Origin of the sequence: Porphyromonas macacae DSM 20710 = JCM 13914 (genome assembly GCF_000379945.1) — a bacterium.
GTDB lineage: Bacteria > Bacteroidota > Bacteroidia > Bacteroidales > Porphyromonadaceae > Porphyromonas > Porphyromonas macacae.
In genome coordinates, this window is the sequence record NZ_KB904124.1 from 486,976 (window position 1) to 544,646 (window position 57,671).

The window sequence follows — 57,671 nt, forward strand, 5'->3', positions numbered from 1 at the left end:
TTAAGGCCTATAAGGCTTTAGTAATTTCTACTATTGTAGATTGAAGAAGCTTGTATTAATTGATAAGGAGCCTATAAGGCTTCAGTAATTTCTACTATTGTAGATAAAAACGGCTTGTTTAGCTAAATGAAAAGCCTATAAGGCTTTAGTAATTTCTGCTATTATTGGGAAGATGCAGTAGAAAAGTATAATGATGGTTTTTATTCAAAAGCTATCATTATATTTGTTTAAATCTATCGGTTTGAGTATTGTATATAACCATGGGAAACGATAGAATATATCGCGAAATTTTTCTTTTGAGAAAATAGAAAGATTGTTAGTGTGATTTTCAATAATATTTTAAATCTAAAAAAGTATAGACATGGAACTGCCCTTTTCAGAATCCTACCGCATTAAAATGGTAGAGCCGATCCGAAAAAGTACACGTCAGGAACGTGAGCAATGGATCAAAGAAGCCAAGTATAATCTTTTTATGTTGAAGAGTGATCATGTGTTTATCGATTTGCTTACCGACTCCGGCACGGGAGCCATGAGCGACAAACAGTGGTCTGAGTTGATATTGGGAGATGAAAGCTATGCCGGTGCACGCTCTTATTATAAGATGAAAGCTGCCATCAAAGACATATTGGGGTTTGATTATTTTCTGCCTACCCATCAGGGACGTGCAGCAGAAAATGTGCTCTTTTCTACGATTGTGAAAGAGGGTGATGTACTGCCTGGCAATTCTCACTTCGATACGACGAAGGGACATATAGAATATCGCAGGGCGTTTGCTCCGGACTGTACCATCGACGCAGCTGCTGATACCCAATTGCAGTTACCGTTTAAGGGAGAGATGGATTTGGATAAACTGGAAAAAGTGTTGCGTGAAACTCCTCATGAAAAGATTCCTTGTGTAGTGTTGACCATCACGAATAATACTGCCGGCGGTCAGCCTGTTTCCATGAAGAATATCCGGGATGTTTCTGCCCTGTGTCGCAAGTATGATGTGAAGTTGTTGCTTGACTCTGCGCGTTTTGCGGAAAATGCTTACTTTATCAAAACTCGTGAGGAAGGTTATGCCGATAAAACCATTAAGGAAATTGTTAAAGAAATCTATTCTTATGCGGATATCATGACCATGTCCAGTAAGAAAGATGCCATTGTTAATATGGGTGGTTTTGTGGCTTTCAAAGATGAGGAACTTTGGAAAAAATGCCAGATGTTTTGCGTCATGAATGAAGGCTTTATTACTTATGGAGGTATGAGCGGGCGAGATATGAATGCATTGGCACAAGGATTGGATGAAGGAACCGAGTTCGATACGCTGGAAACCCGGATTAAACAGGTTGAGTATTTGGGTAAAAAGTTGGATGAGTACGGTATCCCTTATCAGCGTCCTGCCGGCGGTCATGCTATTTTTGTGGATGCAAAGCAGATTCTTACCCGTGTGCCCAAAGAGGAGTTTATCGCTCAAACTTTAGGTGTAGAGCTTTACCTCGAAGCGGGTATTCGCGGAGTGGAGATTGGTTCTATTTTGGCAGATCGTGATCCGGTAACCCGTGAGAATCGCTATCCGAGACTCGAATTGTTGCGTTTGGCTATCCCCCGTCGTACTTATACGAACAATCATATGGATGTGATAGCGGCAGCATTGAAGAATGTGTACGACCGTAGAGAGAGTATAACCCGCGGTTATAAGATTACTTATGAAGCACCTGTGATGCGCCACTTTACGGTGGAGTTGGAGAAATTAGGATAAGATTTTTCCTTGTTTTCGATCGATTAAAGGAAGCTGCCTCGACGATAAAAGTCGCAGGGCAGCTTTCTGTATATTTTGATTTTCTATGTTGTCCATATATAATATATGCCGGTAGATGGTGAAGGAGGTCTTTGATGGTATTTGTTAAGGATGACTTTGACTATCTTTGTGCCGCATAATTTGAATGTATAGATTGGAAAGATGAAGAAATATGTAGGTCACATTTCGCTTTTTTGTGCTTCGTTTATCTGGGGAGTAAATGCCCCGTTGACTAAAAATACGGTAGCGGCTTTCGATGCCGTGGGGAGTATGAATAACGCAGTGGACCCGCTTACCCACTCGTTGATGCGGTGGGGTGGTGCGATGGTCTTTTTCTGGATTTTGTCTTTTTTTACTCCGCGTGAGAAGGTTCGGAAAAAAGACTGGCCTAAAATCTTTTGGGCTGCGATGTTTGCTGTGGTCTGCAACCAGTCGGGTGCAGTGTTCGGATTGCTCAATGCTTCGCCTGTCAATATCAGTCTTATATCCAGCATGGCTCCTATTCTGACCATGATACTGGCTGCTTTTGTGTTGCATGAACCTCTTACGGGTAAGAAGATTTTTGGGGTTTCGTTAGGTGCATTGGGGGCTGTTATCCTCGTTTTTGCCGGTAGAGCCGGTAGTGCTGCATCGGGTTCGATGTTCGGTGATTTTATGGGATTTATTGCTATGCTCTCGTTTGTGCTTTATCTAACGCTGTTTAGCGATATCATTGAAAGATATTCTCCCGTCACATTGATGAAATGGCTTTTTACTTTTAGTTTTATAGTAGGTTTGCCGGTATGTTTACCTTTTGCCGTTGAGATAAATTACGGTTCGCTGACTGTGTCGTTCTGGTGGCAAATGCTTTTTGTGGTTTTCGGAGCCACTTTCCTTGCTTATTTCTTGATGCCCGTTGGTCAGAAAGTACTGCGACCAACGGTGGTGAGTATGTATAATTATGTGCAGCCCATTGTAGCTACTCTGCTTGCGCTGATGATGGGTATGGAGCAGTTTAACGTGTTAAAACTTTTTGCCACATTACTCATCTTTGTGGGTGTTTATTTTGTAATTAAATCTAAGAGTCGGGCCGAGGTGCTTCAGGAGCATGGGTTGGAATAAAGCAGATGACTTTGGTTTTGATTATAAAAAAATAATCTATAAATTTGCAGTCCGATTGGCAGATAATGCCTCATAATGAATAGAATAAGTTATAATCAATAAATAAGGAGACAAAATTATGATCGTAGTTCCATTGAAAGAGGGCGAAAACATCGAAAGAGCTCTGAAGAGATTTAAGCGTAAGTTTGAACGTACGGGTGCCGTTCGCGAACTTCGTGCACGTCAAGCTTTCACAAAGCCTTCAGTAGCAAAGCGCAAGCAGATGGAAAAAGCCATCTACGTGAATCATCTGCGCCAGCAGGAAGAAATGTAGAAGACGTTGCCGTATTCCTTTTTAGGGAATAATTCGTGCAAATGCCCTTTTGGCTATAGCCCTTTTGAGGCGGAAAATGTACTATTTACGTTACATTGTTGAGAATTCTGCCGGAGCGTACAGATTATATCCCATATTGAATGTCCCGAATATCAATCTTTTGGTGTTCGGGACATTTGTTTACAACCTTTTTTATTAACTTGAAATTGTTAAGTGGCTTTCCCAAGGTACGCCGATGTGCCAAGGGGCAGATGAGTTGAAATTTATCTGTTTTTAATGAAGAAATAGGGATGATGGAGAAAACGTTGCTAAATCGTTTTATTCAATATATGCGGTATGAGCAGAATCGTTCTGAGGCGACTTTGGTGGCTTATGCTACGGATTTGGAGGCTTATGTTGCATTTGCCAGAAAACAGGTGGGCGAGGACTTTGAGCCCGGAGAGAGAGATGTGGATTTGGTGCGCGGGTGGATGTTGAATATGCTTGATCAAGGGCAAAAAGCCACGAGCGTAAACCGGCGTCTTAGTGCTGTTAAGGCATTTTATCGCTATTTGCATAGATGCGGTTGTGTTGCGATGAACCCGGTAGCCGAACTTCGGGGGCCGAAGAAAGAGAAGCCATTGCCTGCGTATGTGTCTCAGAGAGATATGTTGCGTCTTTTGGATGAGCCGTTGGAAGATGAAGAAGACTTTGTGCAGGTTCGTGATCGCCTTATGGTGGAGATGCTGTATGAGACCGGTATGCGACGGGCAGAATTGTCGGGTTTGCAAGACCTTGATGTGGATGTAGCCGGACGCTGTTTGAAGGTGTTGGGGAAAGGAGATAAAGAACGGATCATTCCATTTGGAGAAAGGTTATCCGGAATGATAAAAAAATGGCGTATTATTCGAGACAAAAAAGTTGGTAATCCGAAATTTTTCTTTGTATCTTTGAAAGGCAGGCCTATGAAAGCTGAAGAGGTTTATCCTGTGGTTTATCGGTTTTTGCAGGGCGTACCTAATCTGTCGCGACGCGGTCCGCATACGTTGAGGCATTCTTTTGCTACCGACTTGCTTAATGAAGGAGCGGATTTGATGGCAATAAAGGAATTGTTGGGCCATGAGCGTATATCGACTACGGTGCAATATACCCATACCACTTTCAGACAACTGCAAATGATGTATAACGCTCATCCCAGAGCACAAAAGTCAACGACCATGGAAGTAAGAATTCAAGCAATTCATTTCGATGCTACTCAGCAACTCGAAGGATTTATTACGAAGAAAGTTTCAAAATTGGATCAATTCGCTGATGATATACAGGCTGCCGATGTAATCCTTAAGGTGTTAAAGCCGGAGACAGCCAATAATAAAGAAGCGTCTGTGCGTTTGCATGTAAAGGGATATGATTTTTTTGCCGAAAAAGTATCCGATAGTTTTGAGGCTGCCGTGGATGCTACAGTGGAAGCTTTACGCAGGCAGATACGCAAGCGTAAAGATGCAAGAGACAAAGAAATTAGAAGAAGTGGGGAATAAAAGCGGTAAAATAAATAATAAAAACGGAAAAATCCTTTGTGTCATATCTCATATTTCTGAGCTTTTAGTATAGTGTAGTAGTCACGAGTATTTTACTCGTGACTCAATGTGTTTTATTGAGCCTTGTCAATTTTCGATTTTTGGGGTATCGAACACGTTTTTAAGGCTCGTCTTTCTCTGAGCGAATAAACCTGCATTGTGCCTATCTGCCGCGGTTGGGATGTAGTTTTTAGTTAATAAAGATTCGCTTGCCTTATCAAATTTTGGCTTAGGATTTTGACAGAGGATTATTCTTATTTTTTTCATTAACCTTTAAAATTTTATCTGATGGTAAAGAAGCTTTTTATGATTTTGTTATTACCGGCGCTTTTATTGACCGGTTGTACAAATCTGGATGATGTTAACCGAAGACTGGACGAACATGAAGGGCGCTTGAATGCCTTGGAGAAGTTGACCAAGACGGCGAACGATGACATTAAACAACTCAAAGGTTTAGTGGATGCTCTGAATCAAAAGAAATCCATTACGTCTTATTCCGAACTGCCCGATGGAAGCGGATATGAGTTGGTGATGAGCGATGGTTCCAAGATTACCCTGAAAAACGGTAGAGATGGGGAAAAACCCATTGTTGGTGTAAAGAAAGATGCTGATGGCATACTCTACTGGACGATTAACGGGGAATTTATGCTGGATGCTAACGGCAAAAAGATTAAAGCCGAAGGTCAGGATGGAGTTACTCCTAAAATGCGTGTCGATGCTGAAGGATATTGGGAAACCAGCCTGGACGGCGGAAAAACCTGGCAGCGAGTTTTGGATAAAGATGGAAACCCTGTGCGTGCCAAAGGCACTGATGCCACAGTGGATCTGAATATTACAGAAACGGAAGATGCTATTATTATCACATATAAAGGACAGACGTTTACTATTTATAAAGGTGAGGTAAAAGTTACGGCAGTAGAGGTTAATCCTGTTCAAAAAACTTTGGCTAAAGGACAGACTTTTGTGATTAAAGCCACAGTAAAACCCAGTGTTGCTCCTCAAGATGTTACCTGGTCTTCTTCTGATGATAAAATTGCAACTGTCGATAAAACCGGAAAAGTTACTGCTGTGACTGTAGGTGTAGTCGATATTACGGCAAAAGCCGGAGACAAGACAGCCGTATGTAAGGTTACAGTGGTAGAGAAACTTGCGAAGCCCAACCTCTCTATCGAATATGTGGCAGAGCAAAATCTTCAGGGTGCGGTTGATAAATTGACTTTTGCTGCATCTCCTTTTGATTATGGTTGGTATTATGTATGGTCAGATGCCACTACCATGAAAATGCCCGCGGGTTATCACTTGCCTTCTCAGCAAGAGTGGCGCGGTGTTGTTCCATCTGCAGGCGCAGTCTTTTTTGGAAAAGAAAAGAAAGAAGCGTTGAACCTGATTGAAAGTATTAAAGTAGGGGCGGATTTCAACACTTATGCAGCGGATTATTTGAACCCGGGGGCAAAGAATGCCGGAGAAGGAATAACTTATGCTATTCGCTTTAAGAAAACAGATAAAACCGAAGAGGGTGCTCCTGCAGCTCAAACGAATGAAATGTTATCTGCATGGCGTTATGAATATGCAGTTATTCCTGATGGTAAACCTAATGCAGGAAATAGGGTCTTCAAGATTACCGTGCGTTATTTGGGTGAAGCCGGAAGCGCAACGACGCTGGAGCAAATAGCCAAAGAAGATTGGTGGAAAAATAATGCGACAGAGGATATTGTTCGCTATTTCCCCTGTGCCGGGTTTGGTGAGAAAACGGCAGAAACAGGATCTACTTTGGTAGGAACCTTTGGTATTCAGTGGTCTTCCACGTCTATTAATGAAACGAATGCACGCAGTATGCGTGCCAATAAGGACAGTGCAGTTTCTACCGGCAACAGTCCGAAGAGACTGGCATTTGTTGTAAGGCCTTTTGCGGATCAGTTGTGAAGAATTAGCGAGATCGCTGCTCTTGTGATCTTTGTAATTTGATAAAATCACATCGGTGCTGTTGCCCTTAATTATACAACAGTGCCGGTGTGATTTTTACTCTTTATGAGAATTTATGCATATTTACGATTGTTTTTAATGTAACAAAACAGCGTTTGAGTGAGAAATCTTGTGTTATAAATTGGTGATAATGTTTGGTGATAATTAAAAAGTCGCTATATTTGCACCCGATTACTCACTTTGTGAATTTTGGGAGGATTTGATCAGTCCGAAGCGCATGTGGTTAGTAAAGGGGCAGTTACCAGAGTGGCCAAATGGGGCTGACTGTAACTCAGCTGGCTTACGCCTTCGGTGGTTCGAATCCATCACTGCCCACTTTTCTTTAGATCAAATTGCCAATGTAGCTCAGCGGTAGAGCACTTCCTTGGTAAGGAAGAGGTCCCGGGTTCAAGTCCCGGCATCGGCTCTGATCGAAGTCTGAGAATAATTAAGCAAAGAACTTACTTAAAGAATAAAAGGTTATGGCAAAAGAACATTTTAACAGAACTAAGCCGCACGTAAACATCGGTACCATCGGTCACGTTGACCACGGTAAAACCACTCTTACTGCGGCTATTACAACCGTTTTAGCAAAAAAAGGTCTTTCTGAACTTCGTTCATTCGATTCAATTGACAATGCTCCCGAAGAAAAAGAGCGTGGTATTACGATTAACACCTCTCACGTTGAGTATGAAACGGCTAATCGTCACTATGCACACGTTGACTGTCCGGGCCACGCCGACTATGTAAAGAACATGGTTACCGGTGCTGCTCAGATGGACGGTGCTATCATCGTGGTGGCTGCTACCGACGGTCCTATGCCTCAGACTCGTGAGCACATCTTGTTGGCTCGTCAGGTTAACGTTCCCCGTTTGGTTGTGTTTATGAACAAATGTGATATCGTTGATGACGAGGAGATGTTGGAGCTTGTCGAGATGGATATGCGCGAACTTCTCGAGTTCTATAACTTTGATGGCGATAATACTCCGATCATCCGTGGTTCTGCTCTCGGTGCTCTTAACGGAGATGCTAAATGGGAAGACAAGATTATGGAGTTGATGGATGCTGTGGATACATGGATCCCTCTGCCTGAACGCGATGTGGATAAACCTTTCTTGATGCCTGTGGAAGATGTGTTCTCAATTACAGGTCGTGGTACTGTTGCTACAGGCCGTATTGAAACCGGTATCGTGAAAGTTGGTGATGAAGTTCAAATTATCGGTCTTGGCGCTGAAGGTATGAAGAGCGTTGTGACGGGTGTTGAGATGTTCCGTAAGCTTCTCGATGAGGGTCAGGCTGGTGATAACGTTGGTCTGTTGCTTCGCGGTATCGACAAGGATCAAATCAAACGCGGTATGGTTTTGGCTCACCCGGGTCAGGTTAAACCTCACAAACACTTCAAAGCCGAGGTTTATATCTTGAAGAAAGAAGAAGGCGGTCGTCATACTCCATTCCATAATAAATATCGTCCTCAATTCTATATCCGTACATTGGACGTAACCGGTGAAATTACTCTTCCTGAAGGAACGGAGATGGTAATGCCCGGTGACAATGTGACCATTGATGTGGAGTTGATTTATCCGGTAGCATGTAATGTTGGTCTCCGTTTCGCTATTCGTGAAGGTGGTCGTACGGTAGGTGCCGGTCAGATTACGGCTTTGGAAGATTAATTGTTTTGACTTATAATATAGCTGAGCTTGGTTATCATCGATCATGCTCAGCTATAATACGGGTTTAGCTCAGTTGGTAGAGCACTGGTCTCCAAAACCAGGTGTCGGGAGTTCGAGTCTCTCAACCCGTGCCAAATACTTTCAAAAAATGAGTTTTTTTAATAAAATAGGGATCAAATTAAAAGATTCTTATAACGAGTTGGTAAACAAAGTTACTTGGCCTACTCGTTCGGAGTTGTCTAACAGCGCAATAGTAGTGATGATCGCTTCCATTATCATTGCTCTGTTTGTGTTTGTTGTTGACTTTGCTTTTAGCGAAGTTATGAATCTCGTCTACCGGGTTGTAATTTAAAACCGAAAGGTATGCAAGACGCAGAAAAGAAATTTTATGTTCTCCGTGCCATCAGTGGTAAGGAGAATAAAGTGCGTGAATATCTCGAGATGGAAAAAAAGAACTCGGATCTTGGACGTTATGTGGGTAGAATCATTATTCCTACTGAAAAGGTCGTTACTCAACGTAATGGCAAGAAAGTGATCAAAGAACGCAACTATATGCCAGGTTATATTCTGGTGGAGGCGGCTTTGGTTGGGGATGTTGCTTTTATACTGCGTAATACTCCTGATGTTTTAGGTTTTTTGGGAAAAGGTGAGCCCGAGCCGCTTCGACCGAGTGAGGTTGACCGGATTTTGGGTAAAGCTGACCAAATGGCTGATGCTGAAGGAGAATATGAGGTTTCTTATATGGTGGGTGAAACAGTGAAAGTTACCGACGGTGCTTTCAGTGGGTTTGAGGCTGCCGTAGAAGAGGTGAACTCCGAGAAAAAGAGACTGAAAGTAATGGTGAAGATTTTCGGAAGAAAAACTCCGCTGGAATTGAGCTTTGCTCAGGTGACTAAAGAATGATGCGTTTGTTACGGAGCGTAGCGGTTTTTAAGTTGCTAATTTTGTGTTTATAATTTAATTTTTGAACAATGGCTAAAGAAGTTGCTGGACAAATAAAATTGCAAATTAAAGGAGGTGCAGCAAACCCATCTCCCCCCGTTGGCCCTGCATTGGGAGCCAAAGGTGTGAATATTATGGAGTTTTGCAAGCAATTCAATGCCAGAACTCAAGACAAAGCCGGAAAAGTATTGCCCGTTGTGGTGACTTATTATTCCGACAAGTCTTTTGACTTCATAGTGAAAACTCCTCCCGTGGCAGTTCAACTGATTGAGGCGACTAAGGCGAAGAAAGGTTCGAATGAACCGAACAGACGTAAGGTTGCTGAAATAACATGGGATCAAGTTCGTACTATTGCCGAAGATAAACTGCAAGACCTCAACTGTTTTACAGTAGAAGCTGCTATGAAGATGGTAGCAGGTACTGCCCGCAGTATGGGGATAACGGTTAAAGGGGATTTTCCCGGAAATTAAACTTCAATTAGAAAATGGGTAAACTGACAAAAAATCAAAAGTTAGCATCTGAAAAGATTGAAGCCGGGAAGGAATATACTCTTAGTGAAGCGGCTAAATTGGTTAAGGAAATTACTACAACCAAATTCGACGCTTCTGTGGACTTGGATGTTCGCTTGGGTATTGATCCCCGTAAATCGAATCAGATGGTTCGTGGTGTGGTAACATTACCTCACGGAACCGGTAAGCAGGTTCGGGTTCTGGCTCTATGTACTCCGGATAAGGAGGAAGAAGCAAAACAAGCCGGTGCTGATTACGTAGGTTTGGATGAATATATTGAAAAAATCAAGGGTGGCTGGACCGAAGTTGATGTCATTATCACGATGCCGGCTATCATGGGCAAAATTGGTGCGCTCGGACGTGTTTTGGGACCCAGAGGCTTGATGCCGAACCCCAAAAGCGGAACGGTAACCAATGATGTCGCTTCTGCTGTAAAGGAGGTTAAGGCCGGTAAGATTGATTTTAAGGTTGATAAAACCGGTATTATTCACTCTTCTATCGGTAAGGTCTCATTTGCGGCTGATCAGATTCGTGACAATGCTCGTGAGTTTATTTCTCACTTGATTAAGCTGAAGCCTTCGGCTGCTAAAGGCACCTATATTAAAAGTATTTATCTTTCAAGCACCATGAGTTTGGGCATTAAGGTAGATCCTAAGTCTGTAGAAGAATAATCAAACGAAAGGAACTAAGTAATGAGAAAGGAAGATAAAAGTACTGTATTGGAAGTTTTACAGGGATATATTCAACAGTATCCTCACTTCTATTTGACGGATATAGAGGGCCTTAATGCTGAAAAAACGACGGCATTGAGACGTCAATGTAATAAAAGCGGAGTTAAATTGGTTGTAGTTAAGAATACGCTTATGCGTGCTGCTCTTTCTGCTTCTGATGTTGATTTTGCCGAACTCTATGGTTCTCTTAAAGGAAATACGGCTGTTATGTTTTCTGAATCGGCCAATGCACCTGCAAAGCTGATTAAAGAATTCACAAAAGATACTAAAGGTGAGGGTAAACCCTATCTTAAGGCTGCTTATGCACAAGAAGGTATCTATGTTGGTCGTGAGCATTTAGATTACTTGATTGCTATCAAGTCTAAAGAAGAACTTATTGGAGATGTTATTGCTTTGCTGCAATCACCTGCAAAGAATGTAGTCTCTTCTCTTCAGTCTGCAGGTCAGACTATCCACGGTGTGTTGAAAACCTTGGAAGAAAGATAATTCAACTTTTTTTGTAAAATAATTTTTAATACATAAATAAAATGGCAGATATAAAAGCTATTGCTGAAGAATTGGTAAACCTAACCGTTAAAGAGGTTAGTGAACTGGCAACTATCCTTAAAGAAGAATATGGCATTGAACCCGCAGCTGCTGCTGTTGCTGTTGCCGCCGGTCCTGTTGCTGCCGGAGGTGCTGCTGAAGAAGAAAAAACATCTTTTGATGTTGTTTTGAAGAGCGCCGGTGCTGCTAAACTGCAAGTAGTTAAAGCTGTTAAAGAACACTGCGGTCTTGGTTTGAAAGAAGCTAAGGATTTGGTAGATGCTGCTCCTTCTAATGTTAAGGAAGGTGTTGATAAGGCTACTGCTGAAGCTCTGAAGAAAGCTCTTGAAGAAGCAGGAGCAGAAGTAGAGCTTAAGTAAATTGTGCTTACACCTGATTTTCAGGTATTTATGGTTAAGAATCCCCGTGAAGGGGAGTCTTAACCATTTCGTGTCTATAATTCCCCAAGCAAACTATACTCCTGAATTTACATGGCTCAACTGCAAAAAAAACAGAGAATAAATTTCGCTTCAGTAAAGAATCCGTTGCAATTTCCGGACTTTCTTGAAGTACAACTAAAGTCTTTCAGTGACTTTTTTCAATTAGACACTCCTCCGGAAAGAAGAAAAAAGGAGGGATTATATAAAGTGTTTGCTGAAAATTTTCCCATTACAGATACCCGAAATAATTTTGTTCTTGAGTTTCTGGACTATTATGTAGATCCGCCCAAATACACTATTGAGGAATGTTTAAGTCGTGGTCTTACTTATAGTGTGCCTCTCAAAGCAAAGTTGAAACTGTATTGCACAGATCCCGATCATGAGGATTTTGATACGGTTATACAGGATGTTTACTTGGGGCCGATCCCTTATATGACCGAATCCGGTACTTTTGTAATCAATGGTGCCGAGCGTGTAGTTGTATCTCAGTTACATCGTTCTCCGGGGGTATTCTTTGGGCAGACTTTACATACTAACCGAACAATGTTGTATTCGGCGCGTATTATCCCCTTCAAAGGTTCTTGGATTGAATTTGCTACGGACATTAATAATGCCATGTATGCGTATATTGACCGTAAGAAAAAGTTGCCAGTAACCACACTTTTGAGGGCTATCGGTTATGAGTCTGACAAGCAAATTTTAGAACTTTTCAATCTGTGTGAAGAGGTTAAAGCTAATAAAGCGACTTTGAAAAAGCATCTCGGCCAAAAAATAGCTGCTCGTATTGTCAATACTTACTTCGATGATCTGAGTGATGAGGATACCGGAGAAGTGGTAAGTATGGAACGTACGGTTATTCTGGTTGAGCGTGAAGTAGAACTGACGGAGGATGTAATTGATACGATTATCGAATCCGGTGTTAAAACCGTGATTTTGCATAAAGATGACCCCACTACGTCTGAATATGCCTTGATTTTTAACACATTACAAAAAGACCCATGTAATTCCGAGCACGATGCCCTGAATTATATCTATCGATTGTTGCGTAACTCCGACCCTGCAGATGACAACAGTGCACGGGAGGTAATCACCAATCTCTTTTTCTCTGATAAACGTTATGATTTGGGCGATGTCGGTCGATACAGACTTAATAAAAAATTAAATCTGGACATTGATCCGGATAATCGTGTGTTGACTAATGAAGATATTATTGAAATTATTAAATATCTGATTCAATTAGTTAACTCCAAAGCTGTGGTGGATGATATAGACCACTTGTCTAATCGCCGTGTACGAACAGTGGGTGAGCAGCTTTATAATCAATTTGGTGTAGGTTTGGCCCGTATGGCCCGTACAGTACGGGATCGTATGAACGTTCGTGATAATGAGGTGTTTACTCCGGTAGATTTGGTGAATGCCAAAACGATTTCTTCCGTGGTGAATACTTTCTTCGGAACGAATGCTCTTTCTCAATTCATGGATCAAACAAATCCTCTGGCTGAGATTACTCACAAACGACGTTTGTCCGCTTTGGGCCCCGGAGGATTGAGTCGTGAGCGTGCCGGTTTTGAAGTGCGTGACGTTCACTATACGCACTATGGTCGTTTATGTCCTATTGAAACACCTGAAGGTCCGAACATCGGTTTGATTTCGTCTTTATGTGTTTATGCCAAGATTAATGATCTTGGATTCATTACCACTCCTTATCGTAAGGTAAACAATGGTGTGGTTGATTATTCGGAGAAAGGACTGGAATACTATACTGCCGAAGAAGAGGAGGATAAGATTGTCGCTCAGGGTAATGCTGTCGTAGATGATAACGGTCATTTTGTATATGAACGTATTAAATCTCGTTTTGAATCGGACTTCCCTGTGGTTGAGCCTGAGAAAGTGGATTTGATAGACGTTTCTCCTTCTCAAATTGCTTCTATTGCTGCAGCGCTTATTCCTTTCTTGGAACATGATGATGCCAACCGTGCATTGATGGGATCGAACATGATGCGCCAGGCCGTTCCTCTGATTAAACCGGAGGCTCCTATCGTAGGAACAGGTATTGAAGGTAAACTTATTCAAGATTCACGTACTCAAGTAGTGGCTGAGCGTGAAGGCGATGTTGTATTTGTTGATGCTACTACTATTAAGATTAAATATCTGCGTTCCGAGGAAGAAGAGTTCGTAAGTTTTGATGATCCTGTTACAACTTATGAGTTACCCAAGTTCCGCAAAACGAATCAAAGCACAACAATAGATTTGCGTCCTATCTGTCATGCCGGAGATCATGTGATGCCGGGACAGATCCTGACTGAAGGTTATTCTACTGAGAATGGAGAGTTGGCTTTGGGACGGAATGTGCTGGTTGCATATATGCCCTGGAAAGGATATAACTATGAGGATGCTGTCGTGTTGAACGAACGTATGGTGCGTGAAGATTTTTACACTTCTGTTCACGTGGATGAGTATTCTTTGGAAGTACGTGAAACAAAACGCGGTATCGAAGAATTGACGAAGGATATTCCTAACGTGAGTGATGATGCCACAAAAGATTTGGATGCAAACGGTATCGTACGTATAGGTGCTCACATTGTGCCCGGAGATATTCTTATTGGCAAGATAACGCCTAAAGGCGAATCGGATCCTACTCCAGAAGAAAAATTACTTCGTGCAATTTTTGGTGATAAAGCCGGTGATGTGAAAGATGCTTCGCTTAAGGCTACACCTTCCTTGAAGGGGGTTGTTGTGGATACTAAATTATTCTCTAAAGCTTCTCGTAAGAAAGGACGCGGTGAAACAAAAGAAATTGTTGAGCGTTTGGATGCTGAATATGCAGCAAGGGAGAATAATCTCAAGGAAAAACTGGTTGATAAATTAATGACTTTGACAGAAGGCAAAACATGTAAAAGCGTCAAAGACTATCTGAACAAAGATATTATCAAGCCCGGCAGCAAATTTATTCGATCGGAGTTAAAGGGGTTGCATTTTGATGAAATTCAATTGAGCGATTGGACCGATAACGAAAAGACGAACGAGTTGATTAAAGCCGTAAGCCTGAATTATATAAGAAAATCTAAAGAAAATGATGCCGAATTGCGCCGTCGTAAATTGGATGAAACCGTAGGTGATGAATTGCCTGCCGGTATAGTCCAATTGGCCAAGGTCTATATTGCCAAGAAACGGAAGATTCAGGTTGGCGATAAAATGGCCGGCCGCCATGGTAATAAAGGTATTGTGTCAAAGATTGTGCGCCAGGAGGACATGCCTTTCCTTGAAGATGGTACTCCGGTTGATATTTGTCTTAACCCGCTTGGCGTACCCTCCCGTATGAACCTCGGACAGATTTTCGAAGCCGTTTTGGGTTGGTCCGGAAGGAAATTAGGGGTGAAGTTTGCTACTCCTATTTTTGACGGAGCGACCTTGGATCACATGAATGAATGGACAGATAAGGCCGGGTTGGCCCGTAATGGTAAAACTTATCTCTATGACGGTGGTACCGGTGAGAGATTCGATCAACCTGCCACTGTGGGAGTCACCTACTTTTTGAAGTTGGGACACATGGTAGATGATAAGATGCACGCCCGTTCCATTGGCCCATATTCATTGATTACCCAACAACCTTTGGGTGGTAAGGCTCAGTTCGGTGGTCAGCGTTTTGGAGAGATGGAGGTTTGGGCCTTGGAGGCATTCGGGGCTTCTCACATTCTTCAGGAGATACTTACCATTAAGTCTGATGACGTGGCCGGACGCTCTAAAGCTTATGAGGCAATTGTTAAAGGTGATCCTATGCCCACTCCGGGTATTCCTGAGTCACTTAATGTATTGCTCAATGAGCTTAAGGGCTTGGGTTTAAGTTTTACACTTGACTAATTGCTCTTTGACAGGTCTTAGGTTGGAATAGTTGCTTTATATGGGAGCAACTTTCCGGCTATAATAGCCAAATCTGGCTATTGAAGACTTTACAAAAGAAATCAACTCTTCTTTTGGTCTGTAAAGACCCCAACAATTAAAATCCTTTATTGATAGAGACATATGGCTTTTAAAAAAGACAATAAGATTAAGAGTAACTTCTCGCGTATTCGTATTTCTTTAGCATCGCCCGAAGAGATATTGGAGAATTCGCACGGAGAGGTGCTTAAGCCTGAAACTATTAACTACAGAACTTACAAGCCTGAGCGTGACGGACTGTTTTGTGAGCGCATATTCGGCCCTGTAAAAGATTTTGAGTGCCATTGCGGAAAGTATAAACGTATTCGTTATCGTGGTATTGTTTGTGACCGTTGTGGTGTGGAAGTTACCGAAAAGAAAGTGCGTCGTGAGCGTATGGGGCATATTATGCTTGAAGTTCCTGTTGCACATATATGGTATTTTCGTTCTTTACCCAATAAAATCGGTTATTTATTGGGAATACCTTCAAAGAAGTTGGATAGCATTATTTATTATGAGCGTTATGTTGTTATTCAACCGGGTATCATGTCGGAAGAAGTCGGTTATAAAGATACTTTGACAGAGGAAGAATATACCGAGTTAATGGATCGCGTAGATCGTGAGCATCCGGATAATTATCGCTTGGAAGATAGTGACCCTAATAAGTTTATCTGTAAAACCGGAGCTGAAGCTATATATGAACTGCTCTCTCGTGTAGATCTTGATAGTTTAAGTTATGAGTTGCGTGACAAGGCCAATACGGACACTTCCATGCAGCGTAAGAACGAAGCCCTGAAACGTTTGCAAGTGGTGGAAAGTTTCCGTGCTTCTAAGGGTATTAACCGTCCCGAATGGATGATAATGAAGGTTATCCCTGTTATTCCGCCCGATTTACGGCCTTTGGTTCCTTTGGACGGCGGTCGTTTTGCTACTTCCGACCTCAATGATCTTTATCGTCGGGTTATTATCCGTAATAATCGTCTGAAAAGAATGATTGAGATCAAGGCTCCTGAAGTGATTTTGCGTAACGAAAAACGTATGCTTCAAGAGGCTGTAGACTCTCTTTTCGACAATTCAAGAAAGAGCAGTGCCGTTCGGTCGGATAATAACCGCCCGTTAAAATCTTTGTCCGACAGCTTGAAAGGTAAGCAAGGCCGTTTCCGCCAGAATTTGCTCGGTAAACGTGTTGACTACTCTGCCCGTTCGGTTATTGTGGTAGGTCCTGAATTGAACATGCACGAGTGCGGTTTGCCCAAAGATATGGCAGCCGAGTTATATAAACCGTTCGTTATTCGCAAATTGATCGAGCGCGGTATTGTGAAAACGGTTAAAAGTGCCAAAAAAATTGTAGACCGTCGGGATCCTGTCATTTGGGATATTCTCGAGCATGTAATGAAAGGACACCCTGTTTTGCTCAACCGTGCTCCTACATTGCACCGTTTGGGTATTCAAGCTTTCCAGCCTAAATTGATCGAAGGAAAAGCTATCCAGCTTCATCCTCTGGCATGTACTGCGTTTAACGCCGACTTTGACGGTGACCAGATGGCTGTTCACTTGCCTCTTGGTAATGAAGCCATATTAGAAGCTCAGATGCTCATGCTGGCATCGCACAATATTTTGAATCCTGCCAATGGCGCTCCTATTACGGTGCCTTCTCAGGATATGGTGTTGGGGCTGTACTATATTACGAAAATGCGTCCCGGTGCTCTCGGTTCCGGCCTTGTTTTCTATGGTAACGAAGAAGCGACCATTGCATATAATGAAGGCAAAGTGGATATTCATGCTCCTATTAAGGTGTATGTGGATGACATTCAGGACGGGCAACCCGTTCATCATATGATCGAAACTTCTGTGGGACGTCTGATGGTCAATGAGCATGTTCCTGCCGAAGTAGGTTACGTTAATGAAACTTTAGGCAAGAAAGCTCTGCGCGAAATCATCGGTAAGGTTATCAAAGCCTGTGGTGTAGCCCGTACAGCTCATTTCCTTGATGATATCAAGAATTTGGGATACTATATGGCCTTCAAGGGAGGTTTGTCTTTCAATTTGGGTGACGTTTTGATTCCTGAGGAAAAAGAAGTTTTGATTCAGGAAGGTTATGCAGAGGTTGAACAAATCATGCAAAACTACAGCATGGGTTTCATTACCAATAACGAACGTTACAATCAGATTATTGATACCTGGACACATATTAACAGCCGTCTTTCCAATATTTTGATGAAACATCTGGCGGAGGACAACCAAGGGTTTAACTCTGTTTTCATGATGATGGATTCCGGTGCCCGTGGATCTAAGGAACAGATCCGCCAGCTTTCCGGTATGCGTGGTCTTATGGCCAAGCCTCAAAAGAGCGGTGCCGAAGGGGGGCAGATTATCGAGAACCCTATTCTTTCCAACTTCAAGGAGGGGCTTTCGGTACTGGAGTACTTTATCTCTACTCACGGTGCCCGTAAAGGTCTTGCGGATACAGCTCTAAAGACGGCTGACGCCGGTTATTTGACACGTCGTTTGGTAGACGTTTCCCATGATGTTATCGTTACAGAAGAGGATTGCGGTACATTACGCGGTTTGGTATGTACGGAACTCAAGGAAAATGAAGATGTTATTGCTACGCTTTATGAACGAATCCTGGGACGTGTTTCCGTGCACGATATTATTCACCCGAGTACCGGTGAAATTATTGTACGTGCAGGAGAAGAGATCCGTGAGGAACAGGCTCAGATTATCGAAGAATCTCCGATCGAACAGGTTGAGATACGTTCCGTACTGACTTGTGAATCCAAGAAAGGCGTTTGCGCCAAATGTTACGGACGTAATCTGGCTACAAACCGTATGGTGCAGAACGGAGAGGTTGTGGGGGTTATTGCCGCACAATCGATTGGTGAGCCGGGTACGCAGCTGACTTTGCGTACATTCCACGTGGGAGGTATCGCTTCGAACGTTGCCACGGAGAACAGTATGTATGCAAAATTCGATGGCGTTCTGACTTTTGAAGAGTTACGCACGGTACATACAGATGCCAAACAAGACAATGAAAAGAAAACTCATCAGGTAGTTGTCAGCCGTATGGCCGAAGTTCGTATCATTGATTCGAACACCAAGATGATTCTTGCTCAGCACAATATTCCTTACGGAGCCAACTTGTATTTTAGTGAAGGCGATAAGGTCAAAAAGGGAGATGTTCTCTTCCAATGGGACCCCTTCAACGCTGTTATTGTCAGTGAAGTTAGCGGTAAAGTTAACTTCGAGAATATGACGGAAGGTGTTACCTATAAGGTCGAATCGGACGAAACCACCGGTCTTAAAGAAAAGATTATCATCGAGTCTAAAGATAAGACTATGGCTCCGGGTATTCATGTGGTTGATGCCAAAGGCAATTCTTTGAAGAATTATAACTTGCCGTTAGGTGCGCATGTCATGAATAATCAGGACGATGCCGTTAAAGTTGGCGATGTTCTTGTTAAGATTCCTCGTACCGTAAGCAAAGCCGGTGACATTACCGGAGGTTTGCCCCGTGTAACCGAATTGTTTGAAGCTCGTAATCCATCTAATCCTGCCGTTGTTGCAGAGGTTGACGGTACTGTGGAGTTCGGTAAACTCAAGCGTGGTAACCGCGAAATCAGCATTGTACCGAAATTGGGAGAACCTAAGAAGTATCTCGTACCTCTTTCCAAACAGCTTTTGGTGCAGGAAGGCGACTTTGTACGTTCCGGTACTCCTTTGTCCGACGGTGCCATTACTCCGGGAGATATCCTTGCTATTAAAGGTCCGACGGCCGTACAGGAGTATATCGTAAACGAGGTGCAGGACGTTTATCGCTTGCAGGGTGTGAAGATCAATGACAAGCACTTTGAGGTTATTGTTCGTCAGATGATGCGTAAGGTAGAAATCATCGATCCGGGGGATACTTTGTTCCTTGAGCAGCAGGTAGTTGACAAGCTCGATGTCATGGAGGAGAACGATCGCATCTGGGGTAAAAAGGTTGTTACCAATCCGGGTGATTCGGAAAACCTCAAAGCCGGTCAGATTGTAACCCTGAGAAAACTGCGCGATGAAAACAGTATGCTCAAGCGTCGCGACCTGAAACCGGTTGAAGCTCGTGATGCCAGACCTGCGACTGCCAATCAGATTTTGCAGGGTATTACCCGTGCTGCATTGCAGACAAAGAGCTTTATGTCTGCAGCATCTTTCCAGGAGACAACGAAAGTGTTGAACGAGGCAGCTATCAATGCCAAAGATGATACACTCGAAGGTCTTAAAGAGAATGTAATCTGCGGTCACCTCATTCCGGCCGGTACCGGTTTGCGCGAATATCAAAAATTGGTAGTAATGCCGATGGAAGACTACAGGGCTGCGGTAGATGCAAAAAAGAAAATGGTCGGAGACGAACTCTTATCCCAAGCTTTGGTGACAGAGGAAGTCGAAAAGGAAAATCAATAGTTCATTACGAATATTAAGATCAAGAGGGTGTATCAGAAAAGAAGTGATACATCCTCTTTCTTTTTGCTCAATTTAACTGTGGCAGCAACACGTTTAGCTTTTTACTATCTTAGTATGTTCTAATAAATTCATGTCGCCGATGAAACGTTTGCTTTATCTGATTTATTTTTGGCTTATCGCGATGCCCGTTTTTGTCGTATGTACCATTATTCTTGCATTGATCACCTATCTGGGTTGTCCGTTGAGTAAGAGTAATTGGTTTTGTTTTTATCCCGGTATGATTTGGTCTCGTATAGCTATCTGGCTATCCTTTTGCTCAATTAAAGTGGAGGGGTGGGAGAATCTGGATGCCAAGGCAGGCCCCTATGTGGTTGTGGCCAATCATCAAGGAGCATTCGATATCTTTATGATGTACGGCTATTTGGGTATTCCTTTCAAATGGGTGCTCAAAGAGGGAATCCGGAAGATCCCGTTTGTCGGGGCGGCATGTAGGGCTGCCGGCTTTATATTCGTGGACGACACCAAACCATCGTCTATTGGAAAAACCATGAAATCTGCCCATGAAGTACTCGCTTCAAATACCTCCATTTTTATTTTTCCGGAAGGAAGCCGTTCATCCGACGGGCAGATGGCCAGATTCAAAAAGGGTGGTTTTATTATGGCTTCGGAGTTGGGGGTACCTATCGTGCCCATAGCCATAGACGGCTCTTTCGATGTGCTTAAACGAGGGTCATTGACGGTAACGCCTCGGAGATTGAGAATGACCATTTTGCCGACTATGCACATCGAAGATTTCGGTGAGCCGCCTATGAATATTCAGTTGGCTGCCCGTGAAGCACAACGTCGTATAGCCTTTGCTATTCCATCCGAGAGGAAGTTCAAGGAGGCATAATAAATACAGGCCCTGGAATATATGAAAAAGAATGAAACCGTAAGTTATCATTTGGCACAGTTGCAGCATTTGGGTTCTGCCACGCAGGCTGCTATTCTTTCACGTTTTTTCAAAACCGGTCCCGGCGAATACGGCGAAGGCGATTTGTTTCTGGGCATCAAGACGCCTGTTATACGACAATATGAACGAGAACACAGACCCTGGAATACTGCTGTTTTGCATGAATTACTCAACAGACCCGAGCATGAAGCCCGTTCTTTGGCCTTAATAGCCCTTACTCATCTGTATAAAAAAGCAGGAAAAGATACTGCCGAAAAGAAAGCATTATTTCAATTTTATATAGACCATTTTCCCTGTATTAATAATTGGGATCTTGTCGATATTTCCTGCCCGCATATTATTGGAGAACACCTACTGAATATTCAGCCCGAAAAGGAGTCGTTGTTATATCAATGGGCAGAAAGCGAGGATCTCTGGATTAAAAGAATTTCCGTTGTCAGTACATTGACGTTTATACATAGCTCTCATTTTGAGCCTACATTGAACCTCTGTGCCAGGTTACTCGGGGATACTCATGACCTGATCCATAAAGCAACCGGCTGGATGCTTAGAGAGGTCGGGAAAAAAGATGAGAGCATTCTCCTTGCTTTTCTTGATGCTCATGTTTCACAGATGCCCCGTACTACACTGCGTTATGCATTAGAACGGATGCCGGCTTCTGTCAGATCTGATTATATGAGCCGTCCTTCTTTGTATGGCAGGCAGATAAAAAGCAGAAACTAAACAGATTAACATAAAAATCACTACTTTTGAACGATAATTTCAGTAATAAATATAAAATGGATAAAATAAGCTACGCCTTAGGACTAAGCATAGGCAACAATTTTCAATCGTCAGGTATAGATAAGATCGTTTCAGAAGACTTCATCCAAGGTTTGCAGGATGTATTGCAACAGAAGGAGCCGGCTCTTTCGTACGAAGAAGCTAAGCAAGTCATCAATCGTTTTTTTGTTGAAGTACAGGAAAAAAATATGCGTTTGAACAAAGAAGCAGGAAAGGAATTTCTGAAAATAAACGGATTGAAAGAAGGCGTTATCACATTGCCCAGTGGCGTACAATATGAAGTGGCAAAGACGGGAGACGGTCCTAAGCCCACATTAAAAGATACTGTTCGCTGTCATTACCATGGTACACTTATCAATGGTACCGTGTTTGACAGTTCTATGGATAGAGGCGAACCTGCCGAATTCCCTGTCAGCGGTGTTATTGCCGGTTGGACGGAAGTTTTGCAACTGATGCCCGTCGGCAGTAAATGGAAAGTGACCATCCCCAGTCATTTGGCCTATGGCGAACGCGGTGCCGGACAGATGATTCAGCCCAACAGCACGCTTATCTTTATTATCGAACTTCTGGATATTGTTAAGTAATATAAAGACCTTTCATCGTATGCGCATTCTGCACAAAACATCTCATTTCTTTCTGTCTTTGGGTATTATGGCTGTTACGCTTGCTTCATGTTCTGTTTTAGGCAAGGTGAGCGGTGAAACATTGCCGGAAGGATTTTTAGCCAATAAGCAAGACTCTGTGTCGTATGCTTTGGGTGTTCTTAATGGAGAATCTTTTCGTCAGAGTCTGGCCAATATGCCCAAATCCGCATCTATTAACAGGGATAAGATGATGCGAGGTTTCAGGAATGCGTATGATAATGCTGCCACGTTGATTTCTAAGGAAGATGCCGAGAAACTCCTCAGCGAATTCCTTCAGGAAGACGAACAGAAACGTCGTCAGAGAGCTCGGAGTGTCGCTGATTCTTTGATCGATGTACATAAGAATATGCCCGGAGTGCAGACTACTGAGAGCGGATTGCAGTATGTTATTCTGAAAAAGGGATCAGGAAAGGCTCCTACACTTCAGCAAACCGTTACCATTCATTATAGGGGGCTTCTTGCTTCCAGCGGAAAGGAATTTGAGAACAGCTACAAGCGGAAGCAACCATTCAAAACGCCTTTGTTGGCGGTTTTGCCTGCTGTGGCCGAAGGGATTATGCTTATGCAGCCCGGAGCCAAATACCAGTTCTTTCTGCCTTATCATCTGGCCTATCAGGAAAACGGTGCCGGAGATATTCCGCCGTATGCTAATTTGATCATGGAAATAGAGTTGTTGGAGGTCGGGGAGCGGGCTGAAATGCCTGTCGATAAGTCTCGGGATGATAATAAGGACGAGAAAAAAGAGAAGTCTTTAGAGGAAGTCGGGCAGAAAAATCAATCGAATCCAAATACATAATTGTTATAAAGAAAAAAGAAATGAAGAAATTTTCAATGACTATGGCAGCGTTAGCCCTTCTTTTAGGAGCTGCCTCATGTAACACAAAACCGGGTAAAGTCGAACCCAAAACAGAAAAAGACAGTATGGCTGTGGCTATGGGTATTCTCTATGGTACCCAAATGAACCAATCGATTTCCATGGCACGTTCACAAGGTCAGGATATGGATTCTTTGGAATTCTTGCGCGGTTTTCAAGAATCTTTGAACGACACGACTAAATTCTCTTATTTTGCGGGAGGTATTACTGCCGGTAATATCAGCAAACAGCTTATTTCCGATTCTGTAGATTTGAAAACTTTCTACAAGTCTTTCTACAGTGCCACGATTAACGACTCTACCAATATGATTATGACCATGGAGGAGGCTCAGGAATATGTGGAGGCTGTTTCTGCCAAGAAAAGAGCTGCCGAAATGGAGAAAAAATACGGTAAAAATAAAGCAGCCGGAAAGGAGTTCATGGAGAAATTCCTGAAAGAGGAAGGCGTACAGAAGACACACAGCGGTATCGCTTACAAGATCCTGAATAAAGGTAAAGGTCAGATTCCTACAAGTGAGGATGTTGTTAAGGTAAAATATCTCGGAACACTTATTGACGGAACAGAGTTCGACAAAAATGAAGAGGGTATCGAATTCCCTGTTTCCGGAGTTATTGCCGGTTGGACGGAAATGTTGCAATTGATGCAAGAGGGTGATAAGGTGAAGGTTGTTATCCCTCACGACAAGGCTTACGGTGAGCGTGGTTCAGGTCCTTCTATCGAGCCTTTCAGTACTTTGGTGTTCGAAATCGAACTGGTCAAAGTACAAAAGAAGTAAATCCTTAGTCTGTTGTAGATTATAAATAAAAAAGCCCGCTGTTAAGCGGGCTTTTTTATTTATCGGTTTGTTTGTGTACAGTTCGTTACTTTAAGCAAGCCAAAGCTGCTTCGTAGTTCGGTTCGTTAGTAACTTCACTTACCAGTTCGGTGTAGACCACCTTGCCTTCTTCATCCAATACCACAACGCTGCGAGCCATCAGCCCGGCCATAGGACCATCTTTCAGCAGCATACCGTAACCCTGATTAAATTCGGGATTTCTGAAAGTAGAGACGGTAACAACGTTTGTCAGCCCCTCTGCCCCACAGAAACGTGCCTGTGCAAAAGGCAGATCTTGCGAAAGACACAATACAACGGTGTTTTTCAACTCGGAAGCTTCTTTGTTGAATCTGCGAACACTTGCCGCACATACACCTGTGTCTATGCTTGGGAAAATATTGATTACTACTCTTTTCCCTTTCAGGTCACTCAGTTTTATTTCGCTCAAATCATTTTTTACAGCTTTGAAATCCGGAGCCATGGAGCCTTTTTGGGGCAATTCTCCGGCAGTATTCATTTTAATTTCGTTTTTTAATGTAACTGTTGACATAATTAAATCTGTTTTTCTAAAGTTATTTTGCCGGAATAGTGTACGTATTCCGATTATTTTATCTTATAATAAAACAAACACAAGGTATTAATGTTTGGATTGGCGTGAAAATTCTGCTAAAAAGATAGCCGTAGCGATTGCCACATTCAAAGAATCCGGATGATTATCTCCGGCCGGAATAATCGTAACAGCCCGATTGATATAAGGAGTGATACTGTTCGATATGCCTCTTCCTTCGTTACCCATAATCAGCAGTCCCGGTTTCTCTATCGGTGTCAGTGCTGTTTCAAATAATGGATAACCTTGTAATAAGGCGCCGTAGACCGGAGCATTTTCCTTATGCATATTTTCAAGTAAGACCTTCAATCCTTTTTCATTCAAGGGATGCAGTCTTACTTGTGCCAGCGATCCCATGGTGCTTTGCACTACTTTCGGCTGATAGGCATCGGCTGTGCCGGCCGATGTGTAGATGTGCCGGATACCGAACCAGTGTGCCGTGCGGATGATAGTACCCATGTTGCCGGGGTCTTGTATGCTATCCAGCAGCAGAGAAAGCGAGGATGGAGGAGCAGGGTTTTCAGGGTCCGTTTCCGGTTTCTCAAAAATAGCAATGGGAGGCCTTGCTGTTATTAGATTACTCAGAGATTTGTAGTCATAACTGTTGGGCATTGTTACGATACGTTCCGGAGTGGATTCGGTACGCTCCAATACTTTCAGAGAACTTTCATCGCCAATAATCAGACGGCATCGAAACGCCGGTAACAGGTCGGCCACCACTTTCGGGCCTTCTGCAGGGAAAAGATTCAGAGCATCTCGCTCACTTTTCTTTTTTAACGAACGTATCAGATGTTTGTCTGCATGTGTCAGCATCCTGTACTGCGTTTATAGCGTATATTTCTTTATAGGAATTTAAGTTCTTTGAAAGCATAGTCATGCAATTCGCCGTCCTCGTGGCACAGCGTGATAATTCCATTCGGCTGTACATCGCGTATGCGCGCTTTGAATATCCCTTGTGCACTTTCATACGGGTAGAACTGTCCGTCACGGCGATACAGGTGTTTCATATATCGTGCATGAAGGTCGGTACGCAGTCCTCTGAGGATAGCCTGATATTGTTCTTGGATTTCATGCAGTAGAAACGCTATTACTTCGGCCAGTTCATACTCTTTTCCGGTAATTTGTGTTAGAGATATGGGGTTAGGCAGATCTTCCGGAAAATCCCTTTCGTTGATATTTATACCCAGCCCGATAATCGAATAGTCGATGGTATTTCCCGTCAAGCTGTGTTCGATCAGGATGCCGGCAATTTTTTTGTCGCCGTAGTATATATCGTTCGGCCATTTTACTGTAATCTGTTTCTTTTGGTCTTCATCCAGAAACTGTGCCAAACAGCGTGCTACGGCTATCGAGGCCAGTTCGGAGATTACGAACTGTTCATTGCTTTCCAGAAACTGAGGCCGGAGCAGAAAAGAAATGATAATGTTCTCACCCGGTTTTGAGTGCCATGTATTCCCCCTTTGGCCTTTGCCATGAGTCTGATGTCTTGTGAAAACTCCGTAGAGTTCCGGTAATGTCGGATTTTTTTGTACCAATTCCCACAGGTAAGAGTTTGTGCTGGGGATTTCTTCCAGTAATTCAAAGTTTCTAAAACGTTTCATCGGCAGGTGTATTACTTTTACTTAAATGAGCTTCAAATCGGATTTTAATTCTTCCGGGTAGTTTCTCCACCACCAAATCATAAGAATGCCTGATCAGCTCCAATACCAGATGCTTGGGTATATCGCTATCGGCATTTACCGTGTTCCAGTGTTTTTTGTTCATGTGAAAAGCTCCGGTTATTCCTTCGTATTTTGAGCGCAATTCGATGGCTTTGTCCGGGTCGCACTTTAAGGAAACATGAGGCAGATGGCTGTCTAAAGAAATCAGTGCAAACATTTTTCCCCCCACCTTGAAAACCAGGGTTACATCATCAAAAGGAAATGTTTCTTCTACATGAGGTAAAGAAAGACAAGCCTCATGCAGTTCTTCTATGTCCATCTTTTGCTTTAATTTTGATATACGATTGTAATTTACAAATCCTTATAAACAAAGTTAATGGAAAAACTGGTTTTTGCCACGAACAATCTACACAAGCTGTCCGAAATCAGGCATATTCTGTCCGGCTCTGTGGACGTGCTTAGTCTGGCCGATATAAACTGCCACGATGATATACCCGAAACGGCCGAAACACTTGAGGGCAATGCTCTTATCAAGGCCAGACATATCTATGATAAATACGGTCTGTACTGTTTTGCCGATGATACGGGGCTTGCTGTGGATGCGTTAAACGGTGCTCCCGGTGTTTATTCTGCACGTTATGCCGGACCTGCGTGCAATTTTTTGGATAATATGAATAAACTTTTGGTCGACTTGGGTGACAATAGACATCGCAAAGCCGTTTTCAGTACGGTTATTGTCCTTATAGATCGAGATGGGGAACACTGCTTTCGTGGAGATGTTAGCGGAGAGATTACCACAGAACCTCGCGGCAAGAACGGTTTTGGCTATGATCCCGTTTTTATGCCTGATGGATATAAGCAAACCTATGCCGAAATGAGCGATGAAGAGAAGAACGCCATGAGTCATCGTGCTTTGGCCACCCGTAAGCTTGTTGCATATCTCATCGAAAAAAGATAAACGGGTTCGTACTGTCGTTTTTACTTTTCTTTTTCTGTCCTTTTATTTCTTCCTCTTCCTTTTTTATACATTACCTTATATCTCTATGACACAGGCAAAATGACGGTGTGTCCATATGAGGATGAAAGGCGTTATTTGATTTGCATAATTCGGATTAAATAATTAGGTTTGTGCAAAGCGAAAAAAAGATATGGGTAAGAAAGTAAATCCGTTTATCGTAACCGGAAAAATCGAACCGGAGTATTTTTGCGATCGTGTCGGCGAATCTGCAAGGCTTATCAGATCTGTTACCAATGGAAATAATCTGGTAATTATTTCTCCCCGCCGTATGGGCAAGACCGGTCTTATCCGGTTTTGTTATGATAAACCTGAAATCAAGAAGGAGTATTATACCTTTTTCATTGATATTCTCCATACGTCCACTTTGCGGGAGCTTACCTATTTGCTCGGCCGGGAGATATATGAAACCCTCCTTTCCCGCAGTCGCAAAATGACTGTTTTGTTCGTGCAGATGCTCAAATCCATCAGCGGAAAGTTCGGATTCGACCCTGTTACCAATCTTCCCGCTTTCAATATAGAGCTGAGCGATATCGAATACCCGGAATATACGTTGGAAGAAATCTTTCAATATCTGGCTAAAGCCGATAAACCCTGTATCGTTGCCATCGATGAGTTTCAGCAGATAGCCAAATATCCCGAGAAGAATATCGAAGCACTTCTGCGTACCCATATCCAGAAAATCCGTAACAGTCAGTTTATTTTTGCAGGCAGTGAGCATCATATGATGCAGGAGATGTTTACGTCGGCTGCCCGCCCGTTTTATCAGAGTGCAGATCTTCTGGAGTTGAAAGCCATTGCTCCGGAGTATTATGTTCCTTTTGTTACCGGGCATTTCAAGAAGCGCAAAAGGCATATTGCAGAGGAGAATGTCATGGAGGTATACCGTCTTTTCAAAGGGCATACGTTCTACATTCAAAAAACATTCAACGAAGCTTTTGCCGATACATCCGAGGGCGAAGAATGTACGCTCGACGTTATTCGCAAAGCTGTTGAGCAGATGATCGACTCGAATGACACTATTTTTCGTGAAATCCTGTCGAATATCCCTGAAAAACAAAAAGAACTTCTCTATGCCATTGCCAAAGATGAAGAGGCCGAACGTATCACTTCGGCAGACTTTATCAAGCGTCATGGTCTTACTTCTGCCAGTTCGGTTCAGTCTGCCATGCAGAAATTGCTTGATAAGGATATCATTACGGAGGTAAATAAGGTCTTTTCGCTAACGGATAAACTTTTTGCCATGTGGATCAACAGACTCTACGGCAATAAGCCGATCTTGTAAAGCATAAAAAAACAGCCAATCGTGTATACTGCCTTTTTGAAGGTGTACGTGGAGGGTTCTCTTTGTTAATAAGAGACGTTTGCCAATTGCTGTAAAAGAGGTTATATGCTTTTCTCTCTTCAAGTTTCGCTTCGTTTTTCAGTACACGTCAAGTTCTCTGGATAAAAATAAAGTCCATTGCCTGATGGTTGAAAATTCTTCAGGCAAAGAAAAAAAATCCAAGTTAACTTCGTTGAAAATCCGTCAGGCAAAGAATTTTCAGCCATCAGGCAGAGAATATTTCCATGACATATTCTCATGTTTTATTTGAGGAAAAGTTGTTCGGCTTTTGCATGTAGACATCCGTGAATCTTTTTGCTTTTCAGATATTCAAAAAGAAGACAAATGGGTTTAATTCTATTTCAAATTCTGATTCGGCGATTACCGGAGTTGTGGCTAAATCTGGTATTAACAAGTATTAATTGATTAATAAGAATGACGTATTGAATTCATCTTAATCTACAATATCATCGTATTTGATATTGGAATATATATCATGTTGTTTTTTAAATTTAGTCATATTTATGATTGAGAAATACATGTTTGTTTTATTTTGCTTATTTTTGTCCAAAATAAATAGAGGAAGATCGATCAAAACTTTATTTATAAATAATTCCTTATATCGGTAAAAGCGAATTGTGTATAGATTCAAACTTACCATAAAGGCATCATTATTTTTTAATTTCACATAACCATAAAAAAAATATTTTTTGCATTAGCTTGTATGCTAACAAGCTTTTTTTCTTATGCTAATACCAATGATCTTGCAGGTGGCATAGTGGCAAGCCCCATTGTTATCCAAAAAACAATTTACACTGTTGATTTAGGAGATATTACGAATATAAGTAAAGAAGAGGTCGCAAATGCTATTAATGACTTTATTTCTCAAATTCCGTCTTCTGAATTAGATTGTTCAGTAACTGTTAAAGCTGAAATAAATGGTATAGTTGTTAAAGGATCTATTGAGGTTACTGTTTCCGGTCCTTGCAGTGAGGTTAGAAAAAAGGGAAGAGAAATAGCAGAGCAAGTTATAGCAGAGATTAAAGAAAATCTATTATAATTAATAAAAAATATGGGGTGAGAAGTATAGTTTTTCACCTCATATTTTATTAATTCTTAAATCAAATGAGAATAACAGCTATAATCATTGCCATTCTCTATTCCATGAATGTAATGGCGCAAGAGAAATTCGATGCCAAATTCGGATATGAAATGGTGCTGAACTTCGGTACCCCGAATACATTTCAATGCAATCTCTATTTCGGGAAAAACCATTCATATTTTGAATATCAGGAGAAAAGCTCGAAAAGAACCGGCGAAGCGCAAACTGAAGTATCGGAAGTGTCGGACGATTATATTTCTTTGGAAGTAAACGTCGCTGATAATACGACATACTTCGTCAATACGGATGAAAAAATAAGGTCATTGCTCAGGGGATTGGGCAAAAACAGTCCTTTTTACATTGTGGAAGAAGAATGTCCGCAAATCGATTGGACGATTACGAATGAGACCAAAACCATCGGGAAATACGATTGCATCAAAGCCACGGCAGACTTCCGAGGGAGATCATATACCGCATGGTTTGCTCCGGAAATTCCCGTGCAGACAGGACCATATAAATTTCATGGATTGAACGGCCTGATTTTTGAGATTTATGATAAAACGCATGAAGTCTCTTTGCGTCTGACCGATATGTCTTTCCGCGAATATACCTTACCGACGCCGGATTACTCCAAATACAAAACGATTTCGAGACAAGAGTATCGTCAGATTTTAAGTTCTTTTTTTGATAATATTGCAAATAAGCTATCCGGCAGGGCTGACAGGAATTTCCGCATAGAAGTGTCTTCGTCGAATTTCAAAACCATCGAGATGGAGTAGGCCGGCTCATCGACCATGAAACTTTACATAAAAATATTATGCTGTTGCCTGTGCATAGCATCGTCCGCCTGTGTCCATGCACAAATCATTATTTCCGGCGTAGTTCGGAATGCAGCTGAAAACCCTTTGCAGGGCGTAAACGTGCTGTTGAAAGAGGGAACAAAGCATTCTATCTTAAAATATACTTCTACCGATACGCAGGGCAAGTTTTCTTTTTCCATGCCGGAGCAAAAAAATCTGTATCTGGTGTTTTCGAGTATTGGGCATGAAAAAAAAGTGCTCACACTTTCATCCGATACGAAGGAGCAAAACAGTCATCTGAAAGTGATTTTGACAGAAAAGGCTTTCGAATTGAATGAAGTGGTGGTGACAGGAAGCCGAAAATCCGTGGTGGTAAAAGAAGATACCATTGTCTATCGGACGAAATTCTATACTAACGGCACGGAACAAACCGTAGAAAACCTTTTATCCAAATTGCCCGGTGTGCAGGTAGGAGAAGACGGCAGTATACGAGTGGGCGGCAAAGAAGTGGAACGTATCATGGTGGAGGGCGATGATTTCTTTGAAAAGGGATACAAAATGCTTTCACAAAATATGCCGGCATATCCGGTAGAAGAGGTGGAGGTGATCCAAAACTATGTGCATAACCGCCTGCTCAAAAAAATGAAAGACAGCGACAGGGTAGCTCTGAATCTGAAACTGGCTCGAAAGTCAAAAATATTTGGTTCGGCAACCTCCAAGCTGCACTCGGCACTCATAAGACTTATTATCTTCAGAACAATCTGATGAACTTCAGCAAAACCCATAAGTCTTATTTGTTTGCCAACATGAATAACGCCGGATCGGATATGATGGGGAATACAGACCTGCTGACCGAGACGGGCGAAGATATACCGGATGTAACGGGCAAACAAAGAATACAGGAGGTGTTGGAGCTATCGGCATATTCGCCCGGTATCGGGAGCAAACGAGGCTTGTTCAATCGCACCCGGTCGGTGTCTTCGAATACGATACTGAAGCCATCCGACCGAATGAGCATCAAAGCCATCGGACTATTGGGAGCTGACAGTCAAGACTTTACGGAAAGCACTATCGACCAGATTGAAACAGGAGAGATACAATACACCAACCGGCAGGCATATCAATTGAATAAAGGTAAAAAAACAGGGTTCGGGAAATTGCAGGTCATACACAATCCGTCCGAAAACGATATGCTGGAGTCGACAACGTTTTTTTATAAAAACAAAGCTCGCGATGCTTCTTACCTGCTTTTTAACGACCAATCGTCCCAAGAACATTTACACACTGATAATTCGTTATTTGAGCAGCGATTGAATTATACGTACAAGATCAAAAACCGCAGCATTTTATTCTGTTCCGGTCGCTTCGTCCATGAAGAGAAACCCCAGGAGTATTACATAGATCGTTTTTACTTCCAAGAGCTGTTTCCCGAAGTGAAAGAGGTCGATGAGGTACGGCAATTACTGGCAAATCGAATGAATGTGTTCGATGCCAAAATCAGCCTGCTGAAGGGGGACGAAAAGAATCGATGGCTATTTCAGCTGGGAAATAATTACCGGCAAGATAAATTTTCTTCCGAGCTTGTGCTCTCGAAAGAGGGAGACAAACCGTTGATTCCTCGGAGCCATTTCAATAATTTGAGCTACGGGGTGAATGATTTTTATCTTCTCGGCAATTATCGTCATAAATTCAGGCAGATAGAATTATTCGGTTCGCTGGCTTTACATCATCTGTTACATACTTATCAAACAAGTTCTTCCCGGCAAAAACCATGCTTTTGGGCAATAAACCCGCATGCCGGTATGGAATGGAGTATCGATAGAAGAAACAAACTGACAGCCTCTTATTCATACAAAACCCGATCAGCACAAATATCGAACCTTTACGACCATGATGTGCTATCCGGTTTCAGGAGCTTTACCAGAGGATATGGTAGCCCGGTCCGGCTTAACAGCTCATTTTTTGTTCTCAACTACCAATTGGGAAATTTCGATGAAGACCTGCTGGCGAATGTATTCGCTATGTATATCCGGGAGCATGATTCCTTTTCTTCCGATATGTTTCTCAGCCGCAATACCGTGCAAACTCGCAGCATACTGGTACATGGCAATAGCTTTGCAAGTATAAACAGCAAAGTGGATTATTATGTGAAGCCGATCAAATCGAATATTAAACTGAAAGTCTCTTTTTCAGAAAACACGTATGAAAATATTTTGAATCACTCCGATTTTCGGAAAATTACCGCAAATAATTTCACCATCGGCTTGGAGATGCGCTCCGGAGGCACATCCGGTTTCGGTTATCATATCGGTACACAGTGGAGCCGGAGTTTGTCTCATACGGCTTTAACCCATTCTTATTGTTCCGATTTCTCGTTTCTCGATTTGTCCTGTAAATTGGGTAAAAAATTCGATGCCCTGTTTAAATTGGAGCGTTACGGCTTCAGCCGGTCGGTATCCGGGCGATCGTACTGTTTTATGGACTTACAGATGAATTACAGGTTAATTCCGCAAAAAATACAATTGAGACTCTCGGGTACAAATTTACTGAATACCGATCAGTTCATATCTGCATCGGTGAGCGACATCGGGTCTTCTGCGACCACATACAAACTGCGCCCGAGAAGCGTGATGCTGACCTTGGAATACCGGTACTGACTTGGAAAACTTTTCGGAATAGCGGAGATAATATATTTCCCTTATCAATCTGTCTTTGAGGGATAAAACAGCGAATAGCGGAGTGTCATCGTGCGTAAATTACTGCGTTCTTTGCGACATTCGGCTTCGGTCACGTACTCCAAAACTCTCCCTTGAGCCTCAGTCTTGGTGTCTTGCACTTTACGCATCCTGACGCACCTGAAAGGGGCCGCGCCAAAAATGAATTTTGACACAGCCCCTTCTATGAGAAATCTTTTCTAATGGTCCGATAAAGAATTTTTATCGGAAAACAGCGTATTAGAGAGCCAGCGATAGACCTAAAGACACCGTGTTTTTTGTGTAGCTACCCAAACCGATACGGTAAGCAACATCAAAAGAGAGCATCTTGTAAGTAACCCCTGCACCTAAAGCATAGAAATCCACATCTTTATCCAAGTGCTGATATCCGGTGCGAAGTGCCAGGAAACTATTGTACGCATATTCCAAACCGGCACCGATTTGAGCAGTGGTATAAGAGGTCACATAACCGACCTGAGCCTTTATGCCAAGGCTGTGAGACTCGTTAAGCAGAGATCTCGCACCCAGACCTAAAGCAACAGTGGAGGGTACTCTGAAAGACATACCTTTTCCATAGTCTACGTCTTCCCCCAGATTGTATGCGCTTAAGGTAGCCTCCACTTTCGTAGGAATCTCATCTTTCCAGAGGGAAGTATTATTGACATAAGACACCCCTAACCCGAATAGATAGTTGGTTGTACGCTTACCCGTAGTGGAGATGAGCATTGAAGCCGTACCAAAGGCCGACCAGTTACTGCTTAAGCGGTAGGCATAGCCTAAATCCAGCATCGTTTGACTGGGTTTCAAATCATCCGAATCGTTATTTCCCCATACATCTTCCTGAGGAATGGACAATCCGGAAAGAAACCTTGTGCCGACAAATAAAGCATGACAACAATTCAACCGATAACCGATGCTAAGAGCACCGTATTTTTCACGACCGTATCCCTCATATTTGGGCATGATCTGTGTGGCGGCAGAGATAGCGAGCTTATTGTCCGAACCAAACAGTTTGGCAGGGTTGGTATATAAATAGTTATTACTCTCCACGACCAGACCGGTACCACCGAGAGCTTGAGAACGCACATCCGCATTTTGCTCCAGTATTCTGAACGGAGAATTTGTTTGTGCCACTGTATTCGTGGCAAACAGAGAAACAACTGCTATAAAAGCAGATTTTATGATATTCTTATTCATTGTTTTCTTATGCGTTATTTAACAAACAACTGCTCGTGGCGAGCCATATTGGAAGATTCTACAATCAAACGGTATGTATCCGGAGCCAAATGAGCCACATTCAAGGCAATCATTCCATCTTTACCCGCTTCTTTTACTTCTGTTTCCATCACAACTTTACCGGTTAGGGTAACCACCTTGATTTTTGCATCTTTAATCGATTGGTTCAGCATTACATTCAATCTTGTGGTTACGGGTACGGGATAAATAATATGTACCGCTGCATCCGAATTTTCCACAATCCGGACTTTGAAAGTAGTTTCGAGCGGGGTGTTCACTCCATCCATCGCTTTGAGGAAAACGGTAGCAACACCCTTGCTTACAGGTTTGAGTCGCAACTTGCCGTCGGGCATCACTGAAGCCGATACCACAGATTCGTTGCCCGAATATGCTTCAAAACTCAAAGGAAACTCTGCCTGACTCAAGAAATTGTCTTTGATATTAATATCAAGAGCCTGTTTATTCAGGCCGGCAACGAGATTCGAGAACGCTCCTTTCATTCTGATCGGCTCTGTTTTTACAACTCTAAACGACAGCTCTTTTCTTGTCTCTGCCATATATTGATCTCTTACGACCAAAATAAACTTATGTACTCCGGGTAATACGGAACGAATTTGAATGGTTCCTTTTCCTCCTTTTTCTGTATAGCTCACACCGGTGGTTTCTCCTTCCAGAAAACACTTGAATGTGTGTCCGTCAGGATCGGTTACTTGAAAGTTCAGAACAATGGTTTTATTTCCGGCCACGTTTATGATACTTTCTCCTGCTCCCTCTTCAAAAGTTATCAAAGGAGCATTGTTTGTTAAAGTGGCGAAATCAAAAATCTCGGGTTCGGATTTGTTTCCCCATCGATCCTCGGCAACAATGGCAAAAGAGTACTTTGTCGTATGCTTGAGGTTTGTAAAAGTATAAGTCATTTTTGCCCCCGGTTTGGTAGCAGTAACACGAAGTTTGACCGGTGTCAGCGCCTTAAGGTCATCGGCTGTTATGGCTTTCTCGCTAATGTATAAATACTGAAAAAGAGGCAGCTTGTCATCTTCGTCTTTGGGTATGTGCCAGCTTATCTTAATAGAAGAATAATCTGCTTTGAAATCCGTTGCCTTAACAGGCTTTTCCGGAGCTTTGTGCTTATCTTCGTCGAACGCTGCCGAAGCATTGATGTATCCACGTCCGAGTCTTCCTTTTTCTTTCGGATTCTTTTCGTCGATATCCTCCGGAAGAAGAGATGACAGAATCGCTTTTTTCAGATCTTTATCGGTATAGCCGGGCTTTCCCTTCTCACTCAAGATCAGAGCAGCAACACCGGAAACATGAGGGCAAGCCATTGAAGTTCCCTGAGCATAAGCGTATCCGTTTTTCGGATAACAACTTAAGACCCCTGCGGCAGCACCAAAGCGGCTTTGATCTCCTCCCGGAGCCATGATGTCCACCCAGGCACCACGGTTGGTGAAAGAAGAACGGGTAAAGTTCGTGCTCATGGCAGAAACGGCTATAACACGCTCATAAGTTGCAGGATAACAAGGAGCATCTTCATTGTCATTACCGGCAGCAAAGATTACCACGCCTCCTTTCATAGGAGAGTCGGCTCGTTGATTGCCGTCTTTGTCTTTACCGGCATTGTCGATAAAATAGTCGATGGCGCTTTGCATGGCTTTCCCCATTGGCACATTGGGAGGCAAGCCCCATGAGTTTTGAGCTATTGTGGCGCCATTATCTGCGGCATAAACAAAGGCCGGTTCGGGACGGCTTCCTTTGCGCTGTTCTTTGGGACGGCTGTCAACGGCCAAACAAGCCATTAACCTGACACCGCTTTCCTTTTCGCCATTACCTCCCGCAACACCGCAAACTCCCTTGCCGTTATTGTTACGGGCGGCCACCGTGCCTGCAACGTGAGAGCCGTGACCACCTACAACACCTTCTTCAACAAAATTGTGTCCGTAGATATCATCAACGATCCCGTTCCCATCATCATCGATACCCGGCTGTCCGTTTAATTCTTTCTCATTAACCCAGAGATTATCTTTCAGGTCTTCATGCTCGACGTCGACCCCGTCATCGATGATGGCAACAATAACATTGGGTTTTCCAACCTGAACCTTCCAAGCGTCGAATAAACGGATATCTGCTCCCGGCACAGCTCCCGGAGCTTTACCCACATTGTTATAATGCCATTGATCTACCAGCTTGGGATCGTTAAATGGCATATCGGTATCGGTTGGAAGAGCATTAAAGGTATACACCGGTGAAGAGATGTATCCGTCATATTCAAGAGGATAAACGGGTTCCACGAGTTCGAAGTCATTTACGGCATTCATCGTATGAATTGCTTCTGTGCCCTCTTTACTCTCATCGTAGTACACTACGAACCATCTGTCCAATCCATATTTTTTGTGTCTTTCGGCAAAACGCTTATCCTCAGGGAAGAGTCTTTCCACTCGTTTTACGCCTAAGCGTTTCGATGCAATCGATATTTCAGGACTGATTACAGAAAAAGTCTGTATATCCGTATTGCCTGCACTTTGTAGCTGCAAGGCTGTCTTAGGATTCATTTTTACATAAACCTGACCGGGCAAAGCCAAAGCCAGAGCCGGATTGGCTTTTTTTATTTCAGTTAAGTTTTCGGGCGATAAATTGCTGTTTAACTCGTCCATGGTCTTATCATCTGTACAGGAAGACAGCAGAACCAATGCACCGAGTAGCGATATGATTGTTTTTCTCATAATAATCTTTCAAAAGTTTAATAGTTTTCACCGTTAAATACCGGTTCTACTTTCGGTTAAACCATTTTCTACTATTATTTTCCATTTCTCGAGACAAGGTTTGAAATAGCAGCTCCATGTTATCACTCTTTTTAACTTCTGCTGTTTTTTCTTGATCTATTTTGAAAAAACCGATACCGAACAGAGGAGGATCATCATTTATTTCATACACAGTAAAAAGTACAGCCAGATTTTCATCTTCCTTCACGTAATTGATGAACTTACCATTCACCCCCCGATATTCTATACCTTCTTTTTCGAGTAAAGCCTTGAGTTCTTTAGTTAAGTGGTATTTCCCTTCTTCATCCTGCCACATACCCAATGATACATTGCTGTAAAGATCTACCTTCTGCCACAATAAACTTACATAGGGTTTTTTCGTTTCCTCAAAATAGTAAACTGAGAATAGGTGGCTGTTTTCATTTGTCACAGAGTGAAACTGCCCAAAGCTGATTACGTTAGGGTTCTTTTGGCCTCTTTCTCTGGCTGTTTCGATGGTGCCGCCCTGCGTTTCTTCCCATTTTTTTACTTCAAAGAAATTTGAAGTGTTGAAAAATGTCTTATTTCTATAAGGAAAAGTATCAAAAGTTTTCAAATCTTCTACTTGTGTGTCAAACACTGTATAGGTCAACAGGGAATATTGTTCCTTACCGTAAGTTCTTGCCTTCAAGATGATCCTGAAGTAATGCCCCTTAAACTCGTAAGTATCTTCAATGAAACCTTTCTGCTCATCAACTTTTGTATCCTCTATTCTGGAGAAGCCATTGGCCTGAACAAACTTTTCGAACTCAGGACTTGATGCATAAGTGGTTTTTTCACTCTGTACGATGCACATCGAATAGCGCATAACATCCTTTTTGAAAGCATATATAATGCTTGAGCTAAAACGATCTTTGGCTGTGAAATTGTAAGAGCGTCCATTAAATTGATTGGAAAAGCTGCTTACATAGAAGCTCCCACGGTCTTTTTCGTATGCCAGAACATCCGCCTGTGTGATTTTTTTATTGGGCATATAGGGCAAAATAAACGGTTGAATGCCCATCTGCTCAACAATAATTTCCTGAGCCATCATAGTCGGAGATGTAATATAAAACTTTGCAATTCGTTTCTCCTCCGTTTTATTGGGCTCTACTTTTACAGTTATACTGCTTTCATTGCTAAAAACCTTAATCCAGGAATAAAGCTCTGTCCCTTCAATTTCCCATGGTACGTCATTATGTTTCAGATTAATGGTATAGCTACCGCCATTTTCTCCTGAGGCAATTACAGTATCGGATAGTTCCACCAAAGCTTCGGACCCCATTTGACGTACAGTCAATTTGGCGGATTGGCTGCCGGCAACGATAGAGACGGTTGCTGTGCGTTCTCTACCGGTAGGATTGGCCTCTGCACTGATAGTAAGTGCATCGGTACCGGAAATCAGCTTAAGCCATTTACAATCTCCATCCGGTTTCGCAGTCCAGAACTTTGCATTTGTTGTGATCTCTACGACTTTTTCTCCTTTTGTCTTATCAAAATTCACGATCTCTTCGGACAAATCGAGATAAGTTTCCTTCTGGTTTTTATCCAATTGGTCCAACTCACTGCAACCTGTCATAAAGAATGCAGCAATACAGCCCAATAAAACAAATTTTATCTTGTTCATTACTTTCAGTCTTTAATTATTATTGGCGGGGAAGGGTTGTAAGATTTTGATAAACAGGTTCCGTATAGAAACCATGATCTTCATCATATCCCACAAGTATTATATAATATTTGGTATTTGGTTTCTTATTACGACCAAAATAATATCGATCAATCTCTGTATCTCCTCTTAGGATGATGCTTGATTGTTTATTTTGTTTATCTCCACTCATGCAGATAAACAGCATATATTTTATTGGATCCTGGCCGTTAACCAATTTGCCTTCTTTCTTGAGATTTTGATAAGATTCCACAAAACGAGCACGTTGCATGGTTATATAATATCCATCTTTATTGGTGGTCGTAACTTTACCGGTAAAACCATCGGAGAAAATTTCGGAGATTTCCAGTTTTATTTGGTTATCTGATTTGACCTTGGGTAGAGTTTTAAAGGAATACGTTTTGATATCGGTTGTCATAACACCTTCGGAATCCAGGCCGTAACAATAGAGTATATATTCCGTATCGTCAAATGTTATACCAGAATATTCGTCCAATTGAAGCGAAATAGAGCCTTTTTTCAGTTCTTTTCTCATGGCCTCTTTCCATTGATCTGCACCTTGTGCTTTCCAGAAGGCCATGTCAAAATCACTGATTTTCTTGATTTCAGGATCTTGCAGTGTATAATCGTATCTGGCTTTGGACATTCCGTAGCAATAGTAGGTCATGTCATCATTGGGAGGGGTGAATGATATTGTAGCAGCAGCCGGTTTAATGTTTGTAACTTCGATCTTAAAGTTTTCCACCGAAATTTTATTCTGAACGAGAACCTCACAGGATGCTGTTTTTCCTCCGGCTGAGGCTGTAATCGTTGTCTTTCCGGCAGACAAGGCCGTCAATTGCCCGAACTCACTTACAATAGCAACCTTTTCGTTGCTTGACTTCCATTCCAGATCCGCAAGAGCATCTTCCGGAATTACATTTGCTGCCAGAACTTGTGTTTGCTCCACAATCAATTTAAGGTTGGCAGGGGCAATCTCGATTTGTTTTACAGCGTAGTCTTTTTTTACAACCTGAACTTTACAAACGGCAGCATGCTCTCCTGCCACAGCCTTAATCTCTGCCGTACCCGGGGCTATCGCATTGATTCGACCGTTAAGAACCGTAGCTGTTTTTTCATCGGAAGAGGTCCATGTAATAACGACATCATCAGGTCTATCGGCTTTAACCTCGGCTTCAACAAGCTTTACATCACCGACCTCCATTTTAAGTTCTTTGGGAGAAATGGTCAATTCGTCCACTTTTGCATCTCCCAATTTGACATGAAGAATACAAGTGGCAGATTTTGTGCCGGAAACGACTTTGATTTCAGTTTTACCGACACTCAATGCTTTTATTTCACCATCTGCGACTGTCGCTACTGACTCGTCACTTGACGACCAGACCGGTCTGTCTGTGGCATCAACCGGTACAAGCGTATAATCAAGGTTTAATTTTCCTCCGATTATAATCTTAAGTTCATCATGATTGAAGGTTATAGATTGGGTCGGGATCTTTTTCTCGACTACTTGAACAATGCAAGAAGCTGTTTTGCCTCCACTTTTTGCAAAAATGATTGTTTTTCCCTGCTTCTTGGCCTTAATATTTCCTTCTGAAACTTCCGCTATATTTTTATCGTCTGTAGACCATTCAACCGTCTGATCCGATGCGTTAACCGGCAGAATATCTACTTTAATGGTAGCAGACTCTCCTTTAACTAAAGTAACAGTTCGATTGCTGAGTTTTACAGCTTCGACGGGAATGTCCGGATCGGATTTGGGACTACAGGCAATAAAAACCCATGTAAAAAGAAAGAGCAAGGATAAAGAATTTAATTTGCTTTTCATTTGGTTAATTTTTGTGGTTATTGATTATTAAGGTATCGATACGGTCGCAAATATATACAAAAAAATATACTGCGTGCGGAAAGCGTTACAAAATATCGTGTAGATGATGCTTTTTCTTGCTTTTATTATAGCTCATCCTGTTTTTACCGGAATTGAAGTCAGATTCAAATTTCCATTTTATTCCTTGAGATCTCTTGCTGTAATAATATAATATTGACGGCAACAAAAAACACCCTCTGAAAATTAAATTCCAAAGGGCGATCCTTTTTTAGTTTTCTTCAATTTGAAATAAATATATCTGCTTCTTTAGTTATCCCAAAGATGTTTCATTGCCTTTTCCTCCTGCCGGATACGTATTGCAAGGAAACAGAGATATACCGGCAATCCGAAAGCCAGCGTATACCGGGCATTGCAAAACAGGGCTAATCCGATCAACTCGGGAATAACATTCAAGTAGTAATTCGGGTGCCTTACTTTCCGAAAGAGAAAACTCTTCTCGATACGCTGATCGGGAACAATATAAAGCTTGACTGTCCAGATGTCACGAAGTTTATAAATAACATAAAACAACATGATATATGCAAATCCCATGACTACTACTCCCCATGCAGAGATAAAATTAAACTCTGCTCCGGAAGAATAAGATTCATATAATGCTGAAAAATAATAAACAATGTGTGCTAATGTCAAGAAAAGCGAGTTAAGTTTGCCATGCTGTACAGCTCCTTTTTGCAAGAGTGATTTCTCGTTGTGAATGGAGTAAAAAAGAGAGAGCAATCTCAAAGCAAAAAAGAAAATAAAGATGGTTACGATGGTTTGCATTTGTAATTCTTAAAGTCTATTCTGTTATAATCAAGTTTCGTTTGTCACTTCTTTGCACATGTACCGGTTGCATTTCCATAAAGCAGGGTTTCTGAATCTTTTTTCTCCATCATCCATGATTCCCGGCATAAACATATCCCGTTTACACCTTGTACAATCGTAACCCTTTCGTCGTCGATCAAATTTGTAACACTCATATTCTTTTATTTTTGGTTAATAATTATTCTTTACAAATCATTCCACTGCTGTTTTCAGGGTTTTGTACATTTGAATGTGAGTATAGACCGGAAATTTGTTGCTTCCACATTGGATCCGAAGAGTGAAACAAGTTTTTCACAGGCCTTTTTTTTCGTATAATGGGGAGCCAGGAATAAACCTTTCCTGTCCAATACATTTCGGACAATCCGGTCTCCGATACGGTTTTCTCCTTTTACATAGAAGCATCCGCAAAATAATCCTCCGGTTTTTAATACACGGAATACTTCTGCAAATGCCTGTTCTTTGTCGGGAAAAGCTTGAAACCCGTTCATCGAAAGAACGGCATCGAAACAGTTGTCTTCAAATGGAAGATTACCCGCATCACCGCGGATAAGGGTTAAATTCTTCAAGCCGCCTTCCCTCGCTCTCCTTTCTGCAATCTCCAACATTTCCGGAGAATAATCGAGTCCCGTAATTTCTGCATTTTGCATACGAAGATATTTCTCTGCAGTGAAAACCGCCGTACCTACAGGTAAATCGAGTATTGTTCCTTGAAATTCATCCGGTATCATATCCAGAACGATACGAGCGATTTTATTATCGTCTACTCTCCAAAATATGTGCATATAAATCCACGACCACCAGGTTTGCGCAGTCAGTACATCGTCGTAGCGATTCGTCAATTCGGTGTAGGCGTTTTTCTGCTCCATTCTCTTCGTATGAATTTGAATCGTGAAATGATGCGAAATACAGTATCGTAAAAGTATCCGCAGTACACATCGACATTTTTCGGCATAAACTTCTACTTTTACAAAAGTAAAGGCTTTTGTAAACACACAAAATCCCTATAAGTGAGTATTCGAGGATGAACCGGTAATCTTTCTATGGTATTTTCTGGAATTTGTATGACGATGATCTTCTGAAAATCGAAGAAGAGAAGTTGCGAAAATAAGCTTTTTAGCATGTCTGTCGGTCTCTTGCACTATCTTTGAATAGAATACAAATAAAACCAATCCTAATAATATCGATTATGCTTCGCCTGTTACTTCTCTTTTTTTTAACCGGAATAACTTTGCATGCGGGAGAACCATTGAAAGGTTTCAGATATGCTCGGGAAAAACAACCGACAGGGCACGAATGGGAATCTCCGGAGGAATTGTCGCTGAACAAAGAACAGCCTCGGGCATATTTCTTTTCTTTCCCGAACAAAGAAGCGGCTCTTAATGTATTGCCCGAAGCCTCCGATTTCGTATCGAGTCTGAATGGTAATTGGAAATTCAAATGGGTTCCCGTACCGGAAGAAACGCCGGCAAATTTTCAAGATCCCGATTTTGACGACAGCTTTTGGGACGATGTGCGTGTACCGCTTAGCTGGAATATCTATGGTATTCAGCCCGACGGTACTCAAAAATACGGCGTACCCATCTACGTGAATCAGCCTGTTATCTTTTACCACGAAATAAAGGAGGGTGACTGGAAAAAAGGCGTTATGCGAACTCCGCCTGCAGACTGGACGGTTTATAAACATCGTAACGAGGTCGGCTCTTTCAGACGTCTTTTCGAAATCCCGGCAGAGTGGAAAGGAAAAGAGGTTTTCATCAATTTCGATGGCGTGGATTCTTTCTTTTACCTTTGGGTTAACGGATCGTATGTGGGATTCTCGAAGAACTCGCGCAATGCAGCCCGCTTTCGTATAACTCCTTATCTCAAGAATGGTGCGAATACTCTGGCCGTGCAGGTTTACCGTAATTCGGACGGTTCTTTTTTGGAAGCTCAGGATATGTTTCGCCTGCCGGGTATTTACCGGTCGGTCTATTTGACGGCTGTGCCTGCCATACATATTGCCGACCTCGTTGCAATACCCGATTTGGATGCACAGTATAAAAACGGCGTATTGAATGTCGAATGCCTTATCAAGAATGAAAAAGGGAAATATGCCGGGAAAGGTATGCAGGTAAAGTTTTCTCTTTATGAAAACAAACTTTATTCCGACGAAATCGTCTCCGATGTGCTTGTCCGGCAGACGGCAGCAATCATTCCCGACAGTGGTTCACAATCCTGTGGTTCGGCAAGAGTGCAATTACATCTGAACGAACCTGAACTGTGGAGTGCCGAGCACCCCGGCCGTTACACACTCATTGCGGAACTGACGGATAAAAAAGGTCGCACCGTAGAAACTGTTTCTATCCATACGGCATTCAGAAAAGTAGAGATCAAAGACACCTCGGCTTCTGAAGATGAATTCGGATTGAGCGGACGTTATTTCTATATCAATGGGAAAACCGTTAAACTGAAAGGTGTGAACCGGCATGAAACTAATCCGGAAACAGGAAAAGTGATTTCACGCGAACAAATGCAACGGGAAATTATGCTGATGAAGCGGGCGAACATAAACCATGTGCGTAATTCACACTATCCCGATGATCCGTACTGGTATTATCTGTGTGATAAATACGGTATCTATTTGGAGGACGAAGCCAATATCGAAAGCCATCAATATTATTACGGCAAAGCATCGCTATCCCATCCGGTCGAGTGGCGTAATGCCCATGTAGCCAGAGTGATGGAAATGGTGCATAGCACGGTCAACCGACCCAGTGTAGTGATCTGGTCTTTGGGCAACGAGGCAGGACCCGGTGATAATTTCAAGGCTGCCTATCAGGCCGTTAAAGCATTCGATCGCAGCAGACCTGTTCAATACGAAAGAAACAATTCGATTGTGGACATGGGTTCCAACCAGTATCCGAGTATTGCGTGGGTCAATGAAGCCGTCAAAGGGGCCTACGACATCAAGTATCCGTTCCACATCTCGGAATATGCCCACTCCATGGGTAATGCCTGCGGAAATCTGAAAGATTACTGGCAGGCTATCGAGTCGACGAACTTTTTCTGCGGTGCCGCCATTTGGGACTGGGTAGATCAGGCGATGTACAACTACACGCCCGAAGGAGTAAAATATCAGGCATACGGGGGAAACTTCGGAGATTATCCAAATGACGGGCAGTTTGTCATGAATGGAATCATGTTTGCAGACCTTAAGCCCAAACCTCAGTATTTTGAAGTGAAAAAAGTCTACCAGTATGCGGCGTTCGGTCTTGTCGGAGCGGCTGAGATTGAAGTTTTCAATAAGAACTATTTCATAAATCTCGACGATTATGTGCTGGCATGGCAGATTCTGAAAAACGGAAAAATTGTGGAAGAAGGAACTTCTTCTGTAAACGGTATCGAAGCACGCAAACGTGCCCTTGTCACATTGCCTGTAAATACGGCAGCTTATCGGGAATCCGATGCCGAATATCTTCTGAATGTCGGTTTGAAACTGAAAGAAGACAAACCGTGGGCAGAGCAGGGTTATATACAGGCCGAGGAGCAGTTCATACTCAATAAACCGTCTTTAATGCCTCCGTTACGAAGAGAGATGCCGAAATCCAATTCGTTGACTTCTATGCAAAACGAAAATCTGCTGACGGTGAAAGGCGAGGGGTTTGAGGTGGATTTCGATTTGAAAAAAGGAACAATCGACCGGCTTTCTTATCGAAACAAACCGGTTATCGCTTCGGGTAACGGGCCTCGTTTGGAGCCTTTCAGAGCTTTCACCAATAACGATAATTGGATTTATGCCAACTGGTTTGCATTGGGTTTGCACAACCTGCAACACCGTGTCACCGGCTTTACTTCGGAAACGCTGAAAGACGGGTCCGTTATGCTCTCTTTTACCGTGGTGAGTCAGGCTCCTTACGAATCGGAAATCAAAGGAGGCACCTCATCGGGGAAAAACATGATTAATGATCTTAAGGATAAACCTTTTACTTTGGATAATTTCCATTTCAATACGCATCAGGTTTGGGTTATCGCTCCGGACGGGACAATCTATTTTAATGCAGCAATCAACAGCAATGAAAGCAGTGTTATCCTGCCGAGGCTGGGTTATGTAGTCAAAGTGTCGAACCGTTTTGACCGGTTTAATTATTATGGCAGAGGTCCGATGGGAAATTATCCGGACAGGAAAGCAGGTTCTCCGATCGGTTTATACAGTTCTACGGTAGACGAACAAATGGTACCTTTTCCGAAACCGCAGGACTGCGCCAATCATGAGGCGGTAAGATGGCTTTCACTAACCGACAGTGCCGGTGATGGCATTGAAATCATGGCCGCAGACTCCATGTCTGCACAGATATTGCCTTACTCGGCTTTGGATATGACCCTGTGCGGCAATTTACATAATCTCAAAAAGAGCGATGTAAACTACCTGCATTTAGACTGTGCCGTAACCGGGCTTGGAGGTAACAGTTGCGGGCAGGGCAGCCCCTTGAAACCCGACCGTGTCTATGGCGAAAGCCGTCGCTTTGGTTTTATTCTGAAGCCTCTTTCAAAGAAAGAAGTTGAGCCGGAGTTCGGTATCAACTCCCGTCTCACTCCCATTTCAATCGAACAGGATGCTATCGGCAGCATAACTCTGGCAGGAACTTACGGCCCTCTGATGTATAAACTGAATAACGATAAAGCTCATCTGTATACACAGTCTTTCGATTTCAGAAAAGGCGGTCAGATTGAAGTGTGGTATAAAGACCTCCCTCAAATAAAGCGGATTATCCGGCTTAAGCCCGTGGATAAGATAAAAACCGCAGTTGTCAAATCCAGCAGTGAAGAATCCGGTTTTGGAGATGCAACCCACCTTACCGACGGAGAGAATACCACGATGTGGCACTCCGTCTACTCTGTTACCGTAGCCAAGTATCCCCATTGGGTGGTTTTCGACGCGGGTGAGGAGAGACTGCTTAAAGGTATGACCTACCTGCCCCGTCAGGATGGCAGCAATACCGGTGATATCAAAGAGTACGAAGTTTACCTGAGCAGCGATGGCGAACATTGGGATAAGCCTGTGGCAAAAGGAGTATTCGACAACAGTAAAAATGAGAAACGGGTTTCTTTTACCGGTAAGAAAAAGGCTCGCTACATCAAGTTCGTGGCACTGAGCGAACAGAATGGCAGAGACTATGCCAGCGGAGCCGAAATGACCATACTTTCCGATTGAAAGAGGAGGAAACAGTGTATCAGCAGACAAAAACGACCGCAAAAAGTTTTCAAAGCCTTTTGCGGTCGTTCTCGGTTAAAACAGTACTAAAACAATTTGCCGAAGAGACTTTTTTTCTTCTTTTTTCTGTCGTTTTCGTACCCGATGTTGTTTTGTTGAAAAGGAGAGAGAGGCTTTCCGCTTCGGATCATGGTATAAATAGTTCCCCAGTCGGGAATACCTCCGATATTGCGGTCATCGATGAATAAATCGGCTTTCAATTTTCTTGAAAAACCTTTAACGCCCTTGACCTCTTCGGGATAATCCTGATTGACGGCATAGAATGTAACTCCTCTTTCCGCACACCAGTCCAGAGCCTCTTGGAGGAGGGCGCCCTCTCGTACAGTCCACAGGATTAATCGGTGCCTGTCTGCAATCAGCATTTTTAAGGTCTCTGTGGCAAAGGGAATCTCATTTCCTATTTTAGGATACTTATGCTCTACAATAGTGCCGTCGAAATCCACTGCAATTATCATAATGTTTTATCTTTTTTCCGCCGCAAAGATACAAAAATGCCGGTATGTCGCTTATGGTAAATCTTTTGCCTGCCAATGGCGAACGTGCGGAGTGCCGGTAACGTATCTTTTGAATAAAAACTGCGGGAGCATACCTTGAAACACTCCCGCAGCACTTTTTATACGAAGTCAAAACTTAGGATTTGTCAACAGATACTCTTCTCCTTCGTCGTCTGTCACTGTATCTTCTTCCAAAACCTCTTCTTCGATAAAGCGGTTTGTATACTTCAGCATATTATCCAAAGAGTTGACAAGCTCTTGAGACTCTTGCAGCACATTCAGATAGACCAGAGAAACTTTCAGGCTCTCATCCGATTGCTGTATCCGTCCGATTTGTCTTCTTCTAAGCGTATGTAGCCGCTTATTCAAATCCCTGCATCTTCTTTTTACCGGCTCCAGATTGTCTATCTGATTTTCCAGTAAGAGGTCTCGAGCTGTAGACAGCAAGTCCAGAATCTCATCCCGGATAGGAGTAAATTCGTTGATACACTCTTCTGAAAGAGGATTGAAGTTATTGTCTACGTGATCTTTGCATGGCTCCGCCATACGTCTCAGACAGTAAACCAGATGTTGTGCATGGTTGCTGCTGAGGTGGAACCACGTATTTTTCTCTATCAGGGTTATTTTCTCCACCCGTCTCATGCCGGCAGCTTCTTTTCGTCTGACAACTTTGATCTGGTCGCGCCTGTTTCTTGATTTCCGAACAGCTTTCCTTAGCGGCTTGATGTCGTCATTCATAAAACCGGTAGTGATCTGAGTGTAATTTTTACCGGCAAATTTCAATAGATTGGCTTGATTGACTCTGATGTGTTCGCACAATAAACTCCAGATTTCGTCTTTATCCTTGCTGGCCATCATCTTGGTGAAGATTTCATCCTGTTTTTCTTTGGCCTTACGTTTCTTATAGCGTCTGTTGCTGCTCACCAGTGCCACAACGGCCAATACGATCATAAGCACCATGGCCACCACACCGCCCAGCTTCATGGCTCCGGCCACCAGAAAAGCCAAAACGAAAGCCGCTCCTGCTGTTACAAACCAACCGCCGATAACGCTGATCACTCCGGTGATGCGAAATACGGCACTCTCCCTTGTCCATGCACGGTCTGCCAGCGAAGTACCCATGGCCACCATGAATGTTACGTAGGTCGTGGAGAGGGGCAGTTTCAAAGAAGTACCCAGTGCGATCAATAAACCGGCAAGTACCAGATTGATGGAAGCCCGCACCAGATCGAATGCCGCTCCGTTTTCCAATATGGCTTCGTCTTTTTTGAAACGCCTGTCTATCCAGTGAGCAACCGGTTTCGGGGTTATTTGAGCGAATGTGTTTGCCACCGACATGGAAAAACGAACCAGAGATCGGGCAATGGTAGAGGAGCCGAACATCTCTTCACCTTCGTCCTGCCTGGCCAGATCTACAGATGTCTTGACTACATTCTGCGCTTTCCTCGAAGTCATCAATACGATCATCATGATTGCTCCCGCACCGATCAGGAAAAGTAACGGTGTCTTGGCAGGTTGCATCAGAGAGGTCATTAAGAAGGTATTGAACTCGCCGTTGCCGTTTGCCATATAATCCTGAAAAGAAGAAAAACCAGCCAGCGGCACACCGATAAAGTTTACAAGGTCGTTACCGGCGAAAGCCATTGACAGCGCCAATGTGCCGAGCAGAACGATAACCTTGAAAACGTTGATTCGCAAAGCGTGGAGAATTTGCATCAGTAAGGAAAATCCCACGAAAGAATACAGAATTAGCGAAACGGTATGCGCGTTGATCCAGGCATAAGCCTCCGGGGTCATGAAAGTGGCACTCTTCAATCCTTTGATAAGCATGAAGTAAATAATCGATGTTACCGCAATTCCCCCGAAAATACCGATAAACCACTTCATGTTTTTCTTGTAGTTGAAAGAAAAAATGATGCGGGTAAGATACTGTACAAAAGCACCGAAGAAAAAGGCAATGGCCACAGACATGAAGATGCTGATGATGACCTGCAAAGCCTTTTCGGTGTTAAGCAGTTCCTGAAAGCCTAAACCGTTTGCCGGGTCGAGTTTTGTAAGGGCAACAAGAAATGAGGCCCCCAGTAATTCGAAAATCAAAGAGACAGTGGTCGAGGTGGGCATGCCGAGCGAGTTGAAAATATCCAGAAGAACGACATCGGTCACCATTACGGCCAGAAAAATAATCATGACCTCATTAAAATAGTAGTGCTCCGGCATGAAGATACCGCTTCGTGCTATTTCCATCATGCCATTGCTCAGCATGGCTCCGGAAAGTACGCCGATACCTGCAACGAATAAAATGGCTTTGAAGGAAGTAGCTTTAGACCCGATTGCAGGCTGCAAGAAGTTCACTGCATCATTACTTACACCGACAACAAGATCGAAGGTTGCTAATAAGAAAAGGAAAACAACAATGATAATGTATACAACATCCATATTTGTTATGTTTTTAATTTACAGTTTCCGTTTTGTATCATAAAAATCAACGGATCTGCTCCAATCTATTTACAAATATAGAACGAAATAAAAAATCGATCGTAAACTTTGATAAAATGTTGACATATTCATTTGATTCGTAATGTTATCGGTTTTTCCCGTTTTTCTTATTGAGAGGTTGATTGTCGTGTTATCATGTGAATTCGGTATAAGAGCGTGTCCCGGATTATTGCAGTTTTTTGATGTGTAAGCCGATTCTCTTAAAGGCGCATTTTGCTTATGCTATGTTATGAAAAAACGCTTGACTGCTGAAAATTCTTCAGGCAATGGCTAAAAATTCTTAGCTATCTTGATTTTTGGCTTGCGAAATATCTTGTTGAGAAATAGAGTGTTACCGTTTATTGTTGGATAGGTAGGTAATGATTTAGAAATGAGCGGAGTGCTTTGAGGCACACTGTTTTGAATAGCCAAAGAATGCTCACTATTATCACTTGCAAAGGTACTCGCTTTATATTCAGGAGGTCATAGACCTCGTCCGTAATCCGATGCCGAGAGCTATAGAAACGCTGAAAGGCGTGTAGCGAGATGTAAGAAAGGTTCTCGGCAAGGGGAGCCCAAGAGGGGTCTTTCTTTTGAATCAAGTTGGAACTATGACTGAAGAAGTAGGCAACCCGTTGCAGGACCCGAATGGCTTTCCGTTCGTGTTCTCCCAATTGAGGAACGGCAATAATCTCTCCCGTAAGCAATGCCTCCCCACAGAGCTCGGAGAGTTTCTTGCCTGTCCGCTCTGCCCGCTTTTGTATCCTTGTTTTAGTAGGAAGCTGCACAAGTCAAGTACCGAATAAAACAGGGAGAGACCATCAGGAATTCGTCCTGACAGTCTCTCCCTGTTTGTTTGTGCTTCCTGCGTTTTTAGAACAATCGTATCGAAACACCTATGTTGAGCATGGGAAGTATCTGTGTCAAATAGACTGCCTTCTGTGCATCTTCGGAAAAGTCAATCAGCAAGTTCGGGTCACCCTTTATCACATTGGGGGACGAGATCTGTGCTTTTCCGGAGAAAAGCACTCCGAGATCCGCGAAGAAAGATACCCTCGATACGGGAACAGCAAATCCGTAGCCGATGCCGATATAAGGCTGTACGGTCCTACCCAAATGTACCGATGCTTCCACCTCTGCCGTCGATGAGGGTTGAATGCTCACCTTGTCCGCCGGATTGTTTTTGTCCTTGATCGTGATGACAGGCATGTTGTTCGGATTGAGCGTACTCTGATCGTTCATGATGGATTGTCCTGTCTTTTGATTGATCAGCTGTACCCTGGCATTGATTTGCGGACGGTTGAAGTACAAACCGGCTGTTACGCGGAAAGCGTTCTTGAACGGATGGTAATCAGCCAATACATGGCCGGAAAAAGAGGATACTTTCAAATTCCCTCTGATCCCGGGTGTATAGCCCAATGCCGACTGATATGCCTCCAATTCTTGGGGATCATCCGGCACAAACACTTTGTTGTTGATAATGGCAATGGAGGGTATGAAGGCGAAGCCTGCACGAGCCGTCAGTTCGGGCATGAAGCGCGCGCTCCCCTCTATTTTGACGCCGTTCAATACGCCTACCGAAACGGTTGTTCCATAATGGATCTTTCCATCATGAAGGTTGTTGTTGTCTTGAGCAATAGCCGGCAGGGCGAACAATAGAGCCAAAACGCCAAACAATAAATTCTTCTTTCTCATAACACTTGGATTATTGATAAATGTAACTGATGACTTATTCGACTGACGAAAAAAAAACTGACGTGTACTGAAAAAAGTTGATACTCGGGGTGGTTAAGTTTGTGATTAAATTTACACTGTTTTTTCTAAAACCCATTTCAGGTTGACACTCTTTTTCGCGTTTGAGTCTGGTTTTGAGCAAACGATTCTCTTGACGCAAATGTTCTGATTCTTCTCTTTCTTGAGCGTTAAATCGCTCTTGGGGAACGGCGGAGGTTTTCATCGGATCCTGAGGAATTTTATCTTCAAAACCGAATTTACGAAGCCAATCGTTTAGACATAATTACTGCTTTTTTTAACCGCCTCGAGTGTTAACTTTTTTCAGTACACGTTGACGTCAAAGTGTGCGCTGAAAAATTCTCTGCCTGACGGTTCAAAATTCTTCAGGCAAAGAAAAAAAATCCAAGTTAACTTCGTTGAAAATCCGTAGCGCTAAGAATTTTGAACCGTCAGGCAGAGAATTTTCGTTTCTTTAAGATGTTGATTTTGAGAGAGCTATTTGTTTTGTCTGTTTGATGTTGAAAGGATGGGCTATGCCGGGGAGGTGAGTAGGGAGCAATAAACGAACGCTTTGCAGCGTATAATAATTAAATATGGTGTCCGTCTCTTTTTTTTGTTTTTCAAAGAAAGAGACGGTATCCGGTTTGTGCATGTTTATGACTGTTAGCTTAGCAGTGGAAAATCAGGTAGACAGGTATGACGAAACGTGTAAAAGCAGAGTACGATATGGTTATGCGGCTGTTGTATGATGATGAGTCTGATATTTCTTGCTAAATTTGCCAATTGATAAAATTGATTTTTATTGTAAACACAGGTTATTACATCTTGAAAAAGTATATATGAATCATTCTCGTAATATCGGACTTCTGTTTATTCTCGGAGTCTTTGCTTTAGTGTTTCTTCCGGGCTGCAATAAAGAACACGGATTTGAGGATATTGAGCTTGGGGGGGTGCAGATTGGACATCTGAGACTTAAGAATAAGAAAATCCCTGAATTGGAAAAAGTTTTCTTTTCGATTAACCAGAAAACAGGAGAGATATACAATGCCATCCCGATCAGTTTTTACACGAAAATGGACTCCGTGGCCATTTCTTTGGAATTGTTTGAAAAGGCTTTTGCTGAAATTGCAAAAGAAAATACCAATGAGTATAAAAGGCTTCGAAACGATGGCAAAGACTCTATCTGGCTGGGAGGAACCGATCGGGTTTTTAATCTGAGAGTCTCTATGCCGGGTGTTGATGAGAGAAAGGAATACCGGTTAAAGATAAACCAATATCAATACGACCCGCAGACTTTGTTGTGGAAAAGGCTGTTTGAAAGCGGAATGCCTGAAACATCGGGGGACTATCATACGGTAATAAATTTCAAAGAACAACTTCTCTATTACCTGTCCACGGACCGGACGAAACTGTTTGTGGCCGATTATAAAGAACCGGGAAAATGGCAACAGCGGCCATTGCAGGGATTTACAGGTGTTATGTGTCAGGTTTCGGAGATGCAGGGTAGTTTCTTCGCCGTAAATACGGATGGCAAACTGTTTAAGTCCAACGATGGTGTTGCTTGGGAAAATGTAGCTCTCGATACCCGCATTGTGGCATTGCTGGGTGTATTGAATACGGCCGGAAAGTCTGTGGGAGTACCGGCTATGCTGGTGAATGCTACGCCTGAAGAACTTTCGGCTTACAAGAAAACAGATCCGGCAGCCAAATATACGTTCGTCACCCTTGAAGGAGGTGCGATCCGCAGGCATAGCGTAGCCCCGTCCGTATTCCCTGTTCGCTCTTTTTCTTCGATCAATATAAAGACTTACAACACCGAGTCCATTCGTTTGGTCGGTGGTATGGCCGATAAGCCTTCTTCGGCTGTCTGGTATACGACTAATGGTATGGACTGGCTTTTGCAAAGTGCAAACTCTGAAATTTCACCCTCTGTGTATAAAGGAAGTTTGCTCTTGCACAAGAAAACCTTATATTATTACAGTTATAAAAAAGACGATGGTGGTTTGACCGTAGACTTTTCTACCGATTTCGGCCAAACGTGGCAAAAAGGTGTGGATGCCGTGATGCTTCCGAACGCGGAAAATTATGGCGTGCGCACAAAAAACATCGTGGCATTCAAGACGACCAATGATCATGCACACATTTACCTTATGGGAGGCTATAATAAGACTGCCGGTAAACAGGAGCGTGATCTTTGGCAGGGTACACTGAAGTTGGATGTGAAATAAGCGGTTTCTCCATTATTTAGTTGATTTCTCGATAAAACAGACTTTCTGATATTATGCAAGAAATAAAAGCTCCGCATCACATCGCCATCATAATGGATGGTAATGGCCGGTGGGCTAAAAAACAAAATAAACCCCGTTATGAGGGGCATGCCGCCGGAGCCGATGCCTTGCGTCATGTGTTGAAAGCTGCAGCCGATTGTGGGGTGAAGATGCTTACCGTATATGCTTTCAGTACAGAAAACTGGAGTCGCCCCGATGATGAAGTCTGTGCTTTGATGGAGCTGCTGGGGCATTATCTGGTGGCCGAGCGCGAACAGTTGAAGAAAGATGGTGTGAGGTTTGAAACCATAGGCGATGAGTCTCGCCTTTCTCCGAATATTCAGCAAAGTCTGGCCGGTCTGAAAGAAGCGACGGCGCAGAATAAGCGTATAACGCTGGTTGTTGCCTTGAATTATTCGGGCAGGCAGGAATTGGTTAGGATGGTGCGCCGTCTTGCCGAAAAAGCTTTGCAGGGCGAAATCAATCCCGCAGAAATCGATGAAGCAGTCATTGAAAACGAACTTTATACAAGCCGTTATCCCGAACCCGATCTGCTGATAAGAACAGGCGGAGAGCAACGCATCAGTAATTTCCTGTTGTGGCAGATCAGTTATTCGGAGCTTTATTTTACAGAAGTTTTTTGGCCGGATTTCGGACCTGACGATCTGTTGAAAGCCATTGAAGAATATAATTGCCGGGAAAGACGTTTTGGTAAAACAAGCGAACAGATTGCACAAGAACAATAATTAACAGCAAATAAAGTCATCGAATAGAGACGAACTGATATATGTATAGAAAAAAACTTGTTTCCTTAGCTATGGCAGTTCTCTGCTTGGGTGTCTTCCATCAGGCGAAGGCTCAAAACGGAGACTTGGAGGCGGCTGCGAAAAAGACTTTGGCAGCCGACAGCATTGTGATCAATCCGAAAGACGGCCCCATAACTTATGCCCCGTCTTTGGACTATATGCACCCGACGATGAAAACAGTGGCGGGCATTGTGATTACCGGAGCTAAAAACTTTGATAGCTATGTGCTGGAGAGCCTCTCGGGTATCTCTGTGGGGGATAAAATAGAAATTCCGGGTAATGCCTTGACGAATGCCGTGAATCAGTTTATGAAGCAAGGATATTTCTCAAATGCCAGAGTGGTGGTTTTGGCTTATCAGGGCGATAAGGTCTGGTTGGAAATCGGTCTGACCCAACGGCCGCGTATCGAATCCGTCACTTATACGGGTATTTCCGGTTCGCAACGTTCGGATTTGGAAAATCGGGTGGGTCTGCGTAAGGGTATGCAGATTTCGCCGAATATCATCGATAAGACGGAACAACTGATCAAGAAATATTACGATGAAAAGGGCTATCGTAATATGACGATGAAAATCAAGCAGATACCCAGTGAAAAGCAGGAGGACTATGTTAAACTGGAAATTCATATTGAAAAGAGTAAGAAAACGAAAATCGACAATATTTTCTTCAGTGGCAATACGGCGTTGAGCGATAATCGTTTGAGAGGTGCCATGAAGAAGACCAATGAAGGCTTCTCTTTGTCGAGAGGGCGTTTCCTGTCGAGTATCAAAGAGATTTTCAGCGCAAAAAAAATGGTGGATAAAGAATATAAAAACGACCTCGAAAACATTATCAAAAAATATCAGGAATATGGTTACCGGGATGCCGAAATTGTTTCGGACAGTATCGTGCCTTCCGGCAAACCCAACCATATCAATATCTATATAAATATAGACGAAGGGAAGAAATATCATATCAAAGACATTCGCTTTGTGGGAAATACCAGATACAACGGCGAATTGTTGCAGCGTTTGCTGGGCATCAAACCGGGGGATGTGTACAACCAGAAAAAACTGACAGATCGCCTTTATTCCGATGAAGATGCTGTGGGTAACCTTTACTATAATAACGGCTACATCTTCACGAATATGGACCCGGTGGAAACGAATGTCAAGAATGACTCCGTTTCTCTTGAAATTCGTATCAACGAAGGTAAGCAGGCTACCATCAACAAGGTGATTATCAATGGTAACAATCTGGTGTATGAGGATGTGGTGCGCCGTGAGTTGCTTACCAAGCCCGGTATGCTTTTCAGTAAGGAGGATTTGATGAACTCTTACCGCCTGATTAACCAGTTGGGGCACTTCGATGGCGAAAAATCAATTCCGAACCCCGTTCCCAATCCTGAAAACGGAACGGTGGATATCGAATATAATCTGGTGCCCCGGAGCAGTGATCAGTTGGAGCTTTCTATCGGTTGGAGCCAAACCGGTTTGGTGGGACGTGTGGGGGTAAAGTTTACTAACTTTTCCATGCGCAATCTCTTTAGACCATCCATGTATAAGGGCATCATACCGCAGGGCGACGGACAGACACTTTCGCTTAGCGGTCAGACCAATGGTAAATATTACAGCCAGTTTAGTTTTTCTTTTTCCGACCCATGGTTCGGAGGCAAGAGACCTAATTTTTTCAGTGTCAGCGCTTTCGTTTCACACATGTCGGATATAGACACGAAGTATTACAACAATGCAATAGGTGACTTCTATTATCCTAATGGCGGTTACGGCTATGGTGGCTATGGCTATGGCTACGGTGGTTATGGCTACGGTTACCCCGGAGGTTATAATCCGTATCAAAATATGGGTGGGCTGTATGAGAACTCATTTGACCCCGACAAGTCTTTGACGATGATCGGCGTTTCACTGGGATATGGAAAGAGATTGAACTGGCCGGACAACTGGTTCCAGTTTTATGCATCGCTCAATTATACCCGCTATGTGTTGAAAAATTGGACGCCGCGCACTTTTGATGATTTCCATAACGGATCTGCCAATGACCTTAACCTGGAGCTGAGACTGACACGTAACTCTATCGACAACCCTATCTTTACCCGCAGAGGTTCGGAGTTTATGGTCTCGGTTTCGGCTACTCCTCCGTACTCTCTGTTTGACAAGAAAGATTACAGCAACCCTAACCTTACGGATGGAGAGCGGTATAATCTGATCGAATATGTAAAATGGAAGTATTCGGGGAAGATTTTTGTTCCTCTGGCCAATCCGGCTACTGTAACCCGTACGCCTGTTATGATGGCCCGTGTCGAAGGGGGTATCATAACCAGTTATGATAAGTATAAGCGTTCTCCTTTCGGACGGTATTATATGGGTGGCGATATGATGGCCGGCTATACGGGCAGCTATACGAGCGAAACCATCGGTTTGCGAGGCTATAAGAATGGTTCCATCGCCGGGGTTAATTACAACTATGCCAACTCTTATATGAAAATGTCCATGGAGTTACGCTATCCGTTATTGTTCCAGGGGCAGACCAATATCTGGGCTTTGGCTTTTGTCGAAGCCGGTAATGCCTGGTTCAATCTGGATGACTATAATCCGTTCGATCTCAGACGTTCTGCCGGGGTCGGTGTGCGTATCACACTGCCTATGGTGGGCTTGGTGGGTATCGACTGGGCGTATGGATTCGACAGACCCAATCCGTTTGGCGAAAGGGGTGGAAGCAATATCCACTTTGTATTGGGACGGGATATCTAAACGAAAAACGAGCTCGGTTCAGGGGGTAAAAGTAAACTTTATACCCCGATCATAATCTATATAGATAAACAGAAACATTAACCAATCAAAAATAAAGAGAGATGAAAAAGATATTATTGACGATAGCCGTTGTGTTGTTTGCTTCATGGGCAGCGTCGGCTCAGAGCTATGCTTTGGTGGATATGGAATATATTATGAAGAATATTCCGGCATATCAACAGGCAAATAAAGAACTTGAAAAAATGTCCAAGCAATATCAGGCCGAACTGGATGCCCTGCAGAAGCAATCCGAAGAGATGTACAAAAGCTATCAGTTGAATAAAGCCAAATTGTCTGCTGCTCAAAAGAAAGGTC

Annotated in this window: 44 protein-coding genes and 3 tRNA genes (1 of these 47 running past the window's edge); 33 read left to right on the top strand and 14 right to left on the bottom strand. The window is 42.9% G+C overall.

Annotated features, from left to right (window positions below; all coding sequences use genetic code 11):
* Positions 1–361 precede the first annotated feature (361 nt).
* The 22 genes from A3GI_RS0102285 (at position 362) to A3GI_RS0102400 (ending at position 23,913) form a co-directional block, all read left to right on the top strand.
* Positions 362–1,741: a tryptophanase gene (locus A3GI_RS0102285; protein ID WP_018359865.1), complete on the top strand. Its 1,380-nt coding sequence runs from the start codon at positions 362–364 to the stop codon at positions 1,739–1,741.
* Positions 1,742–1,942: 201 nt separating this feature from the next.
* On the top strand, positions 1,943–2,881 hold the full coding sequence (locus A3GI_RS0102290) for a DMT family transporter (RefSeq protein ID WP_018359866.1): 939 nt from the start codon (positions 1,943–1,945) through the stop codon (positions 2,879–2,881).
* Positions 2,882–2,999: 118 nt separating this feature from the next.
* Positions 3,000–3,194, top strand: a complete 195-nt coding sequence (gene rpsU / locus A3GI_RS0102295; protein WP_018359867.1) for a 30S ribosomal protein S21 — start codon at positions 3,000–3,002, stop codon at positions 3,192–3,194.
* Positions 3,195–3,484: 290 nt separating this feature from the next.
* Positions 3,485–4,708 carry a ribosome hibernation-promoting factor, HPF/YfiA family gene (hpf, locus tag A3GI_RS0102305; protein ID WP_244861529.1) on the top strand — a complete coding sequence of 408 codons (1,224 nt, stop codon included), beginning with the start codon at positions 3,485–3,487 and terminating at the stop codon, positions 4,706–4,708.
* A 327-nt stretch (positions 4,709–5,035) separates the two neighbouring features.
* Positions 5,036–6,670: a PL29 family lyase N-terminal domain-containing protein gene (locus A3GI_RS11110; RefSeq protein ID WP_026215880.1), complete on the top strand. Its 1,635-nt coding sequence runs from the start codon at positions 5,036–5,038 to the stop codon at positions 6,668–6,670.
* Between the two features lie 292 nt (positions 6,671–6,962).
* Positions 6,963–7,045, top strand: a tRNA-Tyr gene (locus A3GI_RS0102320).
* 19 nt (positions 7,046–7,064) lie between these two features.
* A tRNA-Thr gene (locus tag A3GI_RS0102325) sits at positions 7,065–7,136 on the top strand.
* Positions 7,137–7,191: 55 nt separating this feature from the next.
* Positions 7,192–8,379 carry an elongation factor Tu gene (gene tuf / locus A3GI_RS0102330; protein WP_018359871.1) on the top strand — a complete coding sequence of 396 codons (1,188 nt, stop codon included), beginning with the start codon at positions 7,192–7,194 and terminating at the stop codon, positions 8,377–8,379.
* Positions 8,380–8,437: 58 nt separating this feature from the next.
* A tRNA-Trp gene (locus A3GI_RS0102335) sits at positions 8,438–8,513 on the top strand.
* 14 nt (positions 8,514–8,527) lie between these two features.
* Positions 8,528–8,731, top strand: a complete 204-nt coding sequence (gene secE, locus A3GI_RS11950) for a preprotein translocase subunit SecE (RefSeq protein ID WP_025079316.1) — start codon at positions 8,528–8,530, stop codon at positions 8,729–8,731.
* 11 nt (positions 8,732–8,742) lie between these two features.
* Positions 8,743–9,282: a transcription termination/antitermination protein NusG gene (gene nusG / locus A3GI_RS0102345; protein ID WP_018359872.1), complete on the top strand. Its 540-nt coding sequence runs from the start codon at positions 8,743–8,745 to the stop codon at positions 9,280–9,282.
* 68 nt (positions 9,283–9,350) lie between these two features.
* Positions 9,351–9,791 carry a 50S ribosomal protein L11 gene (gene rplK, locus A3GI_RS0102350; RefSeq protein WP_018359873.1) on the top strand — a complete coding sequence of 147 codons (441 nt, stop codon included), beginning with the start codon at positions 9,351–9,353 and terminating at the stop codon, positions 9,789–9,791.
* Positions 9,792–9,805: 14 nt separating this feature from the next.
* Positions 9,806–10,501, top strand: a complete 696-nt coding sequence (rplA, locus tag A3GI_RS0102355) for a 50S ribosomal protein L1 (protein WP_018359874.1) — start codon at positions 9,806–9,808, stop codon at positions 10,499–10,501.
* A gap of 21 nt (positions 10,502–10,522) precedes the next feature.
* Positions 10,523–11,047, top strand: coding sequence for a 50S ribosomal protein L10 (rplJ, locus tag A3GI_RS0102360; protein ID WP_018359875.1), 525 nt, complete (start codon positions 10,523–10,525; stop codon positions 11,045–11,047).
* A gap of 41 nt (positions 11,048–11,088) precedes the next feature.
* Positions 11,089–11,466, top strand: coding sequence for a 50S ribosomal protein L7/L12 (gene rplL, locus A3GI_RS0102365; RefSeq protein ID WP_018359876.1), 378 nt, complete (start codon positions 11,089–11,091; stop codon positions 11,464–11,466).
* Positions 11,467–11,577: 111 nt separating this feature from the next.
* Positions 11,578–15,387 (top strand): DNA-directed RNA polymerase subunit beta, encoded by a 3,810-nt coding sequence (rpoB, locus tag A3GI_RS0102370; protein ID WP_018359877.1) that lies wholly within the window; start codon positions 11,578–11,580, stop codon positions 15,385–15,387.
* 162 nt (positions 15,388–15,549) lie between these two features.
* Positions 15,550–19,884, top strand: coding sequence for a DNA-directed RNA polymerase subunit beta' (gene rpoC / locus A3GI_RS0102375; RefSeq protein ID WP_018359878.1), 4,335 nt, complete (start codon positions 15,550–15,552; stop codon positions 19,882–19,884).
* 130 nt (positions 19,885–20,014) lie between these two features.
* Positions 20,015–20,776, top strand: coding sequence for a lysophospholipid acyltransferase family protein (locus A3GI_RS0102380; RefSeq protein ID WP_018359879.1), 762 nt, complete (start codon positions 20,015–20,017; stop codon positions 20,774–20,776).
* A 21-nt stretch (positions 20,777–20,797) separates the two neighbouring features.
* Positions 20,798–21,559: a DNA alkylation repair protein gene (locus tag A3GI_RS10300; RefSeq protein ID WP_018359880.1), complete on the top strand. Its 762-nt coding sequence runs from the start codon at positions 20,798–20,800 to the stop codon at positions 21,557–21,559.
* 56 nt (positions 21,560–21,615) lie between these two features.
* Positions 21,616–22,203 (top strand): FKBP-type peptidyl-prolyl cis-trans isomerase, encoded by a 588-nt coding sequence (locus A3GI_RS0102390; RefSeq protein ID WP_026215882.1) that lies wholly within the window; start codon positions 21,616–21,618, stop codon positions 22,201–22,203.
* Positions 22,204–22,222: 19 nt separating this feature from the next.
* Entirely contained in the window at positions 22,223–23,059 is an 837-nt protein-coding gene (locus tag A3GI_RS10305) for an FKBP-type peptidyl-prolyl cis-trans isomerase (RefSeq protein WP_018359882.1), read from the top strand.
* Between the two features lie 20 nt (positions 23,060–23,079).
* Positions 23,080–23,913: an FKBP-type peptidyl-prolyl cis-trans isomerase gene (locus tag A3GI_RS0102400; protein WP_025079315.1), complete on the top strand. Its 834-nt coding sequence runs from the start codon at positions 23,080–23,082 to the stop codon at positions 23,911–23,913.
* Between the two features lie 85 nt (positions 23,914–23,998).
* Here A3GI_RS0102400 and tpx read toward each other — a convergent pair whose 3' ends face one another.
* The 4 genes from tpx to A3GI_RS0102420 form a co-directional block, all read right to left on the bottom strand.
* Positions 23,999–24,502, bottom strand: coding sequence for a thiol peroxidase (gene tpx / locus A3GI_RS0102405; RefSeq protein WP_018359884.1), 504 nt, complete (start codon positions 24,500–24,502; stop codon positions 23,999–24,001).
* 87 nt (positions 24,503–24,589) lie between these two features.
* Positions 24,590–25,372 carry an RNA methyltransferase gene (locus A3GI_RS0102410; RefSeq protein ID WP_018359885.1) on the bottom strand — a complete coding sequence of 261 codons (783 nt, stop codon included), beginning with the start codon at positions 25,370–25,372 and terminating at the stop codon, positions 24,590–24,592.
* A gap of 29 nt (positions 25,373–25,401) precedes the next feature.
* Positions 25,402–26,160, bottom strand: coding sequence for a biotin--[acetyl-CoA-carboxylase] ligase (locus A3GI_RS0102415; protein WP_018359886.1), 759 nt, complete (start codon positions 26,158–26,160; stop codon positions 25,402–25,404).
* The gene (locus tag A3GI_RS0102420) at positions 26,147–26,539 is read right to left on the bottom strand and encodes an MmcQ/YjbR family DNA-binding protein (protein ID WP_018359887.1); all 393 of its coding nucleotides are present in this window, start codon (positions 26,537–26,539) and stop codon (positions 26,147–26,149) included. Before A3GI_RS0102420 ends, A3GI_RS0102415 begins: the two co-directional genes overlap by 14 nt.
* Positions 26,540–26,596: 57 nt before the next feature.
* Between A3GI_RS0102420 and A3GI_RS0102425 the strand changes: the two genes are divergently transcribed.
* From A3GI_RS0102425 to A3GI_RS0102460, 6 genes are all read left to right on the top strand, one after another.
* Entirely contained in the window at positions 26,597–27,178 is a 582-nt protein-coding gene (locus A3GI_RS0102425; RefSeq protein ID WP_018359888.1) for a non-canonical purine NTP diphosphatase, read from the top strand.
* A 190-nt stretch (positions 27,179–27,368) separates the two neighbouring features.
* A complete protein-coding gene (locus tag A3GI_RS0102430; RefSeq protein ID WP_018359889.1) occupies positions 27,369–28,520 on the top strand; it encodes an AAA family ATPase in 1,152 nt (383 codons plus the stop codon).
* 763 nt (positions 28,521–29,283) lie between these two features.
* Positions 29,284–29,619, top strand: coding sequence for a hypothetical protein (locus A3GI_RS0102440; RefSeq protein ID WP_018359891.1), 336 nt, complete (start codon positions 29,284–29,286; stop codon positions 29,617–29,619).
* A 65-nt stretch (positions 29,620–29,684) separates the two neighbouring features.
* Complete coding sequence (locus A3GI_RS11115; protein ID WP_018359892.1) at positions 29,685–30,440, top strand: GLPGLI family protein; 756 nt, start codon at positions 29,685–29,687, stop codon at positions 30,438–30,440.
* A gap of 15 nt (positions 30,441–30,455) precedes the next feature.
* Positions 30,456–31,226 (top strand): carboxypeptidase-like regulatory domain-containing protein, encoded by a 771-nt coding sequence (locus A3GI_RS10315; protein WP_040575229.1) that lies wholly within the window; start codon positions 30,456–30,458, stop codon positions 31,224–31,226.
* Positions 31,226–33,118, top strand: coding sequence for a TonB-dependent receptor (locus tag A3GI_RS0102460; RefSeq protein WP_026215884.1), 1,893 nt, complete (start codon positions 31,226–31,228; stop codon positions 33,116–33,118). Before A3GI_RS10315 ends, A3GI_RS0102460 begins: the two co-directional genes overlap by 1 nt.
* A 44-nt stretch (positions 33,119–33,162) precedes the next feature.
* On the opposite strand, the gene A3GI_RS11570 is transcribed toward A3GI_RS0102460, so the two are convergent.
* The 7 genes from A3GI_RS11570 to A3GI_RS0102505 form a co-directional block, all read right to left on the bottom strand.
* Positions 33,163–33,306 carry a hypothetical protein gene (locus A3GI_RS11570; RefSeq protein WP_154647826.1) on the bottom strand — a complete coding sequence of 48 codons (144 nt, stop codon included), beginning with the start codon at positions 33,304–33,306 and terminating at the stop codon, positions 33,163–33,165.
* A 109-nt stretch (positions 33,307–33,415) separates the two neighbouring features.
* A complete protein-coding gene (locus A3GI_RS0102470; RefSeq protein ID WP_018359893.1) occupies positions 33,416–34,372 on the bottom strand; it encodes a PorV/PorQ family protein in 957 nt (318 codons plus the stop codon).
* Between the two features lie 14 nt (positions 34,373–34,386).
* Positions 34,387–37,131 (bottom strand): S8 family serine peptidase, encoded by a 2,745-nt coding sequence (locus A3GI_RS0102475; RefSeq protein ID WP_018359894.1) that lies wholly within the window; start codon positions 37,129–37,131, stop codon positions 34,387–34,389.
* A gap of 46 nt (positions 37,132–37,177) precedes the next feature.
* Positions 37,178–38,815 (bottom strand): BACON domain-containing protein, encoded by a 1,638-nt coding sequence (locus A3GI_RS0102480; RefSeq protein ID WP_018359895.1) that lies wholly within the window; start codon positions 38,813–38,815, stop codon positions 37,178–37,180.
* 19 nt (positions 38,816–38,834) lie between these two features.
* Positions 38,835–40,679 carry an Ig-like domain-containing protein gene (locus A3GI_RS10320; RefSeq protein ID WP_018359896.1) on the bottom strand — a complete coding sequence of 615 codons (1,845 nt, stop codon included), beginning with the start codon at positions 40,677–40,679 and terminating at the stop codon, positions 38,835–38,837.
* A 306-nt stretch (positions 40,680–40,985) separates the two neighbouring features.
* The gene (locus A3GI_RS0102495; RefSeq protein WP_018359897.1) at positions 40,986–41,501 is read right to left on the bottom strand and encodes an isoprenylcysteine carboxyl methyltransferase family protein; all 516 of its coding nucleotides are present in this window, start codon (positions 41,499–41,501) and stop codon (positions 40,986–40,988) included.
* Between the two features lie 251 nt (positions 41,502–41,752).
* Entirely contained in the window at positions 41,753–42,409 is a 657-nt protein-coding gene (locus A3GI_RS0102505; RefSeq protein ID WP_018359899.1) for a class I SAM-dependent methyltransferase, read from the bottom strand.
* A gap of 320 nt (positions 42,410–42,729) precedes the next feature.
* Here A3GI_RS0102505 and A3GI_RS0102510 point away from each other — a divergent pair, with 320 nt between their 5' ends.
* The gene (locus tag A3GI_RS0102510) at positions 42,730–46,734 is read left to right on the top strand and encodes a glycoside hydrolase family 2 TIM barrel-domain containing protein (protein ID WP_018359900.1); all 4,005 of its coding nucleotides are present in this window, start codon (positions 42,730–42,732) and stop codon (positions 46,732–46,734) included.
* 86 nt (positions 46,735–46,820) lie between these two features.
* Here the strand turns inward: A3GI_RS0102510 and A3GI_RS0102515 are convergent, their stop codons facing one another.
* The 3 genes from A3GI_RS0102515 to A3GI_RS0102530 form a co-directional block, all read right to left on the bottom strand.
* Positions 46,821–47,249, bottom strand: coding sequence for a BT0820 family HAD-type phosphatase (locus tag A3GI_RS0102515; RefSeq protein WP_018359901.1), 429 nt, complete (start codon positions 47,247–47,249; stop codon positions 46,821–46,823).
* Between the two features lie 168 nt (positions 47,250–47,417).
* Complete coding sequence (locus A3GI_RS0102520) at positions 47,418–49,724, bottom strand: inorganic phosphate transporter (RefSeq protein ID WP_018359902.1); 2,307 nt, start codon at positions 49,722–49,724, stop codon at positions 47,418–47,420.
* A gap of 912 nt (positions 49,725–50,636) precedes the next feature.
* On the bottom strand, positions 50,637–51,458 hold the full coding sequence (locus tag A3GI_RS0102530) for a hypothetical protein (protein WP_018359903.1): 822 nt from the start codon (positions 51,456–51,458) through the stop codon (positions 50,637–50,639).
* Positions 51,459–52,336: 878 nt separating this feature from the next.
* Between A3GI_RS0102530 and A3GI_RS0102540 the strand changes: the two genes are divergently transcribed.
* The 4 genes from A3GI_RS0102540 to A3GI_RS0102555 all read left to right on the top strand — a co-directional run.
* Positions 52,337–53,725 (top strand): DUF6242 domain-containing protein, encoded by a 1,389-nt coding sequence (locus tag A3GI_RS0102540; RefSeq protein ID WP_018359905.1) that lies wholly within the window; start codon positions 52,337–52,339, stop codon positions 53,723–53,725.
* 53 nt (positions 53,726–53,778) lie between these two features.
* Complete coding sequence (locus A3GI_RS0102545; RefSeq protein WP_018359906.1) at positions 53,779–54,510, top strand: isoprenyl transferase; 732 nt, start codon at positions 53,779–53,781, stop codon at positions 54,508–54,510.
* Between the two features lie 71 nt (positions 54,511–54,581).
* Positions 54,582–57,317 (top strand): outer membrane protein assembly factor BamA, encoded by a 2,736-nt coding sequence (bamA, locus tag A3GI_RS0102550; protein ID WP_018359907.1) that lies wholly within the window; start codon positions 54,582–54,584, stop codon positions 57,315–57,317.
* Between the two features lie 101 nt (positions 57,318–57,418).
* Positions 57,419–57,671: the 5' portion of an OmpH family outer membrane protein gene (locus A3GI_RS0102555; RefSeq protein ID WP_018359908.1), read on the top strand. The gene runs 260 nt beyond the window's last position; only the first 253 of its 513 coding nucleotides appear in the window; the start codon lies at positions 57,419–57,421; its stop codon lies beyond the right edge, outside the window.

Coding starts and splice junctions, on each gene's coding strand:
- A3GI_RS0102285 (WP_018359865.1), top strand. CDS start 362: ATGGAACTGCCCTTTTCAGAATCCTACCGCATTAAAATGGTAGAGCCG.
- A3GI_RS0102290 (WP_018359866.1), top strand. CDS start 1,943: ATGAAGAAATATGTAGGTCACATTTCGCTTTTTTGTGCTTCGTTTATC.
- rpsU (WP_018359867.1), top strand. CDS start 3,000: ATGATCGTAGTTCCATTGAAAGAGGGCGAAAACATCGAAAGAGCTCTG.
- hpf (WP_244861529.1), top strand. CDS start 3,485: ATGATGGAGAAAACGTTGCTAAATCGTTTTATTCAATATATGCGGTAT.
- A3GI_RS11110 (WP_026215880.1), top strand. CDS start 5,036: ATGGTAAAGAAGCTTTTTATGATTTTGTTATTACCGGCGCTTTTATTG.
- tuf (WP_018359871.1), top strand. CDS start 7,192: ATGGCAAAAGAACATTTTAACAGAACTAAGCCGCACGTAAACATCGGT.
- secE (WP_025079316.1), top strand. CDS start 8,528: ATGAGTTTTTTTAATAAAATAGGGATCAAATTAAAAGATTCTTATAAC.
- nusG (WP_018359872.1), top strand. CDS start 8,743: ATGCAAGACGCAGAAAAGAAATTTTATGTTCTCCGTGCCATCAGTGGT.
- rplK (WP_018359873.1), top strand. CDS start 9,351: ATGGCTAAAGAAGTTGCTGGACAAATAAAATTGCAAATTAAAGGAGGT.
- rplA (WP_018359874.1), top strand. CDS start 9,806: ATGGGTAAACTGACAAAAAATCAAAAGTTAGCATCTGAAAAGATTGAA.
- rplJ (WP_018359875.1), top strand. CDS start 10,523: ATGAGAAAGGAAGATAAAAGTACTGTATTGGAAGTTTTACAGGGATAT.
- rplL (WP_018359876.1), top strand. CDS start 11,089: ATGGCAGATATAAAAGCTATTGCTGAAGAATTGGTAAACCTAACCGTT.
- rpoB (WP_018359877.1), top strand. CDS start 11,578: ATGGCTCAACTGCAAAAAAAACAGAGAATAAATTTCGCTTCAGTAAAG.
- rpoC (WP_018359878.1), top strand. CDS start 15,550: ATGGCTTTTAAAAAAGACAATAAGATTAAGAGTAACTTCTCGCGTATT.
- A3GI_RS0102380 (WP_018359879.1), top strand. CDS start 20,015: ATGTCGCCGATGAAACGTTTGCTTTATCTGATTTATTTTTGGCTTATC.
- A3GI_RS10300 (WP_018359880.1), top strand. CDS start 20,798: ATGAAAAAGAATGAAACCGTAAGTTATCATTTGGCACAGTTGCAGCAT.
- A3GI_RS0102390 (WP_026215882.1), top strand. CDS start 21,616: ATGGATAAAATAAGCTACGCCTTAGGACTAAGCATAGGCAACAATTTT.
- A3GI_RS10305 (WP_018359882.1), top strand. CDS start 22,223: ATGCGCATTCTGCACAAAACATCTCATTTCTTTCTGTCTTTGGGTATT.
- A3GI_RS0102400 (WP_025079315.1), top strand. CDS start 23,080: ATGAAGAAATTTTCAATGACTATGGCAGCGTTAGCCCTTCTTTTAGGA.
- tpx (WP_018359884.1), bottom strand. CDS start 24,502: ATGTCAACAGTTACATTAAAAAACGAAATTAAAATGAATACTGCCGGA.
- A3GI_RS0102410 (WP_018359885.1), bottom strand. CDS start 25,372: ATGCTGACACATGCAGACAAACATCTGATACGTTCGTTAAAAAAGAAA.
- A3GI_RS0102415 (WP_018359886.1), bottom strand. CDS start 26,160: ATGAAACGTTTTAGAAACTTTGAATTACTGGAAGAAATCCCCAGCACA.
- A3GI_RS0102420 (WP_018359887.1), bottom strand. CDS start 26,539: ATGGACATAGAAGAACTGCATGAGGCTTGTCTTTCTTTACCTCATGTA.
- A3GI_RS0102425 (WP_018359888.1), top strand. CDS start 26,597: ATGGAAAAACTGGTTTTTGCCACGAACAATCTACACAAGCTGTCCGAA.
- A3GI_RS0102430 (WP_018359889.1), top strand. CDS start 27,369: ATGGGTAAGAAAGTAAATCCGTTTATCGTAACCGGAAAAATCGAACCG.
- A3GI_RS0102440 (WP_018359891.1), top strand. CDS start 29,284: ATGCTAACAAGCTTTTTTTCTTATGCTAATACCAATGATCTTGCAGGT.
- A3GI_RS11115 (WP_018359892.1), top strand. CDS start 29,685: ATGAGAATAACAGCTATAATCATTGCCATTCTCTATTCCATGAATGTA.
- A3GI_RS10315 (WP_040575229.1), top strand. CDS start 30,456: ATGAAACTTTACATAAAAATATTATGCTGTTGCCTGTGCATAGCATCG.
- A3GI_RS0102460 (WP_026215884.1), top strand. CDS start 31,226: ATGAACTTCAGCAAAACCCATAAGTCTTATTTGTTTGCCAACATGAAT.
- A3GI_RS11570 (WP_154647826.1), bottom strand. CDS start 33,306: ATGCGTAAAGTGCAAGACACCAAGACTGAGGCTCAAGGGAGAGTTTTG.
- A3GI_RS0102470 (WP_018359893.1), bottom strand. CDS start 34,372: ATGAATAAGAATATCATAAAATCTGCTTTTATAGCAGTTGTTTCTCTG.
- A3GI_RS0102475 (WP_018359894.1), bottom strand. CDS start 37,131: ATGAGAAAAACAATCATATCGCTACTCGGTGCATTGGTTCTGCTGTCT.
- A3GI_RS0102480 (WP_018359895.1), bottom strand. CDS start 38,815: ATGAACAAGATAAAATTTGTTTTATTGGGCTGTATTGCTGCATTCTTT.
- A3GI_RS10320 (WP_018359896.1), bottom strand. CDS start 40,679: ATGAAAAGCAAATTAAATTCTTTATCCTTGCTCTTTCTTTTTACATGG.
- A3GI_RS0102495 (WP_018359897.1), bottom strand. CDS start 41,501: ATGCAAACCATCGTAACCATCTTTATTTTCTTTTTTGCTTTGAGATTG.
- A3GI_RS0102505 (WP_018359899.1), bottom strand. CDS start 42,409: ATGGAGCAGAAAAACGCCTACACCGAATTGACGAATCGCTACGACGAT.
- A3GI_RS0102510 (WP_018359900.1), top strand. CDS start 42,730: ATGCTTCGCCTGTTACTTCTCTTTTTTTTAACCGGAATAACTTTGCAT.
- A3GI_RS0102515 (WP_018359901.1), bottom strand. CDS start 47,249: ATGATAATTGCAGTGGATTTCGACGGCACTATTGTAGAGCATAAGTAT.
- A3GI_RS0102520 (WP_018359902.1), bottom strand. CDS start 49,724: ATGGATGTTGTATACATTATCATTGTTGTTTTCCTTTTCTTATTAGCA.
- A3GI_RS0102530 (WP_018359903.1), bottom strand. CDS start 51,458: ATGAGAAAGAAGAATTTATTGTTTGGCGTTTTGGCTCTATTGTTCGCC.
- A3GI_RS0102540 (WP_018359905.1), top strand. CDS start 52,337: ATGAATCATTCTCGTAATATCGGACTTCTGTTTATTCTCGGAGTCTTT.
- A3GI_RS0102545 (WP_018359906.1), top strand. CDS start 53,779: ATGCAAGAAATAAAAGCTCCGCATCACATCGCCATCATAATGGATGGT.
- bamA (WP_018359907.1), top strand. CDS start 54,582: ATGGCAGTTCTCTGCTTGGGTGTCTTCCATCAGGCGAAGGCTCAAAAC.